The sequence below is a fragment of the Bacteroidia bacterium genome (genome assembly GCA_020852255.1).
Taxonomy (GTDB): domain Bacteria; phylum Bacteroidota; class Bacteroidia; order JADZBD01; family JADZBD01; genus JADZBD01.
In genome coordinates this window covers 1-57,671 of record JADZBD010000010.1, presented here as the reverse complement: position 1 = coordinate 57,671, position 57,671 = coordinate 1, and the positions used below count along the sequence as shown (strand labels likewise).

At 48.2% G+C, this 57,671-nt stretch carries 40 protein-coding genes (1 of these 40 running past the window's edge); 19 read left to right on the top strand and 21 right to left on the bottom strand.

The genetic code is table 11. The features are described 5' to 3' along the window. Both IT233_07025 and IT233_07020 read right to left on the bottom strand, forming a co-directional pair. Positions 1–277, bottom strand: partial view of a hypothetical protein gene (locus IT233_07025; GenBank protein MCC7302377.1) — the 5' portion only. The gene continues 146 nt to the left of window position 1, outside the view; the window shows 277 of its 423 coding nt (coding positions 1–277); its start codon is at positions 275–277; the stop codon falls past the left edge of the window. Positions 278–298: 21 nt separating this feature from the next. Next, a complete protein-coding gene (locus tag IT233_07020) occupies positions 299–1,189 on the bottom strand; it encodes a hypothetical protein (GenBank protein ID MCC7302376.1) in 891 nt (296 codons plus the stop codon). 149 nt (positions 1,190–1,338) lie between these two features. Between IT233_07020 and IT233_07015 the strand changes: the two genes are divergently transcribed. Next, positions 1,339–2,535: a class I SAM-dependent RNA methyltransferase gene (locus tag IT233_07015; protein ID MCC7302375.1), complete on the top strand. Its 1,197-nt coding sequence runs from the start codon at positions 1,339–1,341 to the stop codon at positions 2,533–2,535. A 30-nt stretch (positions 2,536–2,565) separates the two neighbouring features. Continuing rightward, entirely contained in the window at positions 2,566–5,046 is a 2,481-nt protein-coding gene (gene priA, locus IT233_07010) for a primosomal protein N' (protein MCC7302374.1), read from the top strand. Positions 5,047–5,201: 155 nt separating this feature from the next. Here priA and IT233_07005 read toward each other — a convergent pair whose 3' ends face one another. The 5 genes from IT233_07005 to IT233_06985 form a co-directional block, all read right to left on the bottom strand. Beyond that, a complete protein-coding gene (locus IT233_07005) occupies positions 5,202–6,260 on the bottom strand; it encodes a hypothetical protein (GenBank protein MCC7302373.1) in 1,059 nt (352 codons plus the stop codon). A 154-nt stretch (positions 6,261–6,414) separates the two neighbouring features. Then, positions 6,415–6,795, bottom strand: coding sequence for a DUF1987 domain-containing protein (locus IT233_07000; GenBank protein ID MCC7302372.1), 381 nt, complete (start codon positions 6,793–6,795; stop codon positions 6,415–6,417). Positions 6,796–6,805: 10 nt separating this feature from the next. Further along, positions 6,806–7,354 (bottom strand): hypothetical protein, encoded by a 549-nt coding sequence (locus IT233_06995; GenBank protein MCC7302371.1) that lies wholly within the window; start codon positions 7,352–7,354, stop codon positions 6,806–6,808. Between the two features lie 162 nt (positions 7,355–7,516). Then, on the bottom strand, positions 7,517–8,332 hold the full coding sequence (locus tag IT233_06990) for a hypothetical protein (GenBank protein MCC7302370.1): 816 nt from the start codon (positions 8,330–8,332) through the stop codon (positions 7,517–7,519). A gap of 81 nt (positions 8,333–8,413) precedes the next feature. After that, positions 8,414–11,716 carry a SpoIIE family protein phosphatase gene (locus IT233_06985; protein ID MCC7302369.1) on the bottom strand — a complete coding sequence of 1,101 codons (3,303 nt, stop codon included), beginning with the start codon at positions 11,714–11,716 and terminating at the stop codon, positions 8,414–8,416. Between the two features lie 66 nt (positions 11,717–11,782). Here IT233_06985 and IT233_06980 point away from each other — a divergent pair, with 66 nt between their 5' ends. Then, positions 11,783–12,511 (top strand): class I SAM-dependent methyltransferase, encoded by a 729-nt coding sequence (locus IT233_06980; GenBank protein MCC7302368.1) that lies wholly within the window; start codon positions 11,783–11,785, stop codon positions 12,509–12,511. Then, entirely contained in the window at positions 12,511–13,224 is a 714-nt protein-coding gene (locus IT233_06975; GenBank protein MCC7302367.1) for a ZIP family metal transporter, read from the top strand. Before IT233_06980 ends, IT233_06975 begins: the two co-directional genes overlap by 1 nt. A 49-nt stretch (positions 13,225–13,273) precedes the next feature. On the opposite strand, the gene IT233_06970 is transcribed toward IT233_06975, so the two are convergent. The 3 genes from IT233_06970 to IT233_06960 are packed head-to-tail and all read right to left on the bottom strand — an operon-like array spanning position 13,274 to position 15,587. Further along, positions 13,274–13,465 (bottom strand): 30S ribosomal protein S21, encoded by a 192-nt coding sequence (locus tag IT233_06970; protein MCC7302366.1) that lies wholly within the window; start codon positions 13,463–13,465, stop codon positions 13,274–13,276. A gap of 54 nt (positions 13,466–13,519) precedes the next feature. Further along, positions 13,520–13,903, bottom strand: coding sequence for a hypothetical protein (locus tag IT233_06965; protein ID MCC7302365.1), 384 nt, complete (start codon positions 13,901–13,903; stop codon positions 13,520–13,522). 4 nt (positions 13,904–13,907) lie between these two features. Next, positions 13,908–15,587, bottom strand: coding sequence for a gliding motility-associated C-terminal domain-containing protein (locus IT233_06960; protein MCC7302364.1), 1,680 nt, complete (start codon positions 15,585–15,587; stop codon positions 13,908–13,910). Positions 15,588–15,741: 154 nt separating this feature from the next. On the opposite strand from IT233_06960, the gene mdh reads away from it, so the two are divergent. Beyond that, positions 15,742–16,680: a malate dehydrogenase gene (gene mdh / locus IT233_06955; GenBank protein MCC7302363.1), complete on the top strand. Its 939-nt coding sequence runs from the start codon at positions 15,742–15,744 to the stop codon at positions 16,678–16,680. Position 16,681: 1 nt separating this feature from the next. Then, positions 16,682–17,107 carry a clan AA aspartic protease gene (locus IT233_06950; GenBank protein MCC7302362.1) on the top strand — a complete coding sequence of 142 codons (426 nt, stop codon included), beginning with the start codon at positions 16,682–16,684 and terminating at the stop codon, positions 17,105–17,107. Here IT233_06950 and IT233_06945 read toward each other — a convergent pair whose 3' ends face one another. From IT233_06945 to IT233_06935, 3 genes are read right to left on the bottom strand one after another with little or no spacing between them, the layout of a single operon-like run. Continuing rightward, positions 17,108–18,571, bottom strand: a complete 1,464-nt coding sequence (locus IT233_06945; GenBank protein ID MCC7302361.1) for a hypothetical protein — start codon at positions 18,569–18,571, stop codon at positions 17,108–17,110. It abuts the gene before it with no gap. Beyond that, a complete protein-coding gene (locus IT233_06940) occupies positions 18,568–18,951 on the bottom strand; it encodes a hypothetical protein (GenBank protein ID MCC7302360.1) in 384 nt (127 codons plus the stop codon). Before IT233_06940 ends, IT233_06945 begins: the two co-directional genes overlap by 4 nt. Continuing rightward, positions 18,948–21,137 carry a T9SS type A sorting domain-containing protein gene (locus IT233_06935; GenBank protein ID MCC7302359.1) on the bottom strand — a complete coding sequence of 730 codons (2,190 nt, stop codon included), beginning with the start codon at positions 21,135–21,137 and terminating at the stop codon, positions 18,948–18,950. Before IT233_06935 ends, IT233_06940 begins: the two co-directional genes overlap by 4 nt. Before the next feature lie 193 nt (positions 21,138–21,330). On the opposite strand from IT233_06935, the gene secDF reads away from it, so the two are divergent. The 3 genes from secDF (at position 21,331) to IT233_06920 (ending at position 26,437) form a co-directional block, all read left to right on the top strand. Next, positions 21,331–24,462: a protein translocase subunit SecDF gene (gene secDF, locus IT233_06930; GenBank protein ID MCC7302358.1), complete on the top strand. Its 3,132-nt coding sequence runs from the start codon at positions 21,331–21,333 to the stop codon at positions 24,460–24,462. A 61-nt stretch (positions 24,463–24,523) separates the two neighbouring features. Beyond that, positions 24,524–24,757, top strand: coding sequence for a twin-arginine translocase TatA/TatE family subunit (locus IT233_06925; protein ID MCC7302357.1), 234 nt, complete (start codon positions 24,524–24,526; stop codon positions 24,755–24,757). A 3-nt stretch (positions 24,758–24,760) separates the two neighbouring features. After that, entirely contained in the window at positions 24,761–26,437 is a 1,677-nt protein-coding gene (locus tag IT233_06920) for a hypothetical protein (protein MCC7302356.1), read from the top strand. Positions 26,438–26,702: 265 nt separating this feature from the next. Here the strand turns inward: IT233_06920 and IT233_06915 are convergent, their stop codons facing one another. Next, positions 26,703–26,927: a hypothetical protein gene (locus IT233_06915; GenBank protein MCC7302355.1), complete on the bottom strand. Its 225-nt coding sequence runs from the start codon at positions 26,925–26,927 to the stop codon at positions 26,703–26,705. Beyond that, positions 26,927–28,216, bottom strand: a complete 1,290-nt coding sequence (locus IT233_06910; protein ID MCC7302354.1) for a DUF2851 family protein — start codon at positions 28,214–28,216, stop codon at positions 26,927–26,929. Before IT233_06910 ends, IT233_06915 begins: the two co-directional genes overlap by 1 nt. 192 nt (positions 28,217–28,408) lie before the next feature. Here IT233_06910 and ssb point away from each other — a divergent pair, with 192 nt between their 5' ends. Genes ssb through gldD form a run of 3 tightly spaced genes read left to right on the top strand, consistent with a single transcriptional unit; the run spans position 28,409 to position 30,659 of the window. Beyond that, a complete protein-coding gene (ssb, locus tag IT233_06905) occupies positions 28,409–28,828 on the top strand; it encodes a single-stranded DNA-binding protein (GenBank protein ID MCC7302353.1) in 420 nt (139 codons plus the stop codon). A 26-nt stretch (positions 28,829–28,854) separates the two neighbouring features. After that, positions 28,855–30,078: a gliding motility-associated protein GldE gene (gldE, locus tag IT233_06900; GenBank protein ID MCC7302352.1), complete on the top strand. Its 1,224-nt coding sequence runs from the start codon at positions 28,855–28,857 to the stop codon at positions 30,076–30,078. Continuing rightward, a complete protein-coding gene (gldD, locus tag IT233_06895; protein ID MCC7302351.1) occupies positions 30,075–30,659 on the top strand; it encodes a gliding motility lipoprotein GldD in 585 nt (194 codons plus the stop codon). The genes gldE and gldD overlap by 4 nt, the downstream gene beginning before the upstream one ends. Positions 30,660–30,707: 48 nt before the next feature. Here gldD and IT233_06890 read toward each other — a convergent pair whose 3' ends face one another. Beyond that, entirely contained in the window at positions 30,708–32,771 is a 2,064-nt protein-coding gene (locus IT233_06890) for a T9SS type A sorting domain-containing protein (GenBank protein ID MCC7302350.1), read from the bottom strand. A gap of 242 nt (positions 32,772–33,013) precedes the next feature. On the opposite strand from IT233_06890, the gene recG reads away from it, so the two are divergent. From recG to hrpB, 6 genes are all read left to right on the top strand, one after another. Beyond that, on the top strand, positions 33,014–35,119 hold the full coding sequence (gene recG / locus IT233_06885; GenBank protein MCC7302349.1) for an ATP-dependent DNA helicase RecG: 2,106 nt from the start codon (positions 33,014–33,016) through the stop codon (positions 35,117–35,119). A gap of 72 nt (positions 35,120–35,191) precedes the next feature. Further along, positions 35,192–37,819 (top strand): T9SS type A sorting domain-containing protein, encoded by a 2,628-nt coding sequence (locus tag IT233_06880; protein ID MCC7302348.1) that lies wholly within the window; start codon positions 35,192–35,194, stop codon positions 37,817–37,819. A 43-nt stretch (positions 37,820–37,862) separates the two neighbouring features. Then, on the top strand, positions 37,863–41,105 hold the full coding sequence (locus IT233_06875) for a PD40 domain-containing protein (GenBank protein MCC7302347.1): 3,243 nt from the start codon (positions 37,863–37,865) through the stop codon (positions 41,103–41,105). Positions 41,106–41,206: 101 nt separating this feature from the next. Then, a complete protein-coding gene (locus IT233_06870) occupies positions 41,207–41,932 on the top strand; it encodes a methyltransferase domain-containing protein (protein ID MCC7302346.1) in 726 nt (241 codons plus the stop codon). A 269-nt stretch (positions 41,933–42,201) separates the two neighbouring features. Continuing rightward, entirely contained in the window at positions 42,202–44,631 is a 2,430-nt protein-coding gene (locus IT233_06865; GenBank protein MCC7302345.1) for a phenylalanine--tRNA ligase subunit beta, read from the top strand. Between the two features lie 3 nt (positions 44,632–44,634). Beyond that, positions 44,635–47,088 carry an ATP-dependent helicase HrpB gene (gene hrpB, locus IT233_06860; GenBank protein ID MCC7302344.1) on the top strand — a complete coding sequence of 818 codons (2,454 nt, stop codon included), beginning with the start codon at positions 44,635–44,637 and terminating at the stop codon, positions 47,086–47,088. Here hrpB and IT233_06855 read toward each other — a convergent pair. Next, positions 47,085–48,914 carry a T9SS type A sorting domain-containing protein gene (locus IT233_06855; GenBank protein MCC7302343.1) on the bottom strand — a complete coding sequence of 610 codons (1,830 nt, stop codon included), beginning with the start codon at positions 48,912–48,914 and terminating at the stop codon, positions 47,085–47,087. The two genes, hrpB and IT233_06855, sit on opposite strands and share 4 nt — an antisense overlap. Positions 48,915–48,984: 70 nt before the next feature. On the opposite strand from IT233_06855, the gene IT233_06850 reads away from it, so the two are divergent. Continuing rightward, positions 48,985–49,752 carry a M15 family metallopeptidase gene (locus IT233_06850; protein ID MCC7302342.1) on the top strand — a complete coding sequence of 256 codons (768 nt, stop codon included), beginning with the start codon at positions 48,985–48,987 and terminating at the stop codon, positions 49,750–49,752. Here the strand turns inward: IT233_06850 and IT233_06845 are convergent, their stop codons facing one another. The 4 genes from IT233_06845 to IT233_06830 all read right to left on the bottom strand — a co-directional run. Continuing rightward, positions 49,753–50,697: a hypothetical protein gene (locus tag IT233_06845; protein MCC7302341.1), complete on the bottom strand. Its 945-nt coding sequence runs from the start codon at positions 50,695–50,697 to the stop codon at positions 49,753–49,755. A gap of 14 nt (positions 50,698–50,711) precedes the next feature. After that, complete coding sequence (locus IT233_06840; protein ID MCC7302340.1) at positions 50,712–53,207, bottom strand: OmpA family protein; 2,496 nt, start codon at positions 53,205–53,207, stop codon at positions 50,712–50,714. 40 nt (positions 53,208–53,247) lie between these two features. Continuing rightward, positions 53,248–54,114, bottom strand: coding sequence for a PorP/SprF family type IX secretion system membrane protein (locus tag IT233_06835; protein MCC7302339.1), 867 nt, complete (start codon positions 54,112–54,114; stop codon positions 53,248–53,250). Positions 54,115–54,134: 20 nt separating this feature from the next. Next, on the bottom strand, positions 54,135–57,671 hold a 3,537-nt coding region (locus tag IT233_06830), incomplete at its 5' end, for a gliding motility-associated C-terminal domain-containing protein (GenBank protein MCC7302338.1).

Here is a 57,671-nt window from a genome sequence, read left to right as displayed (position 1 = left end):
CCGTCCCGTCCTGATCCTTGATGGTGAAGATCAGGTTGCCGTCTGTCATACCGCTGCAGGCACAGATCCGGTAGGTAGTTCCTCCGTAGAAGGTGGTATGAAACTCCGCATACTGATCGTTCAGGAGCAGCGCGCGGTACGTTTGTCCGTCCGAAATGAATTGTCCGGTCATGTGCTTGGAACAGATGGTCGCAATGGTATCACAGAACTGGGCTTCCGCACGGTGATACACACCGGTTGCGGTCAGAAAGAGGGCAATGATAAAAAACTTACGCATAGTATTTCCTTTTTAGATCGTTTATTCAACAATAAGAGCTCTCAGGCTTTCCACTTTTGCAGTGATCGAAGCAAGTTGTTCCGGTGTAATGTTCACTGTAGTCTTACTGTTGAAAGTGGTCAGCTTATTTCCTTCGTCGGTGACGGGCTTTTCATAAACATATTTGTACTCTACCTTGTCGAAATCGCTTTTAAGTTCACGCAATCCGTTGAGAATCTCGCTGTATTCCTCCTGTCCGGCGTAGGTTTCAAGCAGACCGATCAGGTTTCCAATGGATATTTTCTGCTCAGCGATTCGCTGCTTTACTTCTTCATTGGTTTTATCCTTATTAACATTCACGGCAAAATGGAGTGACTCAATCCATCCTCCGGTAATAATGAGTGCGCCGATAGCATTCTTGTCATTATTCTTCAGAAAATTATCTGCAGACCGGTAGGCTGTGGACACAAGCACCAGCATGGAATCCTGTTTCCCGATATTGGTTTTGAATCGCTCGATCAGCGCTTTGTCAAATGCGCCGCTTACTCCCAGATCGTCTGCCAGTTTCTGGGCAGCCTGGAAATAGGCGATTGCATCCTGATTCTGATCATACATCGTTACATATCCGAGATCAGCACCGAACACCCCCAGATTAAGGGCCTTCTGCATTTGCATGGAATACCCATTCACTTTATCCGCCGGATTCAGAAATCCTTTATTGTAGCCGGCTCCTGAACGCTTGATGAGCATAGCTGTCTGAATAGGAGATGGAATGGAAAATATCTTGCCATCCACCGATACCGTTATCACGGATGTACTGTCTTTCGGACCATCGTCTGTGCCGTTGCCTTCCTCGCCCGGTCCGCATCCGGTGAAAGAAAACGCGAAAAGTGCCAGGAAGGTGGCCGAGATCTTCAGGGGTTTTAAATTCATAATGAGAGTGTTAAGATTAAAATCTAAGCCCGTAAAAATAACATTTTCTGCAATAAAAAAAACAGAAAAAGCCTAAAAAATGGCCCATTAATCCCTCATTTTCAAAATCTTCCGGAGCCACCTCAATCCTATCCGTACCTTTGTCCAAAATGGTACAACTTGAGTCAGATAACCTTCCCTTTTTAGCCACTACCCTGGCCGGATTGGAGGAAGTACTTGGCAATGAACTGCTTGGGCTGGGAGCAAGAGATATTAAAATTGCCACTAGGGCGGTTTCTTTTGCAGGAGATAAGGGCTTTCTGTACAAGGCGAACCTCAATCTGCACACTGCCATCCGCATCCTTGTTCCTTTTCAGCAGTTCAAGGCCCGGAATTCCGACCAGCTGTACGAACAGGTCCTGAAACTCCCCTGGGAAGATCTCATTGATGTACGGAAGACCCTGGCTGTGAATGCAGCCATTCACTCTCCGTTTTTCAATCACACACTTTTTGTTTCCCAAAAAGTGAAAGATGGCATCATTGACCGCATCCGGGAAAAAAAAGGGGCACGACCCAGCGTGGATCTGGAAGCACCCGATTTTCCCATCCACATTCATATACGTGAAGACCAGTGCACCCTTTCCCTTGACAGCAGCGGTGAATCATTGCATAAACGCGGGTACCGGAGTGCCACCAATATTGCTCCCATGAACGAAGTGCTGGCGGCCGGACTTGTAGCCCTTAGCGGATGGGATCAGCGCAGCGCTTTCATTGATCCAATGTGCGGTTCCGGAACCATCGCCATTGAAGCCGCGCTCTTCGCCGCCCGCATCCCCCCCGGATATTTCAGAATGTCCGGCATCTCCAAACAAATTCAGCCCTTTGCCTTCATGGGGTGGGATAACTTTGATGCTGAGCTGTGGGAAAAAATTTACCAGTCGTCGGTGAACAAAATCCGGGAATCTGACATTGATATATTTGCCTCTGACGTTTCTCCCAATGTGTTGAAGAAAGCCAAGGAAAACATCCGGAATTCCCGAACCGGGGATATGATCCATGTAAGCGGGAGTGACTTCCGTGATCTTCGCCCTCCGGAAGGGGCTCGTCCCGGCGTTATCGTCATTAACCCACCCTACGGAGAACGGATGGATAAAGATGATCTGAACCTGCTCTACAAGGAAATGGGAGACGCGTTGAAAAAGAACTGGACCGGTTACACCTGCTGGATCATTTCTCCGGATAAGGAAGCGGTACAACACCTGGGATTGCACGCGTCGCGGAAAATCACCCTTTTCAACGGGTCGCTGGAATGCAAGTACATGAAATTTGAAATGTATACGGGAAGCAAGAAGCAGGGAGCTTCCTGAAACGGATTTGAATTCTTAGGTTTGCCGGAGATGGAGCGCAAGACTTTTTTCGCGGATGTGATCGTTCCGGTTTCTGTTCCCAACCTGTACACCTACCGTATTCCCCATGAACTTTCAGGATCAGTAACCGAGGGTCAGCGTGTTATTATTCCGTTCGGCAAATCAAAGCTTTACACCGGCATCATCCGGCGTATACACGAAACACCCCCCTCCCATTATACCGCCAAATACATTGAAACCATACTGGACGATCACCCTGTTGTTCATCCCGTTCAGCTGCTTTTCTGGGAGTGGGTGGCAAACTATTATATCGCTCATCCGGGCGATGTGCTGAACGCAGCTCTGCCTTCCGGGCTCAAACTCTCCAGTGAAACAAAAGTGGTTTTGTTTCCTGAGCCGGCCACAGAAACTTTGCTCACGGATTCTGAATTTCTGGTAGCGGAAGCACTTCGTTCGAAGGGAGAGCTCAGCATGCAGGAGATCGCCGCAGTAACCGGATCAAAAAGCAACTATGCCCTTATCCGTTCGATGCGTGAAAAAAAAGTTATCTGCCTGGTAGAAGAGATCAAGGATCGTTTCAAAGCAAAAACGGAAAGCAGGGTTCGCTTCAGGGATGAATTCCGGAACGAAAACCGATTGGGTGAACTATTGAACAACCTGGAAAAAAAGGCACCCAAACAGGTAGACCTTCTGCTCGACATGATCCGGAGAAGCGGAATCAGCAGCGCGCAGGAACGTGAAGTAACACGCAGCGAACTCAACGACATATCCGCCCTTCCGGCTCTGGTAAAAAAAGGGGTACTGGAAGTATATGAAGTGGAGGTGGGAAGATTCAGGCCAACGCGCGCGAGCGATAAGGAAAAGACCCTCTCAGATAAACAGTGCGCTGCATTCGAAGAACTCAGCCAATCCCTGTTGCGGCAACGCGTAAGTTTGCTGCACGGCGTAACCTCCAGCGGAAAAACGGAGATTTATACCCGTTTTATACGCGAAACCCTGGATGCGGGAAAGCAGGTGCTCTATCTTATTCCTGAAATCGCCATCACTACTCAGCTGCTGGAACGACTCCTGAAGTATTTCGGGGAAGCGGTAGGAGTTTACCACAGCCGGTTCAATGAGAATGAAAGAGTAGAGATATGGAATACGGTTTTACATTTCACCGGAAAGTGCGCTCCGGGCGGCCCGTACGCTCCCTTCAGCATGATTATCGGTGCACGGTCTTCACTCTTTCTGCCCTGGAAAGATCTTGGCCTGATCATCATTGATGAAGAACATGATGCCTCTTTCAAACAGCAGGATCCTTCACCGCGCTATCATGCAAGGGATGCCGCCATTTTTATGGCCTCGCTCTTCGATGCGAAAGTGATTCTGGGGTCTGCCACACCCTCGATTGAATCGTACCGCAACGCCTCGGAAGGGAAGTACGGTTTAGTTTCGCTGGAGGAGAGACACGGAGGTACTGCGCTTCCTCACATTCATGTGGTGGACCTGAAAAAAGAGTGGAAGGAAAAGACCATGAAGGGGCATTTTTCCCCTCAGTTGCTGGAAGGAATCCGACTGGCAGTTTCAAACGGGGAACAGGTAATCCTATTTCAGAATCGCCGCGGCTTCGCACCGGTGCTGGAATGCCAGTGGTGCGGATGGAGGCCCGTTTGTACACAGTGTGATGTAAGTATGGTATATCACAAAACATCTCATCAGCTCCGTTGTCATTACTGCGGTGCTACCTCTGCTATGCCGGCCTCCTGTCATGCCTGCGGCGACACCCATCTTAAACTGAAAGGGTTCGGCACGGAACAAATCGAAGAAGAACTGAATTTATACCTGCCCGGACTTTGTATCAGCAGGATGGATCTGGATACCACCCGCTCCAGACAGGCCCATTTTCAGCTGGTGAAAGATTTCGAGGACGGCAAGATCCAGGTATTGGTGGGAACCCAAATGATTACCAAAGGGCTGGACTTTGAACATGTGTCGCTGGTAGGGATAATGGACGCAGACGGACTGCTGGGTTTCCCGGATTTTCGCGCGCATGAAAGGGCCTTCCAGCTGATGGAACAAGTGGCGGGAAGGGCCGGACGGAGATTACAGAGAGGGAATGTGATCATCCAGAGCCGGAATCCTGACCATCCTGTTATTCGCTGTGTAACAAAACACGACTACCTCTCCATGTTCCGCGAAGAATTATCCCAGCGGATTCAGCTTGGGTTTCCACCGGAAACAAGACTAATAGAAATTCTTCTTTTACACCGCGATTTGGCAACGCTGGAAGGAGCCTCCGCCGCCTTTGCAGAAATGCTGAGAGAGCCGCTGGGCAAGCGCGTGCTGGGGCCCGAATTTCCCATTATCCCGAGAGTGCGGAATTATTACCGTAAAAAAATCCTCATCCGCATAGAAACCGGGGCCTCTGTTTCAGAGATAAAAAACCGAGTCCGAAAAATAATACTCCGGTTCAGGGAGGATCCCGCTTACCGCCCGGTGCAAGTGCAAACCGATGTGGATCCGTACTGATCAGATATTGCTTCCTGCAATATCTCCGTAATTTGAATCAATGATGATCATGTGTGGTTATTTTCCTCAAAAGTGATGCATCCCGCTGATCCGGTAAATCCGTGAAAAAAGGTATTCCTGCCTCCGTGCTGGCACGGAGAGCAGGATGAAACGGACTACAGTGCGCCAAAGCTCAGGCCGATACCAAGCTGTAGATAAATGCGGGACCCCAGTTTGTCTCCGAATTTGGGGTTAGGAACGTTCTGGCTGGCGAGGTGCTTCACTCCGGGCCGGAATCCGAATTCGGTGCGAAAGCCGAAAATGCCGCTGCGTGCTTCCACCTGGAAGCGGAATCCGAAGTGCTTCAGATTGATGTTCTTCAGTTCAAATTGCTGAAGAGAATTCTCCTGGGTGAGGGTATCAACGGCCAATGGGGTTTTTCCCACACTGATTACCGGTGCATACAACATCTCCATAGACAGGTCTATGGCATTATTCTTACGTATGATCCCTGACTTCTTTATGGTTGACGGGAATGTGATCTTATACCTTCCCTTGTAGTGCTGGGAAGAACTGTATGCAAAACCGAAACTGAACTGCATCATTGTAACCTGCGCTCCCACATTCTTGGTGTCTTGCCATATCGAATCGGTGGGCAGGTAATGCAACTCCCAGCTGCGGAAAAGGGTATCCTGAGGATTCGTAAAAGTACGATTGACCATACTCACCGAACCCGTGATACCCGTATAGGTTCCTACGCCCACCGTATAACTTCCTGAGTACTCATACCCTCCCTCACTGCCGAATTTCTTTGTTTCAGTTCTTGGCTCCGTTCCTTTCTTAAAGAAATAGGTTGCACGGCCTTCGAAGACGGAATAGTTCTTTGAGTTATACAGATTGCCCACGCCGAATATTCCCATACCGGAAACCGAAAAACGCTGTCCGATAATATAGCGTGCCCGACCGTAAGCCAGCGAACCGCCCGCCGGCTTTGAAAAGTTCGCCAGATCCGCATCAAACATCAACCCCGCCGAAACGAAGAGATTGAAAGGATACATCTTGTTTTTAAGCGTTTCTACCCTGTAATTCCCCGGCGCCGGCCATTCCTCCTGACCGTTGTTGGAATTCGTGTTGGTATTTCCGGGTTTTCTTTCTTCGTCGCCTTCTCGCTGAGCGAGTATAGGCATGCTAAGTCCTGCGCTGAGTACGAGCAGTAATAATGTCCTGGTTTTCATGATCTTTGTGGTTTTCAGCAAAGATTCGAGTTGTGAGCCAGCAGAAATGTCCGTGCCGGCAGGTAAATTCATCTACGTGCCGGCACGGATAAAAAAATACGCGAACGACTAACCGCCGTTCGCGTTTATTTTGAAAAACAAGACAGGCAGGGGATTATTCCTCTACCTGGATCATCTTGAAAGGCACATTGATAATGGCCTGATAATCTTCTCCCGCTTCGAGCATATCCTCATCGTCCTGCTCATAGTACCAGTTGATGGTAATCTGGCTTCCTCCCTTGTGAATTGCCTCCAGCTTCTTGAACACATCCAGTATACACTTGGATGAGCTGGTATTAAAATATTCCAGCTGAATGTTCACGGCCGTAGCCGACTGCGGTTTAGAAGAATACTTCTCCAGTGTTTCAACCAGCGGCTTGTAGAATTCAATAGAGTTCTCGGGAATTGATCTTCCCTTAATCTCCAGTGTTCCTGTTCCAAAGTCGAAGCTGATAGTCGGGGTCTTCGGAGTTCCTTCAATGGTCAACTTTTCCATACGATTGCTTTTATTGTGCTATTTTGATGTTTAAACTAAAAAATGAATACTTCTGATCTACATTCAGGAAATTGTACGCCAGCTTCTCCCCTGATTTCCGGGCAATATCAATAAAGCCAAGTCCCCCTCCTCCCTTCTGCGACATCTCCCCGTTGTTCAGGACTTCCTTGTAATATTCTTTTAATTCATCCTTACTCAGGGAATTGATTTTATCAATTCTTCCCCTCAGTAACTCTACATTATCCACCTTGATATAATTTCCGGTAATGATATTATACTGGTTGTCTACCCGGCCAATCATAAAGATCGCGGAGCGCCCGCTGTCGGAAGTCACATCCGAATTGTCTACTTCATCCATGTGGTGATACAGATTCTGCAGGCACTCTACTAAAACGTTATACACCTTTCTTTTCACCTTAGGTTCTTCCTGCATGTTATCCAGCTTCGACTCCATAATCTGGAGGATGGACGTCAGCAACTCAGAGGTTATGTCACCTTTGAATGAGAGCATAATATTATTACGCTCCATTTTATCATAAAAGTCAAAGATGTCCAACATATCAGATAATTACCTCAGGCCGAAGCAATAAGATGCAGGGCCTTTTCTGAAAAACCTGTCAAACCTACATGAATTTCCGCAGATATACAAAACTTTTTAATGGACTGGCTATCAACAAAAAAGCCCCTAAAAACAGGGGCTTTCAAGGCTTGCTGAAACGATCTATTGAAGATTGAACTGAAACGTGTTCCCGTTAATTGTTAACGTGGCCTTATTATCGCAGGCACCATTGCCAAAATCAACTGTCCGGGTTTTCTTTCCTTCCGGGGTAATATCCAGAGTACCCTTGGTAATGTAGGCGCAATGCTTCCCGCGAACGAGCGGACTGGTAATTGTGACATCGAAGGTTTTTCCTTCGCGGTTGGTACCTGAAGCGTTACCGGTGAACTCGAAAATATCATCATTGGGGTCAGAAGGTGTGTTCTGGCCGCTCACCCAGGTGCAAGTACGCGTGGAGCTCCAAAGGATCTCCCATCCGGATTTGGTGCAACGGCCGTTGCTCACCGTTTGAGTAAAGCTGTTGGTACTGCGTATTACCTGTACAGTTCCTTCGTAATGAATATCGTTCACATAATAATTATCCAGTGAAATATTTACGGTGTCGTCGGCCCCGTCATAGGGATTCATGAAGATGCACCGGATCATTCCCTTCCGGGTTTTTCCATCGTTGCCAACACATCCGGTACCGAAATCCAGAAACAGGGTTACCGGAAATCCGTCAAGTGTATCGGCAGGATTCACACTGTCGTTCGGACAAACGGAAAACACGCTAAAACCGGGAACCACGCGCTGCACGCCTTCCTCACCGATGGCTATGCCATTGGCCTCCGGAAAAATCCGGAGAAATTCTGACTCACAAAGTGCGTTATCTGTTGTAGATACAGTTTCTGTATCCAGCTCCTCCCGCTTACAGGAGCCTAAAAGAAACAGCCCCGCTATCAGGCCAAAAAAGGAAAACTGAACAATGAACTTATTCATAGGTTGGGATTTAATGTATAAGACGAGATATAAAACTGAGGGTTTACCCCCAAAGATAATAAATATATAAATATATGATTATTAGAGCCTTACCCCTATGATGAGGATGTCATCCACCTGTTCATGATGACCTCTCCAGGTTTCGATGGTTTGATCCAGCTCCTCTTTCTGCCTGTTCATTCCCAATTCCTGGATGGCGAGGAACAACTCATTCAGCTTTTTGAGCATAAACTTCTTTCCTCTTTCTCCGCCAAACTGGTCGGCATACCCGTCTGAGAACATATATAGAGTATCACCTTTTTCCATGGTTCGGGCGCTGGTAGTGAACACTCTTTCATTGTCCATTTGGGAACCACCGATCGGGAATTTGGTGCCGTCTACCTTTTCCAGTTTGCCTTCATGCACAATTACCAAAGGCCGGAAAGCACCGGAAAACTGCACTTCGCGTGTTTCCGGGTTTATCACACAAAGAGCCACATCCATCCCGTCTTTTGTATCCACCTCATGAATACCCTGGCGCAAGGCGGCCCTGACACCGGCATTGAGCTCATTAAGGATCAGACCAGGATCGGTAATTCCTTTTTCCATAACGATCTGTGAGAGGAGGTTATTTCCGATCATAGACATGAATGCCCCCGGTACCCCGTGTCCTGTACAGTCCACTGCGGCGATGATCTTTTTTCCGCCCTTAGTTCCGAACCAATAAAAATCCCCGCTGACAATATCCTTGGGTTTGAATAGAACGAACGAATCCGGCAGATGTTTCCGTATCTCTTTCATTTCCGGAAGGATGGCCTCCTGAATCCGCTTGGCATACTGAATGCTGGACATAATATCCAGGTTTTTTTGCGCCAGCTCTGCGGTGCGTTCTGCCACTTTATCTTCCAACAGTTTTTTCTCCTTCTCAATGGCTCTTGTTCGCCACTTGGTGAAGCTCCATATTCCAATCAGCAACAGTATTACGCAAATCGCGTAGAATGTTTTTGTTTTATACACCGGCGGTATTACCCGGATATGAATTACTGCACCAGCTTCATTCCAAACACCATCATTGTTGGAAGCACGCACTCTGAAAACATAGTCGCCCCCCTCCAGGTTGGTATAAGACGCGTAGCGGATGGTGCTTGGAGCGCTCCAGTCCTCATCCACTCCTTCCATTTTGTAGGAATAAAGATTCTTCCCGGGAAGAGTATAGTCGAGTGAAACAAATTCGAAGGAAAAGAAATTATCCCGGTAAGAAAGTTCTATAAACCTTTTGTACAGAATATTTGTATCCAGCTGTACTTCTTTACCGAAACGCTTAAATGATGTAATGAATACTGGGGGTATATGCTCATTCTCCTCTATTTTTTCCGGCAGAAACGTGTTAAACCCATCGTTCCCCCCGAAATACAGCTCATCGGTTACGGCGTCTTTGAAAAAGCTTCCTTGCAAATATTCACCTTCTGCGAGTCCGTCAATTGCTTCATAATTTTTAAAGGCCGAACCATTAATATTCTTCGTGCCCGGATTGAACCGGGTGATTCCCTTATTGGTGCTCAGCCAGAGGTTTCCTTTCTTATCCTCCAGAATACCGTAAATATTATCATTCGCCATCCCGTCTTTCTGGTAAAACTTTTGAATTTTCCCGTCTCCCGCGGAAATGCGGTTAAGCCCGATACCCGTAGCTACCCAGATATTTCCCTGGCGATCCTGATAGAATGAGTAGACCGTATTGGAAGTGATGGAGCTGTCGCTGTTTCCGGCCTTGTAGTTTCGGATCACTTTAAACGTGAGGGGATCCACAACGGAAATGCCTCCTTGTGTGGCAACCCAGATGAGTCCGTCCGATGCCTGGTAGGAATAATGTACGCGGTTATGCGCCAGTCCTTTGGAAACATTGAGCACCTCCAGTCCGTAATTCACCGGATCGAACCGGAATAAGCCGCCGCCGAAGGTAGAAATCCAGAGGTGTCCAAGTTTATCTGCCCGGATATTAAGAATGGTTTTATTTGTAAGCTTCTCCCCCTTGAATTCATCGTCTCTGATCGGTACTGCCCTGCCCTGCCCTGGATCGAAAATAGAAATTCCGCCGCCATAGGAACCCAGGTAGAAAAGCCCATTGGGAGATTCGTAAATTGTAAGAATCGTTTTGTTCTGTGCCTCGCAAACGTCCTTGTAGTGCGTGAACTTTCCCGTTTGAAGATCCAGCTTACTCAACTCGGCTCCCTTGGCACAAAACCAAACCTGATTGCTTTTGTCCTTGTAAACACAGTATATGATTTTGTCCGGCAAAGTATTTTCTGAACCCACTCTTCTTCGGACATGGCTGAACTTAAGAGTGTTCCTGAAAAACACATTGACCCCATTCGTTGAAGTGCCCACCCACATGTTTCCGGTTTCGTCGCACAATAAGCTTGAAAGGGAATTACTGGACAACCCCAGTGGGTCGAATTCATCCGAGTACTGCCGTGTGAATTTGCCGGTGCTCTTATTATAAAAACACAAACCACTGTCGTTGGTTGCCACCCAGATCATTCCCCTCTTATCTTCCGCAAAGGATAGCACCCAGTTATGGGTTATCCCTTCCGGCCCGCTGTCTGCAAGAAAACATTTCAGGTATTTCTCCTTCAGCGGATCAAAGAGAAAGGTTCCGCCGTTATAGGTTCCGATCCAGAATAAGCCATCCTTGTCACAGTAAATCGTCCGGATTTTCTCACTCTTGTCAACAGCTCCGGGAATTTGCTGTTCCACCGGACTGAAATAATCAAATACCCCTTCCTGCGCCCGGAAGCGATGCAACCCTCCCCTGAATGTACCAACCCAGATGTTATCTTTTTCGTCGGTGGCCAGACAACGGATACTGGCATCAATCAGCGCCTTTGGCGTGTCCTCCGCCAGGTAACGTCTGAAACGATTGCTCTCGCCGTCAAAAAAATTAAGGCCATTATCCGTACCCACCACAAATCCGCCGCCGGGAGCGGCCATAATGCAAAAGACTTTATTGTCGCTGAGCGACTGGTCGTTATTCTCCTCGTGCCGGTAACGGACAAACCTGTTCAGAACGGGATCATACACATTCAAGCCTCCCACATTGGTACCGATCCATATTCTGCCTTCTTGATCCTCCAGCAGGCAATTGATATAGTTGTCGGAAATGGAGTTGGTATCCTCAGGGTCGTTCCGGAACACCGTAAAGGTGTATCCGTCATACCGGTTCAGACCATCCTGGGTTCCAAACCACATGAACCCTCTGGAATCCTTGATCATGCAATTGATGACGGTTTGGGATAATCCCTGCTTGGTTGTAAGATGATAAAATTTCAGATCCTGCGCCTGCACACACCCTGCACAGATGAGAAGAAAAAATAAGCGGAACGCGAAGGGAAGACGAGTCGTCCTCATTGGGGTAAAGATAATAAAAGAAATCGCTCTTCATTGTTACCGCTCCGGTTCTTACCTTTGATCCGGATGGAACATGAATGGTATAAGAGCTGGTTTAACAGTGAATTCTATCCCATCCTGTACCGTCACCGAAACGATGAAGAAGCAGCCAGGTTCATCACCGCGCTCCTTCATGCTCATCCGGTCAGTCCGGGATCGCGCATCCTGGACGCTCCCTGCGGAAACGGGCGCCACGGGAGAATGCTGGCCGGACTTGGCTTCAGTGTTACCGGCATTGACCTTTCCGAAGAAGCCATACTTTCTGCGCGGGAACGCTCGTCGGGCGCAGAGGAATACCTTGTTCAGGATATGCGGTGTATTTTCCGCACGAACTATTACGATATGGTGCTAAATATCTTCTCGAGCTTCGGATATGGTACCGTGCGTGACGACCGGAAGATTCTGCAGAATTTTTATCATTCCCTGAAGCCGAAAGGACTTCTGGTACTGGACTTTCTGAATACTGCTGTTACGCTTCATCATCTTGTACCGGAGGAAACAACAGAGCGCGAGGGGATCCGTTTCACGATCCGCCGCCGGCACGAGCACGGGAAGATCATAAAACAGATTCAGGTTGCGCATGGCACTCACATTTTCCATTTCTGCGAATCTATAACCGATCATAGTCCGGTGGCGCTGGAACAACTCCTGAAGGAGGCCGGATTTATAATTCATGCCAGATACGGTGATTATTCGCTTGAAGAATTCAGTCAGGAATCTTCTCCAAGAATTATATTTGTAACCGAAAAATCCTGATGGGACTTTGGGAATATATCATCCTTGTTGCAGGGGTCCTGTTATCAGGCGCCTTTGTTCTGTTTGTGAAGGTTCAGCCCCGCATTCTGAAATTGCTGCTGGCGTTCAGCGGGGCGTTTCTGTTTTCTGTTAGTATTATGCACCTGTTGCCGGAAGTGTATTCCGAGGGGGAACACCAGGTGGGAATATTTATTCTGGCAGGATTTATTCTTCAGATCATCATTGAGTTTTTCTCTGAAGGAATTGAACATGGTCACATCCATGTTCACAGCAAACAGGAACAGCGCTTCCCATTCACGATGATGATTGCCCTCTCCGTCCACTCATTTCTTGAAGGACTTCCGCTCGCGGAAACCTTTGGGGGGGATGATCACACGCATCATTCTCTTTTTACGGGTATTATTCTTCATAATATTCCCATCTCCATTGCGCTCTGCACACTACTTCTGCAAAGTGGCACCCGGCGAACTACGGCCATCCTGTGGCTGCTGATGTTTGCTCTCATGACTCCGGCCGGTGCACTGGCAGGTGAATGGCTTAGTGCCTGTGTACAGGATATGCATTCGGCCGTCCGGTATCCCATGGCCCTTGTGGTAGGAATCTTTCTGCATATAAGCACCACCATTTTGTTCGAATCCAGCGAGAACCACCGGTTCAATATCATCAAACTGCTCATTATTCTTGCCGGCGCAGGAATCGGGATACTCTTATAAAAAAAAAGGGACCAAAAGGTCCCTTTAAAAAAAATCGTCCGGATACGGCCTAAGCCTCTTCCAGCTGAAGTTTCTGACGATGTACAGCTGCTTTCCAGGTATCGCGCTTGCGCACGGATGGTTTGGTAAAGGACTGACGGCGACGGAGTTCGCGAACAGCACCAGTTTTCTCGAATTTCTTCTTGAATTTCTTTAATGCCTTTTCCAGCGTTTCTCCTTCTTTCACTTGCACAATAATCATAAAAAAATACCTCCTTTTATTTACGGGGGACAAATATACTACTTTCCATGGAACCTACATCCAGGGCTTAAAGAACTCCTGGGTGCTTACAGATTTGCCGTTAAAATTCACCGTTGTAATTCCGGCATTCAGGAAGTACCTGAACAGCCATTTCATGTCCTTCGCCCCGTCGTTCAGGGTCGCCACGGCCCTGGCACCTTTGGAATCCGACAGGGTAACTACCATGCCAATTTCCTTGGTATAGGGCACCGCCTTGTTATTTAAAAAGTCTACCTGGCCTGCGTCCGTTACGGTGAGAATTTCGAATACAAGATTTCCTTTTTCGATCATCGCTTTGAGCTCGGTTTCAGAACCCGGAAGAGTGGCTGTGAAGCTATTCTGGGAATACCCTGCACAGAAGAAAAGAAGGAAGAGAAAAGAAAGAAGTGCTTTTTTCATGGGATTACTTTATTACTGTTACATGCCCACGGATTTCGTGGCCATAGGATTTAAAATCACGAAACTTAAATAAATAAACGTAGACACCTTCCTGAACCATTGGTCCTGAATTATTGTAGGAACCGTACCATCCCTGATTCGGGTCGGTAGTATGGAAAACCACATCGCCCCAGCGCGAGAATATAAACATTTCATATCCCTGCTCTTCGATTCCGGTAAATTCTGCGGCGAAAATCTCGTTAGAACCGGAGTTGTTCGGAGTAAAAGCATTGGGAATATAGAAGGTAAAATAACCTTCCACCAGTAACGTCTGCGTTACGGTATCGGTGCAGCCGAACTGGTTCTCCACTATCAGTGTAACCAGATAGGTACCATCCAGGAGGTATGTGTGCAGGGGGTGCTGAGTTGTGGAAGTATTTCCGTCTCCGAAATCCCAATACCATAAGGTAGCTCCTGCGGACAGATCCGTGAACTGAGCCTCGGGGTCAATCAGCGTGATCACGGAAGGAGAGTAAGAAAAATTTGCCACAGGAGGCATTAGGGAATTTACAGTTGCCGTTGTGCTGGCTGTGCATCCGTTCACATCCGTAATGACAACGGTATATGTTCCTCCTGAGAGACTGTCGGCCATAACTTGTGTATCCCCGTTGCTCCATGCATATGCATAAGGGCCAACTCCTCCGGAAACATTCACGGTGGCTGTTCCGCTGCTGATATTACAGGTGTCGTCGGAAAAAACCGTACTCGCATTGATCGCAGTGGATATATTAACATCTACCGTATCTGCATCGGTTCCGTTTGAACAGAGATAGGTTACTACCGCATAATACTGTGTATTGGTAACTGGGTTAACCGTAATGGTAGAACCGGAGCCAAGCAGATTATTCCCGGGCAGGTCATACCAGTCGATCTGAAACGGCGTGAAGGCACCATTCGGGGTGTACCGGACGGCATCGTTCACTGCGGTCCATTGCGTGCTGTTTCTGCCCGTGACCGGAAATGCAAGTGTTCCGGAAAAATCATGCAATCCCTGTACGGCGGTTCCCCCTCCCCAGGTAAGGCAGTTGGGTTTGTTCTGAATATGATTTTCGATAATGTTCGACGTCTCGTAAAGAATGATCTGGAAACGGCCGGTCAGGTTAGTGCAGGAGAACATGGCGGAATTATCCCAGGATACCACCAGCCGGCGGTACGGAGCAACCCCGTAAACCGCATAATTCACACTTGCGTTGTTGAAACCGGGATACCAATCCTGCCAGGGTCCCATGATGCACTCTTTCGGCACGTTTGCATTCGTGCTGGGAATAGCGAGGGAAGTGTAAGTGGTAGGTCCGTTGGCGAAACCAACCCATCCGTTTATACCAATATAAAATTGCGTCCTGGGAGAACCCATGAAGCAAAAAGTGAAACCAATATTGAATGGCCCGTGTACCTCATCGTCGCCGTTGGTTTGCCACACCAATGGTGTACCACCGTTATAAGGATCCGGCGTGTACGGAATGCTTCCCACAGAATAGGATGTGGTTGCGTAATTTGCACCGGGAATGTTTACATTCGCCGTAAGCGTTACCGGCTGCGGAGAACAAAGCGTAGTGTCTTTGTCCACCCAGAAAGGAGGCTGCACCTGACCGGACAAAAGCAACGAAGTGATTGCCAGAGATATATGTAAAATCCAATACTTCATGAGTACGACCCGTAAAGTTAGACATTTTTAACTGGGATTCGTTGCATGATAAGGTATTCGACTGATTATCAATAATTTGCTAAAATATGGAGAAATCTCAGGGTTCAGGTGAAATACACTTTATATTTTTAGCATTCTTAAAAAAATAAAACACATGAAAGTAACCGTAGTAGGAGCAGGCAACGTTGGAGCAACCTGCGCTGATGTGATCGCTCATCGTGAATTGTGCAACGAGGTTGTGCTTCTTGACATCAAAGAAAATTTTGCTGAAGGAAAGGCCCTGGATATCTGGCAGACCGCCCCGGTGAATATGTATGACACCCGCATTAAAGGCTCCACCAATGATTATTCCAAAACGGCCAACTCTGATGTAGTGGTAATCACTTCCGGCCTGCCGCGCAAGCCGGGTATGAGCCGCGACGATCTTATTTCCACGAATGCCATGATCGTTAAAACCGTTACTGAAAATGTGATCAAACATTCTCCGAACGCTATTATTATTATTGTTTCGAATCCGCTGGATGTGATGACCTATTGTGCCTATCTCACCGCAAAGATTGATTCCTCGCGCGTGTTCGGCATGGCCGGCATTCTTGATACGGCGCGCTACCGTGCATTTCTTGCCGAAGCCCTGAACTGTTCACCCAAAGATATTCAGGCCGTACTCATGGGTGGGCACGGCGATACTATGGTGCCGCTGCCCCGCTACACTACTGTTTCCGGCATTCCGGTTACTGAACTTATCGCGAAAGACAAACTGGATGCGATCATCGAGCGTACGAAGAAAGGAGGAGGCGAGATCGTTAATCTTCTTGGAACATCTGCATGGTACGCCCCGGGAGCTTCCGCAGCACAGATGGTAGAAGCCATCGTTCGCGACCAAAAAAGGATTTTCCCCTGTTGCGCTCTGCTGAACGGCCAGTACGGACTGAAAGACATCTATCTGGGTGTTCCTGTAAAACTCGGAAAGAAAGGAATTGAGGAGATCCTTGAACTCAAACTCAACGCAGAGGAAACCAAGTTACTTCAATCATCTGCAAAATCTGTGAAGGAAGTGATGGATGTTCTTGACAACATGAAAGTAGTGGCCTGAAGTGACCACTACCCTTCCGCTCCAGGTAAAAAATATCGGCGGTGACGGCTATCACCTCCTGACCCGCATTTCCGTGAATGGGATGCCTGCCCTCGTGGTAGTGGATACCGGTGCTTCACGTACCGTATTTGATGCGGAACGAATCAGGGAACTGGAGAAAAAACAGAGAGCGCGCAAACACCCGATGCTCTCCTCAGGCCTTGGTACCAGCACCATGGAAAGTCAGGTGCTGGTGATCAGCCGTCTTCAGATCGGATCATTCATTCTGAAAAATTACAAAAGCATACTCCTGGATCTTTCACACGTGAATCAGAGTTACGAACAGCTGGGACTTTCACCCGTGTGCGGAGTGCTGGGCTCAGATCTGCTGAAAAAATTCAGAGCGAGGATCTCTTTCCCTCAAAAATCACTCCGGCTGGAGAAATAATCATTCCCGTACCCCAACTGAATACGGATCGCTTGAAAGTTCTGTGCGTATACCCGGTACCAGTTGCATCGTATTCATATCAATAATGGTCAGGTAACCGTTTCTACCTCCGCAAAGCGACGAATGATGCGGGGCGGGACCTGAAGGTTCCAGATTTCTGTTGGCTACATACACTCTTTTTCTGCTGTTACTCACGCCAATTCCGTGTGGTTGATGACCGGTATAAACGGATGTTATCAATTGGTGTGTCTGATAATTGATAACCGCCACACTTCCCCGCTTACCAGGAAAGGTGCTTACATCCTCCATCACTGTAACAAAAACGTAAGGAAGGGGATCTGCCACCGCCATTTCGGACGGATAGGCTCCCAGCGGAATCACTGCAAGCAGGGAATCGTTACTTGTCTGAAAAATTCTCATCTGAGACAAGGAAGGTCCCTGGCAGGTTACGAAGTATTTACTTCCGTCAGGGGAAAAAGCGAGTTCATGAATCCTCAGACTGTTACTTCCCGGGTCGGGTGCATTGGGCGGATCCAGTGACACCATGGTATAATTTGCAATATCGGAGGTATCCATTTTATATAGACCGTTCCCGGCCTGCATGGTAATGTATAACGTGGATCCGTTCAGGGTCGAGCCGTGAGGATCGATAAGCATACCCTGATAATTCGCCACCACCGACATTGTTTCCAGGTTCACATCCATCGGCCCCCCGTTAGCGCTCCAGTCCACCACATATGCTCTTCTCCCGTCGGCACTGATTGTTAATGTATTCCATGAGCCCTGACCGAGATTTACCTCAGCAATCAGCAGTTGTGATTCTGCAGAAAATTTCTGCAGGTAATTCTGGCTCCCGTTTCCCACACTGAAAATCACGTAGAAATACACTCCGTCCGGAGAAAGCCTGAGCATATGCGGCGTTTCGATGTTCGGGTACTTTCCCACGCTGATATAACGCATGCACAGATCGGTTGCTTTGTCGAACACCGCCACTGCATCGCACCCCTGATTGGAGATAAAATATTTTCCTGCTGAAATATTATCCGAAAAGCAGATAAACCCATTGCGGTCCGGCGCGCCTTCGGCGATCCATCTCTTCAGGAGTTCAACGTCTCCTCTGGAAAGGGGGGCATTATTGAGCGGCATGGTGGGATTCAGTGAGGGCCCCAGATCATCGTAGGTATTTACATAATACATCAACGTGGAAAAATCAGGGCTGAAAGGGATCACCGTTGCTCCGCCCGACCCTCCCCGGAACATACTTTCCCAGGATTCAAGATCAAGTCCGCCCGCAGCCGCTTTGCTTTCGGCATTATGACAGCCTGTAACAGCGCAATGCGTCAGAATGATCTTTCCGATTTCATTCGGGTAACCGCTCTCCTCCAGCCCGGATGGCAGATCCCTCCGGCATGCGTAAACTAAAACAACTGTACAGATGATAAAAAAAGCAGGTAAAAATCTCATTCACTCACCGGAATAATAAGGTTGACCTCCTTCTGCTCGCCGGGATCCAGGCTGGAACTAATTACCATGTATCCGGAAACGCTGTCTGCTACGGCTGCATCATATCCTACCGCCCAAAAAACATACTTCCCTCCACTCAGCCCGGCAAATGTAACACGGCCGCCGGCATCGGTGATCAAAGATGTTTCGTAAAAAGATGGACTGTTTCCCGGCCAGACCGTGGTGCCCGATTTGAGGTAGACCCTGCTGTAAGGGATCGCATATGTATGATGGATCACTTCTGCATGCACCCTCAGTTCTGACACAATAAGTTCGGGGGTCTTTTCCTTCCGGCAGGAGAGGAACGGCAACAGGAGTATGACCACCAAAAGCTGCCTCATCGGATAAGAAGTTTGAAATTCAGTATTGCGGAAGCGGTACGAACACGCACGAGATAGATTCCGGTGGAAATATCCCCAACTGAAACTACGCTTTCTCCTTTTGTGATCCGCGCTGATCCGCATAACTTCCCATCCAGCGAGAACCATTCGGCCACTCCCTCTTCATACGAGGAAACCATGAAAATTCCGCTGGCCGGATTGGGATAGATCTGAATATATCCGGATACCTCGTTCTCTGCCGTGCCGGTGGTGGCATCACCAATATAGAAACCGGCTCCGCCGCGGTAATTTCCTATCACCAGGTCTGGCACCGCATCATTGGTAACATCCGCCACCACAGGCGCAGTACGAATTCCTTCAAATACCTCGTAATAACGCCCCCCTATCGAATCGGTCAGAACCCATGTACCCGCAATATTTCCGGTAATGTTCTGATAGTGGTAAACAACCCCCCTCTCCGACCCGATCAATAACTCGAATTGCCCGCTGTCGAGGTAAATATAGGGAGCACTGTAACCCTGAAAATTGTTTGCCGGTGTTACGTCCACGTCTCCCAGCGTGTCTGTAACAAACTGAAATGAAGGCGCGCTGGTTGTTCCGACATTCTGATAATAATTCAGATTTCCTCCTTTTTCCCCGATCACCAGATCCAGTTTGCTGTCAAGATCGAGATCAATCAGCTGGGGTGTAGCATTATTTCCCACATCGATCATTGTAAAACTGTTATCAAGATAACTCATGACCGGAGTTCCGAACGTAATGGGATTACCTGCCCCGGCATTATTCGGAAAATAATTAATTCTTCCGTTGTCGTCACCTGCCATCATATCCAGATCCCCGTCATTATCCAGGTCTCCGAACGTGATCGCCGCTGCAATCACTCCGGTAAACTCGGTGGATAATCCGTTCCAGTCGTCAGTGACATGTGTATAAACGGGCGCATTGGCTGTTCCGGTGTTAACATAAGCGGCAATACGGGTGGAGATTGTAGTGCTGCACATTCCAGCCAGCGAACGCATAAACGTATTGGCCAGAAGAAGATCCGTTAAACCGTCGGCGTTAAAATCCACCAGCGCCGGAAAAGCCCCCTCCCCTACATCCATCATGTCGCACTGCAGAAGATCCTTTTTTACCCAGGTGAACACCGGAAAAACATCGGTACCTGTATTCTCGTAAAACCATATGCTGCGGTTATTCTCTGATACATTCTGTGCGTTAGCTGCAACCACCAGATCGCGGTCTCCGTCGTTGTTCACATCCAGATGATAGGCGCATGGAAAAATACTGAGATCAACTGACATAGAGCTGGACGGAAATAAAGCATCTACCGTTACCATATCGGCATTGGCTGAATCACCACCGTTGGTTAGCATCGTCATGTTACAGCAGGAAATATCGCCTAAAATCAGCTCCTGGTCATTGTCGTTATCAAAATCAAGACAAAGCAGACATGAACCGGCATGCTGCGGTGTTGGAAGATGAGGATTCTGACGCTGGAGATTGATTCCGCAATTGCTCGGATTCTCAGTGAAATCACCCCAATTGCCGGTGATGTACTGAAACTTCAGACTGTCCGGACTCATAGATAGTTCAACGGCGCGATTCTTATGATATTCTACCGATATACCGTTAATTGAAAAAGTAAGAACATCGGTATCGCCGTCGTTATCCACATCCACCAGCGCAGGAATGTCCACAGGAGAAACATATAAATTCACCCAGTTATTCGGACTGTACTCTGACATGGCCAGCCAGGTGATGTTCTGGAACTGCAGCCCCGACACAGTGGACGTATTTTTCCAAACCGCGAAACCGGCGCCGTTAAAATGAAAAATGTCCTCCTTGCCGTCTCCGTTGTAATCATGCAGTAAAACCCAGTTTGTCATGATCGGAAACTGCTTCTCATATTCCGGCTTGTGAACATATGAAACGGCGTTGGGTGTACCCGTGTTCAGATAAGTGGTGATTTTATTTCCGGTACGGTCGAACACAAAAAGATCCTTGATGCCGTCCATGTTCAAGTCAATGTCTGAAAACTGAACGAAATTGTGCCCCCCAACCCAGGGATTGGAAAGTTGGGCGCTGTTGCGAAACACTTTCACCGAGTCAGCCCGACGAAATGGTAATTGTGAAAACAATTCTAAAGTTGTGAGAATCAGACAAATACCGATAAACAGTGTCTTCATAACGAGGAAACTTAAAAAGTGTAATGCGCGGGGATCAACAAAGATAGCAGGAATACGGGGCATTCGCAACGATTTTAGCCTGAGGATTAGGACATTCCGAAAGCGGTGAACGGAAGAAAGTACTATATTTGCAGTCCTTTTTTGGGAGACTAATTTAACTCTCTGATTAATAACTATCTAAGTAAGAATTAATATGCAAAACAAGGGTTTGATCAGACTTTTTACAGCACTGTTGTTTCTTGTCTGCTTGTTCTATTTATCGTTCACCTGGATTGTGGTGGGAATTGAAGATGACGCTAAAACCGCCGGGGTGAGCTATTCCAACCGCTCTGACATTAAAACTGCCGCAGGTACATACGCCGGCGGAGATCAGAAAAAAGCCGATCGTTATCTCGACTCGGTACAAAAAGCACGAACCGGCCGTTACCTCGATTCGCTGAAGAACCAGGAGGTATACCTGGGTTTCACGTATCTCGACTGCAAGGAGAAGGAGATCAATTTTGGTCTTGACCTCAAGGGCGGAATGAACGTAACACTCGAGATCTCTGTTCCCGATCTGATCAAAGGAATGAGTTCACGGCAGGATGATCCTGTGCTTCTGAAAGCCCTGGAAAACGCCCGGAAGGCAGAAAAAACGGACGCCCGCGATTTTGCCACCTTATTCGGGGAAGAGCTTAAAAAACTGGACACCAAGAACAACATTTCATTTTACTTCCGTACCATCGAACTCAAGGGAAAAGTAGATGCAAATACAAAGGATGAAGACGTACTGGCACTTATCCGGGAAACCGTTACCAATTCCATTAAAACAGCCGAGACCACGCTGCGTGCAAGGATTGACCGCTTTGGTGTAACGCAGCCGAATATCCAGAAGCTGGAAGCCTCGGGACGAATCCTGATTGAGTTGCCCGGTGTTACGGAGAAGGAACGCGTCAGAAAACTCCTGCAGGGAAGCGCAAATCTCGAATTCTGGGAAACATTCAGCAATCGCGGAGACATCAATAAAAAAGATGGTATTTTCTTCAAGCTGGTGGACGCCAACGTTGAGCTGAAGAACATTCTGCATCCGGAACTGAGTACAAAGGACAGTACCGCTGCGGACACCGGCAAGGTAACTGCGCCGGACACAACCAAATCGGTAACTGCAAAAAAAGAAGATTCTAAAAATCCAGACAGCCTGAAGCAACCGGACACGAACGCACTGGCCTCTCTTCTTTCTACAGACACCACAAACAAAGACTCCGGCACAATGAGTCGTGCCGATTCACTGGAATTGATGCGCAAGGAGAATCCGCTCTTCTCCATTATGCTGTACAGTCTGGATGATAAGAACGAACCGGCAGAAGGTCCGATCATCGGGTATGCCAGTCCGAACGACACCTCAAAGATCATGTCCTATTTCCGCATGGAGAGGGTGTCGCGTCTTTTTCCTTCTAATATCAAATTCCTCTGGGGAAAAGAGAATAAAAAAGGAACCGGTATCCTGCCGCTGTATGCAATAAAAATTACCGACCGCAACGGAAATGCCGCGCTCTCCGGCGATATTATCACAAAAGCCAAGGTTGATTTTGACCAGGGCGGCGGCGGATATGCCAGCGTAACAATGAATATGACTACCGAGGCCGCAAGCCAGTGGTCTGTGATTACAAAGAGCAACATTGGATCTGAGATTGCTATTGTTCTTGACAATATTGTGTATTCGGCCCCTACGGTACAGAATCAGATCAGCGGGGGAAGCTCCTCCATTACCGGAAACTTCACGATCCGTGAGGCGGAAGATCTTGCAAACATTTTGTCTGCAGGTAAACTTCCTGCCGCAGCCAATATCGTTGAAGAAAGTATTGTTGGACCCACCCTGGGTGCCGAAGCCATGCGAAAAGGTTTTCTTTCGTTCGTGATCGCGCTTCTTCTCATCCTGTTCTTCATGGTGATCTACTATAACAAAGCCGGAATGGTAGCCGACATTGCTCTGTTTGCCAACATGTTCTTCATCGTGGGTGTACTTGCCTCCTATGGTGCCGTGCTCACCCTGCCCGGTATTGCGGGTATCGTGCTGGTAATTGGTCTTTCCGTAGATGCGAATGTGCTCATCTTTGAGAGAATCAGGGAAGAATTAAGTCAGGGCAAAGGTCAGAGCCTCGCCATCAAAGATGGTTTCAAAGGTGCACTCAGTTCCATTCTGGACTCAAACATCACCACCATCATTCTCGGAATAATTCTGGCGGCCTACGGAACAGGACCCGTTCAGGGATTTGCCATTACGCTCATCATTGGTATTCTCTCTTCTCTTTTCTGTGCACTGTTTATTACGCGGCTTATTTTCGAAGCCATGGATCGCCGGAAAATGGATATCACATTCTGGAACAACCTTTCGAAAGGCGTTCTGAAGGGTGTCAATATCAACTTTGTAGGAAACAGAAAGTACTTTTACATCCTCAGTGCCCTGATTATTGCCACCGGAGTATTCATGTATGCGAAGAAAGGCGGATTCAATCTGGGTGTTGATTTCGAAGGAGGCCGCTCCTATGTGATCCGCTTTGAACAGCCGGTTCCAACAGAAAACCTGATCAGCCCCCTCACTGCGTCCTTCGATGGAGAGAAGCCGGAAATCAAAACGTACGGCGAAGACAATCAGCTGCGCATCACCACGTCCTACCTCATCAGTGACCCGTCCAAGGAAGCATCTGTGAACGTAGAGAAAAAACTGGAAGAGGGTATTGGCAAAGTAGTGCCCGGCTTTATCCTGGAAGACCATCTTGAATCCCAGACAAAAGTCGGAGAAACCATTTCGCGCGATATCCGAAATGCATCTGTACTCACCATCATTTTCTCCTGCGCGGTCATGTTCCTGTATATCTTGCTTCGGTTCAAAAAATGGCAGTACGGACTCGGTGCAACGGTCGCGCTTTTCCACGACGTTGCAGTGGTACTTGCCTGTTACCTCATCTTCGACGGCCTGCTTCCGTTTGCACTTGAAATCGACCAGCACTTTGTTGCGGCCATTCTTACTGTAATGGGTTACTCGATGACCGATACGGTAGTGGTTTTTGACCGTATCCGGGAATTCCTGTCCGGAGGCAAAAAAGACGAAGCCGGTGAGGAAAGAAAGAAACTCATCAATTACGCACTCAATGCCACACTCAGCCGTACACTCATTACCTCATTAACCACATTCATTGTTCTTGTAGCCATATTCGTCTTCGGGGGCGAAGTTATCCGCGGATTCTCCTTCGCTCTTCTGATCGGAATTGTGATCGGAACCTACTCCTCCCTCTGCATTGCCACCCCCGTGGTGATTGACTTTGACCGCAAGAAAAAAGAATAAAGGAGCTCTGCCACTTTACACCCCGCTCCCGAAAGGTGCGGGTTTTTTTTATCTTTGCCCTATGCAGTTCGCTCACACGTTTCTTATACTGGAAGGAATCGGAACCGGCGAATTGCTACTCATTGCATTTGTCTTTCTTATTTTCTTCGGATCGAAAAAGATTCCTGACCTCGCCCGCGGACTCGGAAAAGGGATGCGGGAATTCAAAGATGCCGCCAACGGAATCAAACGGGAAATTGAACAGGAAGCCAATAAAATGAAAGAAGAGTCAGATATAACTAAACCTAATCCCTGAACCATGAAGCTCATTACACGCTCTTTATTCTTTCTCTTTCTTTTTTCTCAAAGCACTCTCTTCTCACAGACAATACCTGTTGACTGGGTTGTAACCTACAACGGGCAGGCCGACAATACAGACCAGGTTGCCGATATGACCATTGATGCGGCAGGCAACGCGTATGTTACCGGCACCAGCCTGGGAAGCCAGGGCAATCTGGATATTGTTACCGTGAAATACGATATCAACGGCACCCAGGTATGGGCACGCACATTCAATGGCAGCGGTAACGATAACGACGGAGCTGCTGATCTTTGGCTGGATGCCTCAGGAAATCTGTACGTTACAGGAAAAGAAAAAGGATCCTCCAACTTTGAAAACCTGGTGGTCATAAAATATGACAACGCCGGAAACCAGCTTTGGGCTCAAACCTACAATGGTTCTTCCAACCTTCAGGATGAAGGAAAAAATGTTGAAACCGATGCATCGGGAAATGTTTATGTCTGTGGCTATACTACTGTTGCCGGACCTTACATGGACTGGCTCGTTATTAAATATAATAGTTCCGGTACTCAGCAATGGGTGATTACCTATAACGGAAGCAATAACGGAAACGATGATGCAACGGATCTTGTAGTGGATGCGGCCGGAAATCCTGTTGTTACCGGTTCCGCCAATGATATCAATGGAACGCTGTCGGATATCGTCACCAAGAAACTCAGCTCCTCTAATGGAAGCACCCTCTGGACAAACACGTATAACGGCACCGCCAACGATAACGACTTCGGCAAGCTTATAACACAGGATAAAAACGGAAATATATTTGTAGCAGGACGCTCCTTTGTTTCCGGTTACTGGTTCGACTATATCACCTTGCGTCTCAACGCCTCAACCGGTGTGCAAATGTGGGCTACCGGATACGGATACACCGACGTGAATACAAATGTCAAATACGAGGAAGTGAACGGACTCATCGCTGACTCTCTCGGTAACGTCTATATCACAGGTCAAAGTCAGGGTAACGGAAATCAAACCGCGCTCAACGACATTGCCACCATTAAGTACAACTCCGCAGGTGTTCAGCAATGGGTTATGCGGTATGCGGGAAGCGGTAATGTAGACGACAGGGGGGCGGATATTGCGCTCGATGATACACTCAACGTATATATTACAGGGTACAAGTCTATTAACAGCACCAACCGCGATATGATCACGATCAAATACAACTCCGCAGGTACTCAGATGTGGCTGGTTACTCATGATGCATTAGGGAACGGAATGGACGAATCAAAAGCGGTGGAGGTGCTGGACGATGGCAGTGTATATATCGCAGGATCCGGAGATGTGGATCCTTCCACTTCGGTAGTAAACGAAGATTATCATGTGATCAAATACAGCCCGCAGAATACTTCGGTTTGGGAATCGGATGGCATTGTTTTCAGCACCATTGTTTATCCGAATCCTGCGGCAGATCATTTCAATGTTACTCTCTCCTTTCATCACTCACTACATACCGCGTGCACACTGAAGCTGTACGACCTCAGCGGCCGGCTGGCTTTTTCAGCACCAATGGAAAACAGAAACGGGGAGGTAACCCTTAGGGTAAGAAGCAGTGTATTATCTCCCGGCCTTTATCATGGCCTGATCTTTTCTGCCACCAGCGAAAAGCTGGGTAGTTTCAAGGTTGCTGTTCACTGAGCTGACGGGCTTGAAAATCTTTTGATCTGATCTTACCTCCTTACCTGGGGTTTCAGGAGAACTGTACCAGGGCAACAACAGACCAAAACTGAACATAAATCCGGTACGGAAGTGGAAATGGCGCATTTTAGGCGCCGGATCATTTGCAGGTCTCCTTGTTTTGCAATATTCTTGTATAAGCAATTCTTTCTCATTGTGTATCGTGCTGGCAGGTCTGACGCAATTAAATACCAGCAATGGAGGTTAAACCTGGACCTTAAGCTATTCAAGTTCCTCCACTTTTAATTCCCTTGGTTTTCCAAGTCTCACCATCGAGTATGCTGTAGGTACAGGTGGAACCATATACAAATACGATCCGTCCAGCGGTATAACTGAACCGGAGCGTCCCATTGGTCAGCAACTTCCCGAAACCGGTAAACAAACCGGAAAGCTGCTGAAGGAGTAAAGATACTCCACTGCCCCCGATATTTCCCTGCCCCCGGAAAGACATTATGCAGAAAGCGGCTTACGGGAGGACAACAGTCCTATTCCCACCGAACAGCTAAGGCATCGCGCCTCTGAGCAGTATCTTCCCTTCAGATGCAATAAAGCCTGCGACTGCAGTGCATTATGCGGTTTAACTCCATGCTCCTTCCATGCACGCATTGCGGAATTGTTCTCTGCCCCGGTGTGTTCCAGGAACCGCATGGCCCGTTCCGTGAACCGCTGATCTCCCTTTTCTTTCCCGTACAAAAATAAAAAAGGAACTACCGCATTGATCAGCAGCAAACTGGCCGACTCCCATCCCATGGCCGGTGAAATCCTTCCCGCCACGCGATCGAACAAATAATGTTCTTTCCAGTAATCCGATGCGGCTTCCGTAAAAATACCGGTTACGCACTCCGGGTCGTCCAGGGTTTGTATTTCCTCCAGCAGATGGGGATGCGAAGACAACATGCGTGCGAATTGGGAAATGCGAATAGTGGGAAAATTTCTCGGGCGAAGTCGCATCAACTTCCAGGTTGCTTCCGGAAGAATATTCAATTCATGCTTCATGCGAAAAAAAATAAACTCGTTTTGAAGCTTTCGGGGATATTCATCCGCAAAGAAACCATTCAGCATTCCGGCCGCACCATATAATATGCTTTCGTAAACCAGCGAGTTTCCTGCATACCGCCGAAGTATTTTCCAGGGAATTGCGCCGGCCAGCATCTCCATGGGAGGAGAATTTACCCTGAAACCATATGCCGAAGCCAGCGTTCGGTATAAGGTTTCTTCCCAGTCGTTGTTTGTTTGCTGCAACCGCTGCCGGATGACTTCTACCTTTTCCTCCAGCCGCAGCACGGCCAACCGTTCCAGCCAAAGCGTCCATTTTACAGGACTTACCTCCTTAAGTCTGCCACTGCACTGCAGCCATCCGGATCGGTGCGTAAACTCCAGGCATTCCCGAAGCAAGTCCGGATCCAGCATCTCCTTCAGTTCCAGCGCGGGGATCTTAGTTCCTGCTTTTGTGAAAATATCCTTGTCATGTTCAAATACCACATGCAGCACCACGTTGTTATAGGACGCATCCGTCCGGTGACCATGTTGCTCCCAGTCTGAAGACTTCACATGCATTTCTACATTTCCTGCCCACAAGGTGTTCCCGATGCGGATCCGGGCATCGGAAAAATCAGGACCGGAATGCTCGTTCCGGACACCGGCCCGCAGAATTTCCAATGATTCGCCGCAGGTGGTACGAAGAGGCCCAGCCTTGTACCAGCGATGCTCCCAGGCCGCGTAAAGTATCTGCTCGTTCATAAGGCAAAGTTGGGAATTCAGGTCCTTGTTACGCCAACTGGTTCTAAACTGAATTTACTCCTCTCCTCCCTCCTCCTGAATCGCCTGAGAATGAAGCGTCTCCAACAGGAAATAGTTTAAAAAGGTTCTAAAATCAGGTTGTACGATCTCTGATCTTTCAGTAGGTTTGTTAAACCAAATTCAAGACACGCTATGGCAGGAGTTAACAAAGTGATTTTACTGGGAAACCTTGGAAAAGATCCGGAGGTAAGAACCCTGAGCGAAGGGGTTAAAGTGGCGAACTTCCCCATGGCCACTTCCGAAACCTATAAGGATAAAACCGGGCAACGGGTTGAACAAACCGAATGGCATAATATTGTTTTATGGAGAAGTCTGGCCGAAGTAGCCGAAAAATATCTCCGGAAAGGAACTCAGATCTATTTAGAGGGACGACTTCGTACCCGTTCCTGGGGTGAGGAGGGAAACAAAAAATACATTACGGAAATTGTGGGAGAAAATTTCACAATTCTCAGCCGTAAACGCGACGAGGACCCAACGTCAAAATCAGAGCCGAATCCGAACCAGTCGAGTCCGAATACCACCGGAAACAACGCTGAAGATCTGCCCTTTTGATCCTCCTCGCCGTTTTTATTTGCGTAATGATCTTTTTCTCGGCATGCCTTTCGGCCGCGGAGGTAGCGCTGTTTTCACTTGGCCCAAAGGAAACAGAAGAGCTGAACGAAAAACACCCGGTTAGTGCTGAAAAAGTGAGAGAACTGCTGGGGCGGCCGAAAATGCTCCTGGCCACAATGCTCATAGGCATCAATCTGGTAAACATTTCAACGATCCTTGCCAGCACCTACTTATTTAACTCCCTCTTCGATTTCTCCGATCGTCCCTTGCTTGGATTTTTGATCCAGGTAGTAGGTGTAACCTTTATCCTCCTTCTTCTCAGTGAAGTAATACCTAAAGTCTACTCCAATTTTAAGTCTGTACAGGTCGCACACCGGCTCGTGCATGTTGTTGGGATTATGGAAAAAATCTTTTATCCATTATCCCGTATACTCCTTTATTCGTCCTGGATCACTGAACGCTTGGTCAAGGCCAAACCCCGGACATTGTCCGTTGAAGAGTTATCGGAGGCGCTGGAACTTACCACAAACAAGGAGACACCCGAAACAGAAAAAAAATTACTTCGTGGGATCGTACGCTTCGGTAAAATGGACGTGAAGCAGATTATGAAACCACGTCCGGACATGGTTTGTGCAGATCAGAACATGGACTTTCAGAAGTTAATGCAATTCATATTGTCTTCAGGATTTTCACGTATGCCGGTCTATAAAGATTCGGTGGATAAAATTGTAGGTATTCTTTATATCAAAGATCTGCTGGCGTACCTGGACCGGGAACCGGAATTCAACTGGCAAACGCTTGTCAGGGAACCCTTTTTCATTCCCGAATCGAAAATGATCGACGATCTCCTGCGTGAATTTCAGGGGAAAAAGATCCACATGGCAATCATTGTGGATGAATACGGCGGTACCACCGGACTGGTAACACTGGAAGATATCATCGAGGAGATTGTGGGAGAGATCAATGATGAATTTGATGTTGAAGACGTGATCTACTCGAAGCTGGACGACTTCAGTTATGTTTTTGAAGGAAGGGTTCAGCTCAACGACCTTTGCCGGATTCTGAACCTTGAATCTGATCTTTTTGAGAACGTAAAAGGAGATTCCGACACCCTCGCCGGATTTTTATTGGAATACACCGGAAGGATTCCAAAAAAGGGTGATGTATTGACTTACAAAACGCTGCAATTCACTATCGAATCGGCCGATAACAGGAAAATTAAACGTATCAAAATCACGCTGTCTTCATGAAAAGGCTCCTGCTCCCGCTTACGTGCATACTTGCACTGACTTTGGCCGGCTGCTTCGAAGAAGAGCTTTCGCCCCGCCCAAAAGGATATTTCCGGATCGAATTTCCGGAAAAAAGTTACCGCACATGGGATTCTGCCGCGCCGTTTACATTTGATGTGCCCGGCTATTGCCGGGTGTTGCCCGACACCGGAGAAAACGTAGAAGCCTACTGGTATAACCTGGATTACACCCCTTTCAAAGCCATGCTTCACCTCAGCTATAAAAAGGTGGACAACAACATCAACGAATACCTTGCGCAAAGCAGGCAGCTGGCTATACAACACCAGGTGAAAGCCAGCGGCATGAAGGAGAGTCCTATCATTAACGACAGCTCAAAGGTGTATGGCTTATTATATGAATTTGGCGGCAATACGGCCTCCTCGGTACAGTTCTATCTTACGGACAGCACCCGTCACTTTGTGCGCGGTGCACTGTATTTCTGGGCCCGCCCCAACGCCGATTCAATAGGCCCTTCGCTGAATTTTCTTACTGAGGACATTTACCGGATGGTAGAGACCTTCCGCTGGAATGAAATCAAATAAAAAGCCCCGCGGCATGGCCGCAGGGCTTTTCTCCAAATGTTTAACTCTTTAGTGTACCACGTTCATCGGCTTGCTGGCAATAATCTTACCATCGGCCACGAGGCGGTAAATGTATGTTCCGCTCTCCAACTTCTCCACGTTAAGATTAACGTAGGTAGCATTGGCGGAAACTGACTGGCTGTAAACGACGCGTCCGGCAAGGTCAAGCACCTCAAGTGTTCCGTTCCTGTCGAGATTTTCGAATGGAATCACGGTGGTAGTGTTCGCCGGGTTCGGGTAGTTCTGTCCAAGAGAGATCGCGATCATCGCATTGTCGAACTCCTCGGTGGTGGTGAGACCCCAGAACCAGTCGTGCGAAAGCTTCAGGATGGTATTCTTGGAGTTGGTTGTACCGAATTGCTCGATACCCACGCCAAGGTAAACCACCTTGTAAGTTCCATTTGTTGCACGAACGCCGGACTTCTTGGCGGTGTTTCCGTTGTAGTAGGAAATAACGAGACCGTTACCGACAGCGTTGATTTCATCCGGAAAATAATTGGTAGAAGTGTAAGTCGCTGTGGTCAGCGCATGATTACCCATCCCGCCGAAAATGGCATCGCCTGTATTGGCAGTCAGCTGCGTGTTGGCAGTGCTTCCGTCAGCTACATAGGATGCATTCATGTAGTTGGTAAAGAAAGACTGTGTGGTTGGTGTGTCATAAGTGGATGCGGCATCCATGGTCTCCCATGCAATGTCCTGACCGCAGATGAACATACACTTTCCGCTTGTGCTGAGGAAAGTAGTCATTGCATTACAGAAGGCATCTGTCAGCGAAGGGAAAGACCATGCCATGTTCATATACACGTTCTTTACTCCTCCCATAGCTCCGTCCTGAATTGCACGAACGAGCACATTGATGTCTGTGATCGCGTAAGCAGTATTTCCTGCATAAACGAGACCTGCAGTGTACTGTCCTTCAAACTGTGAAGGCGTGCCTGATCCGGTTCCAAGTCCGCTGGTATTGTTCACTACCAGGTCGGTTACCCCGGAAATCACGTAAACGGTCATCGTCATTGCCGGTGCCTGTGGATTGGCCACGGAAGTCATGCTCAGTGTATACTTACCAACACCCGGTGTGGCATTCGGTGTTACATTGATTGAGGTAGCATAATTGGTATTGGCAGGAATGTTAACTGTGGCAGTGGTGGTATAATTCGTGCTGTTCACAGTGAATCCTGAAGTCCATCCGCCGGGTGCAGTAGAAGTCAGCGTGTAGTTGAACTGACCGGAAGCATTTCCGCTGTTACCCGTTTGGAAACTGAAGGTAGAAAGGCTGGAACTCATGCCCTGCTGAACCAACTGCGAGGGAGAAAACATCACTGCGTCGATCACCTGGTCAAAAGTGGCTCCGCTCTGGATCACTTCTTTAGTGGAGTTATTTTGAATAAAAACTACCACGCCGAGTTCAGAGGCGTTCTGCGCCAGGGACTCATTATAGGTGAAGGGTCCCCAGGTAGTAGAATTACCCTGTGTGGGAATAGTGAAAGCCTGTCCGTTTGTAGTGGGCTGAAGCATATCGAGGAACACATTCGGGAAGTACGTCTCTCCGTTAGATCCCGGAGGAGTTCCGTAAGTGCGGTTACGCTCGATAATAGCGCCAAGGATATTATAGGAACCAGCGGGTTGTGTACCAATGGTTTTGATGGTGGCAGTAACGGTACGGGTTGAGCCGTTGTCTACTTCCGATACCGTGATCTTCAGCGGACTTCCCTCACTCCAGAAATAATCTACATCCGACTGGGTAAATCCGGAAGGTGCACCCGCCTTTTTGCTGCCCAACAATTTAATGTGCGGAACTCCTGTTACACTATAATAGGTAGTTCTTCCTCCATTATCTGTAGTATTGGCATTGTACATTGGATCTACTCCCGGCCAACTGGTATGGTACGCAATGTGACGAACCTTTTGAGGATTTGGGTCAAGAACCGTGGTCTTGAATCCCGGATTCTGGCTGGCACAGGGGCCGCAGGATGCCTGCGTGAACTGCTCCATGAGTACATACTTTGCACACTGGGCAGAAGCAGACATTCCCACCAACACAGCCGCAGCAAGTGTGATAGTGATCTTCTTCATGAGTGATTTGGTTTGGTTAAACACGTTGGAATCGCTTAGTGCGATAGTGACAAATATAATCTAATCGTTCTGAAATCAAAATTCGTCGAAACGGTAAAAAACCAAAGAATCGTACAAATCCGAGGAAAAAAACAGAACTCCAAATGGTGTTAACTATCTGATATTTTGGCCATTATATTAGTATATCCGAACAAGTCAGAACAAGAAAGCTCCCCCGCCACCCATTATTTTAACTTCGCAGGGTGTCTGAAAGTCTTTTAGACCGGCCAATTGAGTACCTGAAAGGAGTGGGTCCGCAGCGCGGTGAAGTACTTCGCAAAGAAGCGAACGTGCATACAATCGGCGACCTGCTCCACTATTATCCCTTCCGCTATATTGATAAAACCCGATTTCATACCATCCGTGAAATTCATCCGGAGATCGGCTATGTACAGCTGAAAGGAACTTTCCTGCGTTATGAGATCGTGGGAGAAAAAAGGAAAAAGCGGCTTGTCGCCTATTTTACCGATGGTACGGGAACAATGGAATTAGTGTGGTTTCAGGGTATCCGGTGGATATCAGAACTTCTCCGTCCTGCTACTGAATTCATTGTGTTCGGCAAACCGAATATTTTCGGACATAAGTACAGTATCGCTCATCCGGAACTGCAGGAAGCAGATGATCGTTCAGCAGGTGACGCCCGGTTTCAACCGGTGTATAACAGCGGAGAAAAGCTTTCCGCCAAAGGACTCGACAGCAGGGGTATCCTGCGGCTGATCCGAACAGCTTTATCGGAAATAATGGGAAAAATTCCTGAAACACTTTCCGCCGAAATTGTTCGTAATTATTCTCTCCTGCCGAGGGAAAGTGCCCTTCAGCTTATTCATTTTCCAGCAAGCGAAGACGATATGAAGAAGGCCTCCTTCCGTATCAAATTCGAGGAGTTCTTCTTTATTCAACTTCGGTTGGCCCGTCTCAAGGTAATCCGTGAACGAACAGCCAGGGGAGCGGTGTTTGAAAAGGTCGGTGACCACTTTAATACCTTCTTCTCTTCCCGTTTGCCCTTCCCGCTTACAGGCGCCCAAAAACGGGTAATGAAAGAAATCCGGAAAGATCTGGCCTCGGGAAAGCAGATGAACCGGCTCTTACAGGGTGATGTGGGCAGCGGAAAAACGGTTGTGGCGCTCATGACCATGCTGCTGGCCATTGATAACGGTTACCAGTGTGCCTTTATGGCACCCACAGAAATTCTGGCATCTCAGCATATGGATACCCTTGCCGGTCTTCTCGGAGATCTCCCTGTCCGACTCGCCCTCCTCACCGGCTCCACGAAAGCAGCGCAACGAAAGCATATTTTAAAAGACCTGTCGGAAGGAACACTTCATTTGCTGCTGGGAACACATGCCGTACTTGAAGATAAAGTCTCCTTCCGTTCGCTGGGTCTGGTAGTGATAGATGAGCAGCATAAATTCGGGGTGGCCCAACGCGCAAAACTCTGGCAAAAAAACCCCGAAACCGTTCCACATGTGCTTGTCATGACAGCCACTCCTATTCCACGTACACTGGCCATGACACTTTACGGTGACCTGGATGTTAGCATCATTGATGAACTTCCTCCCGGTCGCAAACCTGTAACCACCGTGCATCGTTTTGAATCGCAGCGTTTACGCGTACAGGGATTTCTGAAAGAACAGATCCGGTCGGGCAGACAGGTGTATGTGGTTTACCCGCTCATTGAGGAATCTGCCAAAGTAGACCTGGCAAATCTATATGAAGGGTACGAAGCGATCTGCCGTGATTTTCCTGCTCCTGAATTCCGCGTGAGTGTAGTTCACGGAAGAATGACTCCGGCCGACAAAGAAATGGAAATGCGGCGCTTTGTCAAAAGAGAAACACAGATCATGGTAGCCACCACAGTCATTGAGGTAGGAGTAAATGTCCCTAACGCATCGGTGATGGTGATTGAAAATGCCGAGCGGTTCGGGCTTTCCCAACTGCATCAGCTGAGAGGGCGGGTAGGAAGAGGTGCGGATCAGAGTTACTGCATTCTGATCAGCGGACCGAAACTTTCGGAAGATGCCAAAGTGAGGATACAAACCATGTGCAGAACGAGCGATGGTTTCGAGATCGCCGAAACAGATCTTCGCCTGCGCGGCCCAGGTGAAATTTTGGGAACCCGGCAGAGCGGAGAGGCGGAACTCCGGTTGGGCGACCTGGCACGTGACGGAAAAATTCTAAGAGTGGCGCAAGAAGCTGCGCTCAAAGTGGCAGCGGATGATCCTGCATTAAACGGAGCCGCCCATGCATCCATCAGGGAACAGTACGCCCGCATTTTCAAAGGGCAACCCGACTGGGGGCGGGTTTCCTGAGATAAAAAAACCGTTTAGGGCCATGAATCCTGAAATTTGTGAATACGCGGTGAATAGATTAGTTTTGGTTCCATGAAGCAGTTCCTCGTTCTTGCCAGCTTCCTCTTCTGCGGAATTCTTCTCTTCGCGCAGCAGGATGGTCTCCCCTCCCTTCAGTCTAACTCAAAATTCAACCCTCTCCTTCCTGCAGACGGCACCGGTACGCTGGGATGGATCTATAACAACACCGTCTGCGGCCTGGATTATGTGTCCGGTTCGGTAAAAACCGGACAAAGAAATCCGGTGAACGGTACCGTGCAGCCTGCAGCCATTGCCATTTCCGGAATCCCTTCTACCGCGGTAATACTCAAAGCATACTTATGGACGGGAGGACCATCCAGCGGCATGAATGTGACGGCCACACTAACGAATCCGCTTTCACAAAGCGGAAATTTCAATATGACCATGATCGGTCAGGGCCCCGACATTTGCTGGGGATACCCCGGCACTTATCATTACCGTGCCGATGTAACCTCTCTCATTAACGGCAACGGAACCTACTACGTGAGCGGACTTCCCACCAATCCGCCTTCGGCAGGCAATGACATGAACGGAGCCACTTTGCTGATCATCTACAACGACCCGGGTCAAACCTGGCAGGGCACACTGATCATAAAGGACGGATGCATTACGTCCATAGGAGTTCCTGTGAGTGATACCATTTCCAATTATTCTCTTTGCATGAATTCTCTGGGAGGAAAGGCCTTTACCATTTTGTCGGATCTTCAGATGACCGGTACCAATGTCATGATGAATAATTCCGCGGCAACCTATACATGGAATTGGTGGAACTTTATTGAAGTGAGTACGAATTATATCCAGAATCAAACCACAACAAATTTTAATATACTGGCAGCCAGCGATTGCTTTTCCACTGTTGCCATGGGTACGTATTTCCGCCACACCTGTATTAATTGCTGTCTTCCCACTTTTACTGCAACGGCAACCAGTGTACATACTACTTGTAACAATAACGGCACCTCTACGGCGAATATAACCGGAGGAACGCCCCCTTATACTTACCTGTGGAACACCGTTCCCGCGCAAACCACTCAAACGGCGACCGGGCTTTCCGCAGGAATATGGAGTTGCTATATAACGGATGCCAACGGATGTATCACGCTCTCCGATACTATACTTAACAATGGAGTCAGCACTTCCATTTCCGGAGTGAACCCTTCGTGTACCGGAACGGGTTCCGCAACGGTTAGCGCAACCGGAGGCAGTGCGCCTTATACCTATGCATGGAGCACAATTCCGGTGCAGACCGGGCAAACCGCTACGAATCTCTCAATGGGAACCTATACTGTAACCGTAACAGACGCGGGTGGATGTACTTCCACCGCCTCGGTAACCCTGAATGCTCCCACGCCCTCCGCTTCTGTAACCGGAACATCCTCCAATTGCGGACCCAATGGTGTAGCCACTGCAAATGTCACAGGGGGAAATCCTCCCTATTCGTATTCATGGAATACCGTACCTGTGCAAACCAATGCAGCGGCGACAGGACTTAACCCGGGAAATTATACTGTAACAGTCACCGACGCGATGGGCTGTACCACCACGGGATCTGTGCAGATTATTGCCAGCACTCTAACAGCTACCGCTACCGCCTCACCCACTTCCATTTCCTGCGGAGGAAACACCCAGCTGAATGTTACTTCGAATCATCCCAACTGCACCTACAGCTGGACCCCCGCTCTTTCCGTTTCTTGTAACACGTGTCAGAATCCCGTGGCCACTCCTACTTCAAGCACCTTTTATATGGTAACCGTTACCTCGGCCTGCGGCTCCGCAACAGCCTCGGTTTATGTAACGGTAGGATTAAACAATCCGGTCACCGAAAACACCTGTGAAGTTACTGTTGATACCTCGCTGAACAAAAATGTAGTGGTCTGGGAAAGAAACGTACCGTCCAATTTCTCCCAGTACCGTATTTACAAAGAAACATCCCCCAATAATTACACGGTAATCGGTTCCCAGCCGGTAAGCATCTTTACCTCCTTCGTTGATCTGAATTCCAATCCATTCATTCAGGCAGAACGTTACAGGATCGCAACCGTTGATTCCTGCGGCGCAATTTCTGCCCTGTCCGTTGCTCATCGCACCATTCACCTGACGGTGACCAATGGTCCTAATAACAGCTGGGATCTGAACTGGAATGCTTACAGCGGCTTTGTCGTCAGCAATTATGAGATTTACCGTGGAACCAACAACAGCAATATGTCCTTGCTGGCAACTGTTCCGGGAAATACACTGAATTATTCTGACCTCACTCCGCCAACGGGCACCATTCAGTACCTTATTACGGCACAAAATCCTGCGCCATGCAATCCTTCGTTGAAAATATCGTCCGGTCCGTGGATGGCTGTAACCAATACCCTTTCCAATGTGGTAGCCGTTGTAACTGCCGGCATAGGAGAATGGAACCCCAACGCTGTTCATCTGTGGATAGACGAAGAAGGTATACTTCATTATTCTTCCGACTCCCCCCTGCACAATGCAAACCTGGCGATTTATGATCTTACCGGAAAAAAGATGGTGGACTTTATGCCCGGTGCCGTACCGTTCATCTGGAAGGTATCCGGTATTTCCGCGGGCATCTACTTTATACGGTTGCAGAGCAGTGAAGGAACATTAACCCGTAAGATCCGCTTCTGATCCCTCGCTCCGAATTATTACCTTTGGCCTTCAAAATCTGATTATGAAGAAGGTCCTGATTCTTATTCTTTCCGCCGCACTTTGTGCATTCATCTTTCCGGGCAACGAAAAAGAGAAAAAAAAGTGGGATGTCTCTAATCCGCCCGGCACTTACACTACGGCTGAATTTACTACAGAAGAAGGCACGTTCATGAGTGTAGATGTGAGTCCGGATGGAAATGATCTGGTATTTGACCTGCTGGGAGATATATACACAATGCCTGCAGGGGGCGGCGAAGCCAAACTGCTCCGGGGAGGGCATGCATTTGAGCTGCAACCGGTTTTTTCACCGGACGGGCAGTGGATCTGTTTCACCAGTGATGCGGGCGGTGGCGATAATATCTGGGTCATGAAGAAAGACGGCAGCGGAGCAAGACAAGTCACTAAAGAAAATTTCCGCCTGCTGAACAGCCCGGTTTTCAGCGCCGACGGGCAATACATCATCGCCAGAAAACATTTTACTTCCCGCCGTTCCCTCGGTGCGGGAGAGTTATGGATGTACCACCTCTCCGGAGGAGAAGGGGTGCAGCTAACCAAAAGAAAAAACGATCAGCAGGATGTGGGAGAACCCTGCGTGAGCAGCGACGGGCAATACGTATATTTCAGTGAAGATATGTATCCGGGAGGTTACTTCCAGTACAACAAAGATCCCAACCACCAGATCTATGTAGTCAAACGCTATAACCTGAAGAACGGAGAAACAGAAACCGTGACCGGTGGTGCCGGAAGCGCCTTCCGCCCTCAGATTTCCAAAGACGGTAAAACACTTGCATTCCTGAAAAGGGTGCGAACAAAAACGGTGCTTTTCCTCCGCAATCTTGAAACCGGCGAAGAGTGGCCTGTTTATGACGATCTCACGAAAGATCAGATAGAAGCCTGGGCCATCTTTGGTACCTATCCCCGTTTTAGCTGGCTGAGCGGCAAAGAAGTGATCATCTGGTCAGGAGGAAAGTTCAACCGCCTGGATGTGACAAACGGGAAATCAGTGAATATCCCGTTCAAAGCCAAATGCAGTCACCGCGTATACGACGCATTAAGATTTAAACAGGATCCGGCACCGGATCAGTTTACGGTGAAAGCCATCCGCCATGCAGTGACTTCTCCCGACGGAAAAACGCTGGTTTTCTCGGCAGCGGGATATCTGTACAAGAAAGAACTTCCTAACGGAAAACCGGAGCGGCTCACGGCAGGAACAGACTTTGAATTTGAACCGGCCTTCTCACCTGGCGGCGGAGAAATCATTTTTGTTACATGGAATGATGAGGAAACCGGCGCGATCTGTAAGCTATCTTTAAAGGAAAAAAAGGTTACAAAGCTCAGCAAAGACAAGGGAATATTCAGAACACCTTCCTTCTCACCAGATGGCAGGAGCATTGTTTACTGGAAAGAAGACGGAAATGACCATCAGGGTACCGCTTATAGCCTGAACCCGGGCATTTATACAATGTCATCCGGCGGGGGAACAGGAATACGGATATCCAAGGAGGGACACACTCCTTCTTTCACTGCCGACGGCAAAAGAATCTACTTTCATACGGAAGAAGGGGGAGGATATGCTTTCAGCAGCAGTGATCTGTCGGGCAATGAGAAACGAACCCACTTCACTTCTGCGTACTCCGGTATTTATTCACCAAGTCCCGACGGAAAATGGGTAGCATTTGTGGAATTGTATAAAGTGTACATCGCCGCCATTCCCCCTTCCGGAAAAACACTACCTCTCTCCGGCGGAATGCACGCTGCGCCCGTCCGGCAGGTGGCACGAGACGCAGGTATCAACCTGCACTGGAGTTCAGATTCAAAAAAGCTGTACTGGACCCTTGGAGAGGAGTATTTTACGGCACCACTCGATAAAAATTTTTCTTTCCTTCCCGGAGCCCCGGACTCGCTGCCACCCATGGACACGAGCGGAATAAAAGTGGGGCTTCAGCTTAAATCAGATAAACCTTCGGGAGTGATCGCCCTGAAGGGCGCCCGGATCATCACGATGAAAGGAGATGAGGTGATCGAGAACGGGACGGTGGTAATCACCGACAACAAGATCACCGCCGTGGGTACCTCCGGCACCGTGCAGATTCCTGCCGGCGCAAAGGTGATCGATGTTACAGGAAAGACCATCATGCCCGGTTTTGTAGATGTACACGCACATATCGGCAACTTCCGGCACGGATTAAGCCCGCAGAAACAGTGGAGCTATTTTGCCAATCTCGCTTACGGCGTAACTACCGTCCACGATCCCTCCTCCAACACCGAAATGATTTTTTCGCAATCCGAAATGGTCAGAGCAGGAAATATGACCGGGCCCAGGATCTTCTCCACCGGATGGATCCTTTACGGAGCAGAAGGAGATTACAAGGCGGTAATCAATTCCCTGGACGACGCCAGATCTCATCTGCGGCGGACGGCCGCTTTCGGTGCTTTTTCAGTAAAGAGCTATAACCAGCCCCGCCGGGAACAGCGTCAGCAAGTAATCACCGGCGCGCGTGAACTGGGGATCATGGTAGTGCCGGAAGGAGGATCAACCTCATGGTATAACATTACGCAGGTGATGGACGGACATACCGGCGTGGAACACAATCTCCCCTTCGCGCCGCTTTATAACGATGTAGTAAAGTTGTGGGCTGCATCCAAAACCCATTACACTCCCACGCTCATTGTATCCTACGGTGCGATCAATGGGGAGAACTATTGGTACCAGCATACAAATGTGTGGGAAAAAGAGCGGCTGCTGAAATTTACTCCCCGTGCCATTATTGATTCCCGGTCCAGACACCGCACCATGATCCCGGAGGAAGAATATGAAAACGGCTATTTTCTCATTTCCAGATCGTGTAAAAAACTAGCGGATGCCGGTGTAAAAGTAAATCTCGGCGCTCACGGTCAGCTGCAGGGATTAGGCGTGCACTGGGAACTATGGATGCTGCAGCAGGGTGGAATGTCGAATATGCAGGCGCTCCGCTGCGCCACCCTGAACGGGGCTGAGTATATCGGGATGGATCAATATATCGGAACTATTGAAACCGGTAAACTGGCTGATCTGATTATTCTTGAAAAAAACCCACTGGATAACATCCGGAATTCTGAAAGTGTGAAATATACGATGGTGAACGGACGGCTTTTTGATTGCGACACCATGGATGAACTGGGCTTGCGCGAGCGCACACGGGGAAAATTTTACTGGGAGAACCCGAAATGGATCAATGGCTTCCCATGGCATGAAAACGGACATGGGCACGGGGATGACGATTAGGACGTAAGCATCTGATCGTCAACCTAATTAACATCCCTGCGTGGATAATTAATAAAAGCCTTCCCACAGAAGGCTTTTATCGTATGGAACTTTACTCCAGCATGTATATAAGCCGCAGTTTAGTGTTACTGACGGTACTGTTCTTTTCTGGAGCAGGCTGCACAAAGTATGTTATTCCTCCCAGTCAGGAAGAATGCACCCGGATCGCACAGAACAACGGATTTGTACCGGATGCAACGCTCATGATCCGCGCCATGGAACAGGAATTCAGCATCTATGATTTCCATCCGGGAGAATGGGTAGCAGACATCGGTGCGGGATCCGGCTGGTTTGAAGGCGTGTGCGCGCTTGAATTCGACAGCCTCCGGATCGATGCGGTGGATGTATACGCATCCCATGTAAAAGAATCAAAACCGACCATCGAAGAATTTGTGAAGCTGAGAAAATCGCCGAATACGAATAACATCCAGTTTGTGAAAGGGAAGAAAAAGGGAACCGGGTTACCGCTGGCGGCTTACGACAAGGTGATCCTGCGCCAGACCTTTCATCATTTCGAGAAAAAAGATGCGATGCTGAAAGACATCCGCCGCATCATGGAAGCCGATGGCAAGTTGTACGTTTATGAGCCGGTATCCGAACGAAGTGAATATTTCCGCGGCGGAAAATGCTTCCACTACACACGGGAGGATTTGCTCAGGATCTTCGAACGAAACGGCTTTAAGCTGGTCGCTGAACATAAACTGCTGGGAAACCCCGGCAACGTACCGCCCTGGATTGATGTAAGAACGGAAGATATTATTCCCATGTGCATCTACGTATTCCGCTGATCACTCCCCGCGAAAAACATATACATTTCCAGCTTCATTTTTCTACTTCTCCTCAACAATTCGTTTCGTGAGAAACCTTTGGAAGTAAAGTAATTGATTAAAAATATCGTTCCTCCCCCGAAACATAAAGCACAGGGCAGAAGCCAGTTTCTTTCCCCGGGCAATGCTCCATTCTCTCAAAACCCGGATCCGGAATCAGGTTCTGTCCTTGGAAAACAAGGCACAAATACCCATCAGCCCAAGGGCATAAAATCGTATTTTTAAGGCCGATGAGGATTTCATATCAGTGGCTCAAAACGTTACTTTCAGAAGTACCTTCCCCGGAAAAGACGGCTGAATGGCTTACCGGCTGCGGACTGGAAGTTGAAAGTATGGACACGTACGAGACGGTTAAAGGTGGCCTGGCCGGTTGTGTGGTGGGAGAAGTGATGACCAAAGAAAAGCACCCGGACGCCGATAAACTTAGCCTGACCACTGTTAATGTAGGATCGGACACCCTCCTGAACATTGTTTGTGGGGCGCCGAACGTAGCCGCTGGGCAAAAAGTTATTGTAGCCCTGGTGGGAACCACTATTTATCCCGGTAACGGCGAGCCCCTCACGCTTAAAAAAGCCAAGATCCGTGGAGCAGTTTCCGAAGGTATGATCTGTGCCGAAGATGAATTAGGTTTGGGTAAATCTCATGCGGGAATCATGATCCTCGATCCTTCCGCGAAGCCGGGAACACCGGCCGCTGAATATTTCAAACTGGAATCTGACATTGTTTTTGAGATCGGACTTACCCCCAACAGGGCCGATGCGGCCTCCCATTGGGGTGTGGCCAGGGACCTGGCGGCATTAACAGGCTCACCACTCAAATTTCCCGATACTCAAACCCCGGCCCCGGATAAAAGCCTGCACATTTCGGTACGCGTGGAAGACCCTAAAGCCTGCCCCAGGTATTCCGGCATTACGATTTCCAACGTGAAGGTAGGCCCCTCGCCCGACTGGTTGCGCCACCAATTAGAAACCATCGGAGTCCGCAGCATCAATAATGTGGTTGATGCCACCAATTACGTATTGCATGAACTGGGGCAACCGCTGCATGCTTTCGATGCAGATAAAATCGTCGGGAAAGAAGTGATAGTAAAAAAACTACCCAAAGGTACACCCTTCACTACCCTGGATGGAGTTCAACGAAAGCTGGATGCTGAAGATCTCATGATCTGCGATGCGGAGAAAGGTATGTGTATCGCGGGCGTATTCGGTGGACAACATTCCGGAGTAACGGAGCAAACAAAGAATATTTTCCTGGAGAGCGCATGGTTCGATGCGGTACATATCCGCCGTTCTTCAAAGCGCCATGGTTTAAAAACGGATGCTTCATTCCGGTTTGAAAGAGGAACAGATCCCGATATCACCGTGAACGCTCTGCTTCGTGCAGCCAGGCTCATCCTGGAAACCGGTGGAGGAAAATTGAGTTCCGGCATTGTGGATGTTTATCCGGAACCGGCCAAACCATTCAGCGTTCATTTCTCTTATGCGAGGTGTGCCCGGCTTATAGGAAAAGACATTGGGAAGGAGAAGATCAAATCTATCCTGAAGTTGTTGAACATCACCATTGCTGCTGAAGCAGGTGACGTTTTACAATTAGAGGTGCCTCCTTATAAGGTCGACGTGCGTCGTGAATGCGACGTAGTTGAAGAGGTGCTCCGGATCTATGGCTACAATAATGTGGAAGATCCGCAAACACTTCGGACTTCCGTAAACCCCGGCGACCGTCCGGACAAGGAATCCCTGCAAGTGAAGATCGCCGAACACCTCTCCTCCTGCGGATTCATGGAGATCTTTTGCAACTCCTTGAGCCGAAATGAATACCTGGAAGGATTGACTTCTATAAAGCCTGAATACAATGTAAACATATTGAACCCGCTCAGCTCAGAGTTGAACGTGTTGCGCCAAAATCTATTATTCACAGGTCTCGAAGCGATTTCCTATAACAGAAACCGCAAGAATGCGGACCTGCGGTTTTTTGAATTGGGTAAGGTATATGCCCGGTATAAACCGGAAGTTGCGTTGTCCTCCTTTCACGAGGAGGAGCATCTGGCGGTGTTTCTCACCGGGAATAACCATGCAGCCTCGTGGCACTCCCCTCAACGAAAGTCGGATCTCTACATTCTCAAAAATGAGATATTGCAGCTTTTAAAACGGCTGCGCATAACGACAAGCCTTAAGGAGATGGAAGGTTCAGACCTTTATGCCTACGGTCTTGAACTTCGGAGCGGGAAACAACCGATCGGACATTTAGGTTCTGTAGCGTCAAAACATCTTAAGAAATTCGATATTTCAGAGCCCGTATTTTCGGCCGAATTAAATTGGACCCTGATCTTCCAATTGCTCAGAGGAAATTCAGAAGTGGTATTCCATGAGGTGCCTGTGTATCCGGAAGTACAACGCGATCTGGCCTTGCTGCTCGATCGAAAAGTAAAATACGCAGAACTCGAGAAACTTGCTTTCGATACGGAAAAGATTCTCCTTAAGGAAGTACACCTTTTCGATGTCTTTGAAGGAGAAAAGATCGGAAAGGATAAGAAATCCTATGCTTTGCGATTTGTATTGCAGGATGAAAAAGCGACGCTCACCGACAAACAGGTCGAAAAAACCATGGAGCGCTTAGTGAACGCCTATAAAGAAAAGCTGGGCGCAGATATTCGATCCTGAGCCTTGAACAGCCATCTTCCCATACAGGAAGTGATCCCTGACGTCCGAAAGTCCCTTTCAGAACACAATCTTGTAATCCTTCAGGCTCCGCCCGGTGCCGGAAAGAGTACTTTGCTTCCCATCCATCTGCTGAAGGAACCATGGCTGGAAGGCAGGAAGATCTTAATGCTGGAACCCCGGCGTTTGGCGGCGAAAGCGGTAGCCTCACGACTGGCACAGAATCTTAACGAGGATACAGGGGAGACGATCGGCTTCAGGATCCGCTTTGAAAATCGCATCAGCCAGCAAACACAACTGGAAGTACTTACCGAAGGAATATTAACACGCATTGTAACCGAAGATCAAACACTCGACGGCATCGGTTTGGTCATCTTTGATGAATTCCATGAACGAAGCATTCACGCTGATGTGGCGTTGGCACTGTGCGCAGAGGTGCAGAGTGTACTCCGTCCTGATCTGCGCATCCTCATTATGTCCGCTACGCTGGATACCGGATACCTGCATCATCGCTTTCCGGATGCGCCAATCATTCGCTCGGAAGGGAGAATGTTCCCGGTGACCATGAACTACTTTAAAGAGGAGGAAAGAACCCCTATTACCAGCCAGGTTACCCGGCTCGTTCGCCTTGCTTTGGATAAAGAAGAGGGCGACATTCTTTGTTTTCTTCCCGGAGCGGGTGAGATCAGAAAGGCAGCAGAACTATTGGAGTCTGAGACCGCCGGAGTAAGCATAGTTCCACTGTATGGCGACCTGGGATGGAGGGAACAACAAGAAGCTATACTTCCCGATCCGGCGGGATTAAGAAAAGTAGTGCTGGCTACTTCCATTGCGGAGACCAGTTTAACCATTGAAGGTATTAAAGTGGTGGTGGACTCCGGTTACAGCCGCGTGCCCCGTTTCAATCCGAATTCGGGGTTAACTCGATTAGAGACCATCAAGGTTTCGAAAGACACAGCCGACCAGCGCGCGGGACGTGCCGGCAGACTTGGTCCGGGCGCAGCGTACCGGCTGTGGGAAGAAGGTAAGACCCAATACCTTCTTCCTCATCGCAAGCCCGAGATCCTGGAAGCCGATCTTGCTCCTCTTGCACTCGATCTTCTGCGCTGGGGGAAGAATAACCTCCAGGATTTTAAATGGGTAACTCCACCACCTGAAGCGCATCTGCAACAGGCGCTAAGTCTGCTCCATGACCTGGGCGCCTATAAAGACGGAAAACTTACTTCAGAAGGTGTTGAAATGTCGGGGTACCCCACCCATCCCCGCCTGGCCAGGATGTTCCTCGAATCAAAGCGAACGGGGCATGCCGCGCTGGCAGGAGAGATTGCCGCCTTGCTGGAAGAACGCAATCCCATCCCAAAAGAAAAAGGAGTGAACCTCGCGCTGAGTATTGAATGGTTACGAAACCGGATGGAGAAATATTCCGGTGAACGTGTGGTAAAAGCGGCGCTGGAATGGAAAAAGCGATTGGGAGTTAAAGAACAGAGCGAAACCATCTCCGATTCCGAGATTGGTTACCTTCTGGCCTTTGCCTTTCCGGACCGGATTGCCCGAAAAATCTCCGGCTCAAAATACCGGCTGGCCAACGGAAAAACGGCATCGCTGGAAGATTATGACCCCCTGACCCATGAAGAATGGATTGTGGCCGCACACCTTGACGCAGGTAGAACAGATGGTAAGATCTTTCTTGCGGCTCCTTTAGATCCCACAGATATCGTTCACCTTGCATCCGAGCGTGAGATCATCGACTATGATGAACGAAAAGATGAGATCATTTGCAGCAAGGAGATTCACCTTGGCGCTATTGTGCTGGAAAGCAAGCCCATTAAAAATCCTCCACCCGACCAGCTTCGCCGGGTACTTCACGGGCTGATAAAAAAGAAGGGAAGCGCGCTTTTCGGATCCGACGAGCGAACGCAGCAATTACGCGCACGCCTTTCCATCCTTCATCACCTGGAAGCTCAGCAATGGCCTGATCTTTCCGACGCTTCACTGCTTCTGGATATACCGAAATATATTGATCCTTTTCTGGAGCAGGTGCACAGGGTGAGTGACCTCAAGAAGATCCCGCTCAGTGATATACTCCTGAATGCTTTGCCCTGGGACTTACAGCAAAAACTCCCCGTTCTACTGCCGGAATTCGTTGAAGTGCCCAGCGGATCACAGATCCGCCTGGAATATCACGACGACGGACGCTCGCCCGTGCTCGCGGTTCGGTTGCAAGAATTATTCGGGATGCTGGAAACTCCTGCGATCCTGAATGGAAAGCTGAAGATCATGGTACATCTTCTTTCTCCCGGTTACAAACCTGTTCAGGTTACCCAGGATCTGAAAAGTTTCTGGAGCAATACTTACCACGAGGTCAGAAAGGAATTAAGGATCCGTTATCCCAGGCATTCCTGGCCGGATGATCCTTTCACGGCCAAAGCCATAAGGGGCGTTGTAAAAAAGAAACGTTAAGACTTTATCACCTTTTTGGAAAATAAAACTACGGCTCCTTCCCTTACCACCAGGGAATAAACGCCCGGTGAAAGATTAGCCATGGAGAACTGAAAGCGGTTATCGCCTCCCTTCGCTTTTTCCCTCAGTAAAAGTTTCACAGTTCTTCCGGAGATATCTACTAATTCGAAAGTCAGGCATTTAGAATACTCCAGATTGAATTCCAACTGAACGAACTCAGGGGCCGGATTGGGGAATACTTTTACATCGGAAATGAAGAACTCTTCTTCTGCTCCGGCCATCACCTGGTCCTTGTATATCTGTGCGATCCATGCGCCATGCTTTCGCTGGAAATTAGCATAGTAGCCATAATAACCGCTCATCCACACCTCCCCTGGATTATTATACCTCCGTTGCGAACCGGAATAGTCGCCCCAACGCTCCAGCGAACCGGTCAGCAGGTTCACATACGAAGTTCCGTTTTTGATGGTCATAATGTTCGAGTAATTCCCGTTGCCATCTGTTTTGATTGCGGAAACACCTGCGTACACCGTAGGAGCACTGTGGTCGAAAGTAATAATGGCCAGGTTATCTGTAGTTGCATTCCCGGTATAGGAAATATTCGGATAACCCAAATCCAGAAGGGTGTCCCCGATCACCTGACCGGTAACAACCGGGTTTACCGCATTGGGCGAATCAATAATCCCATGGTAAAGTCCGGTGAATCCCGTGGAGGTATCTTTACAATTCTGCACAAACTGGATCTTGTTGTTCTCATAGAACGAGCCTAATATCCTGGAATCGTTGGTTGCGAAGGTATGAGGGTTCAACTGCCGTGCGTTCCCGGCCAGAAAATAGTCTGCATTGCTGTTTAACTGCTTCACGGTAACCGCATAACCTGGTGCCCCGATTGTATCGTTTATCTTTACAAGGAAAAAGGTATCCGCCTGGGTTTCAAAATTCCGGTTGGAGACAAAAAACATTTCAGGGCCATACAAAGTACTGCCGCCTTTCACGGGGCAAAGATTCCGCACAGACCTGTTCCCCCAATTAATGCCGTTCACCAGGTTGGTACTAAGGGTGCTGCCGGCATATCCGTCAAATTTGTTGATCTGCCACACAATCGTTTCCACAAATCCGGTTTGCCATGAAGAATCGGGATACAGCAGGTTCGCCGTGATAAACAACTCTTGCTGACTCAGCGAAACCATAGGATAGTCGGTCCATAGTCCATTGTTGAATGGATTCCCGGGCAGCGCGTAGAGATTCCACCCCTGGGTAGGGTCATTGGTCTGGGAAAAGCCAACGAAAATATAACTCGTGGAATCGTAAAATCCGTTCAGGCAAACGAGTACGAAGCGGTCTTCTACCGGGTCATAGATCACCTTGGGATCAAATTCCTGATTCGGGAATCCCAGCGCATTGAAAAAGGTAGAAAGGGATACAAATCCAACGGTGGTATCAGAAGGGATGTCGTAGAATAACACATTCACATTAATCACGGAAATGATCTTTCCTCCATTGGAAATAGCCATATCGTTATCGTTAGGCGTGGAGTTACCGAAGGTATTTCCGAAGAAATTGATGCCCAGCGCCGTGCTGCTCAGGTTTTCAAACTGTGGCGTAGAATCGCCCGGTTGCGGCACGATGAGATGCGGATTCTCCCGCGCATCATTGCTTTTCATTCCGCCCGGATAAGGCATTTCAAGACTCATCAGGCGGGGATGGAAATCGGTAGTGACCCTGGAAGGATCAACCGTTCCGCCGAGGGGAATCTCCATACGGGTCTGTGCGACAAGGGATCCGGCCAGCAGAATAAAAGACAGGGGAAGGAACAGGGCTTTCATGAGACAGGTTAATGATATATAAAGATACGAAATCACTGAAATTTTTATCTTGCCGGAAAATTTAAAGGTTATGAACGCAATACGGAAAGGGGACAAAGGTCCGCTCATTAAAAAATGGCAGTACTTCCTGATCGGTCAGGGCTATCATACGATTGTTGCCGATGGAGAATTTGGGATAAAAACAGATACCGCCAGCCGGAATTTTCAAAAGCTGCATGGCTTGTTCGCAGATGGCGTTGTAGGCAACGAAACGTTTCAGAAAGCCATGTCGCTGGGCTTTCAGCTGGTAGCGGATCCGGAGGATGAAACACGAAACGGGCCAAACTGGCCTCCTCCACCCGACTTTCGGCCGTTAACGCAGTCTCAGATCCAGGGAAAATTCGGGAAGTTCGACTTCCGGATCCTTCCGGATAAAAGCAGCATTCAAATCCTTGGGAATTGGGAAGCTGAAAATATGGTGAGTGTTCAAATTCCTCAACTTACGGGCTTACCGCCCTACAAACCAACGCGGATCCGGCTGCACCGATTAGCGGCGCCTAAATTTCAGCGATTATTCAGCGAATGGGAAAAAGCGGGACTGCGCGACAAAATCCAAACCTTTGACGGGGCATTCAATCCCCGCCTGATCCGGGGTAGTAATACCCAGTTAAGCTGCCATGCCTGGGGTATCGCCATAGATATCAATGTTCCATGGAACGGACTCGGGGTTGTTCCGGCTTTAAAAGGTCAAAAGGGATCCGTCCGGGAACTGGTGAGCCTTGCCAACAAGCTTGGATTTTACTGGGGAGGGCATTTTCAACGGAAGGACGGAATGCATTTTGAACTCACGCAACTATAATCACTTTTTTTTCACCGTTATCTTGCCCTTGTATTTTGGAACTCCGCCGATAGGGGTTGCGAAAAACGGCAACAATTTCCCATACTGATTTGTGATATACAACACCATATTATTATTTTTAACCGGTGTCTTCTTGATCATCTGAATATCCAGACTGGTGTTGTGCTCCTCTGTTACTACTTTGTGCTCAGAATTCACCCAGTTGCCGTCCTGTGATACCTTCAGTACATCATTCTTCTTGGATACAGATACAATCCTGACAATTCCCTCGGAATCGTAATCAAAAGAAGATACGTTTACGGAGATCACCTCCGGTGTTACAAAAGGATACACATGCGAAACCGTTCCCGGCACATCCGATGTGCGGAAACAATACTCGTACGTGAATCCGTTACTTCCTTCCACCGGTTTGTTGGCTTTCTCGCTCTCGGAAATGGATATTTTATATAAATTACCGTCATCTCCTTCCTGTCCTTCGACTATCACTTTAAATATATAACCACCAAAATTCGGCTGTAACTCCCCTTCCGATGGATTAAACGGCCCGAAGGAATACCACTTGTTGTCGGCCGCCGTATCCACTGAAAATGTTTTACCTGCGAGTAGGATACCACTCTTGAAATTACCGGAAGGATCCTGCTTTTTAGCATCGTCGTTTGAATGAGCCCCCGCCCCGCCGTATACTGAGTACTTTGTTTTGGAATTAAATCCGTTCCTGTTCTCATCGTGCTTTCCGCCGTTATCCGCATCAAAAATCCGAATATAAAAAGGAGCCACGCGCGACTGTGGTACGGCTATAAAATAAATCTGGATAAAATCATCATCTCCCCACTTTTTATCGGCCTGCTTCGAAAACGTAACCAGGAATGGTATGTTCTCCTCAACTGACGGCATGTTCTGCGCCTGTACCTGCATACCGCAACACACCAGGAAACAAACAATCATGCGCCGGAGAAATTTCACTGAACTTTTGGTTTTATTATTCGTGGGATAACTATTACACATCGCTGAAGATATAACTTTCTGATGAATGTCTGATAGATTGCCGGTATTGTTTCACCATACCAGAAGGATTTGAGCCGGATCGCCGGTACACCGTTCCGGACAAGATAATCTTCAACGGAGGAACATCTCTTCCCTGAAAGTGCCAGATTATACGACAATGTGCCTGTACTGTCAGCAAACCCGATCAGTATGAAATCAGATATTGTGCCAGCTTTATAAAGCTCCAGCACCTTTTTCAATGGTTCTGCACTTCCGCTGCTTACAACGTATTCATTGAAATCGAAATACACAACCGCTGTGTCCGGCCACTGGGGAAATGCCACGAGCCCCGAGTTCTTCAGTTCCACTAACTTATAAAGATGCCCTATTTCGAATTTAGTTTCGCCGTCGAAATAGGCGTCAATTACCGCTGTCACCTCCTGCTGGGAGATCTTTCCATCCTTGTTTTTATCGGCATTAACCAGGTTGGGAGTAGTAGTAGTGGGAGTAGTAGTAGTGGGAGTAGTAGTAGTGGGAGTAGTAGTAGTGGGAGTAGTAGTAGTGGGAGTAGTAGTAGTAGTGGGAGTGGTAGGGTTGGGATTGGTCTCATTGTTTACAACGATGAGGTAAGTATCCCCTGCTGAATTCACATTAGCAGTATCGCTTGTATTGGTGGTGAGTGAAGATATCATTGTCGGGTCCTTATACTTAATAGAAAAATCATTCTTTTTCTTCAGCTGGCCGGGAACCAGTGAATCGCCGGAAAGGATCACCACAAAGGCATCGGTGTTGCCCCATTTCTTTACTTTGATATACTCCTGAATAATCTCTCTGGTGGTTTTGGAAGAGCTGTACAGGTAGCGATAAAGAGAGTCCTCATAAATAATTCTGATATTGCCGGGATTGTCCACCAAAAGCGCGTTTACATCTACTTTTTTTTCTGATGATCCTAAGTAGACTGAATATTCCGGATATTTAACCTTCGAGAGATCGAACACGGTGGAACCATATTCCTTTAGTTTGCCAATCAGCGTTCCCACGTCCTTGTTACTGACGATAAGGTGCTTCTCACCGGCCGGCCTGATCACAATGCTTCTGCTTATACAAAATACCTCTGTGGTGCCTTTGCCACTGTCGGCAATAGCCGTTACGCCCAGTTTAACTTCAAAAATACCCACATTGATAAAAACATGTTCTGCCACGGGATCTCTTGTCATATACCCTGTCGGAAAATTCCAGAAGAAGTTCGTGATTTTGTAACCCTTCAGCACAGATCCCTTGCTGTCAAATCTGACAAGATCACCCACAAAAACCGTATCGGGACTTTTAATGTGTAATCCCGACAATTCGTCTACTTCCAGCTTATAGCTGATCTGATTCATAAATAGCTGTCCTGTACTTTTGTCAACGATATTTAACTCCACATCATAGGATCCCGGTTGCACGTAACAATGCTCCACGTGGATACCTCTCATTTTTGTGCCGTCGCCCAGCAGCCATTCAAATTCAAAGCCCTTGTTTTCTTCTTCCGTCAGCGAATTCTCTTCAGTAAATTCATAACAATAGGATGGATCCCCGTATGCAGTACAATTATTGAATAGTGGAAGCACTATTCGAAAACTAAAGATGTCATCGTTCTTACCATCGCTTCTGTTAGAGGTCAGGAACCCGATTCTTCGCACGTGGTCTATAATAAAGGCGAAATCATCGTATCCGGAATTAACCGGTACTCCCAGATTGACCGGCTGCCCCCACGCCGCTCCTATCCGTTCACAGAAGAAGACATCATATCCGCCGAATCCGCCGTGTCCCTTCGAGGCAAAAAACAGATTTCCCGAATTATCTGTGAAGGGATAACCATCATTTTGCGGTGTATTGATCCCATCCTGAATTTTTTTCGGCTCGCTCCATTCCCCGTTAACATTATGGGAAATGAACAGGTCGGTTCCTGAGCTTTTCTCTAAAATATCAGATGAAAAAATAAGGGTATTCCCATCGTCCGTAATGCAGGGATGAAAATAAGAGAAGACTTTGGCCGGCTTAAATACGGGCCGGGGTTCTGTCCACTCACCCAGCGGGTCTAACTTGCTTTCATAGATCGTAAGCACATATTTTCCCTTTACCTTAATGGTTGAGGTAAAATAAAGTACTTTCCCAATGGTATCGAAACAGGATGTGCCTTCCTGCATCCGGGAGTTGATGGCTTTAATAAATGCAGGATCTCCGAGGCTGCTGTCCGGTAAAAAAGGTGAGAAGTACAGATCATCCAGCCGGGTTCCGTCACCGGCATTGAAGGTTTCCACTCCAAAAGAATAATCCCGGTTGGAAGAAAATATAATCCCTTTGGGAAAGAAAGAGGGGGCATACTCAGCAGCCGATGTATTGACTTTTGGCTCCTGCTTCAGCTTGACCACTGAGGTATCGAACAGGTATTGCGTTTTCTCCTGGGCACGGACTACACACTGTAACATCAGAAAAAAAAGTAGCAATCGCCCGGTCCTTGACATAAAATCAGCTTCGGGGTCGCGTGGATACTACCGGATAGGCGAACACGTATCTCAGGAGTATTTCGTGTGTGTTACTGGAATATGTCTTAAGGGGGCTTAGGGTGATATCGTAAGCATAACCAATTTCGAGCTGGTAGTTTAATTTCGCTCTGAAAAGAAGCAGGAAGGCATCTTTTGCACGGTATCCTGCTCCCAGTGTGTATTTTTCAAGGTAAGTGCCCGTCAGGTTCAGGTCATATGATAGCGGGGAGTTCTTTGCATGGCGCAACAAGAAAGAGGGGGTGATCTGAACGAGTCCGGTATGAAACCGGTATTCACCGTATATTAAAAACTGCCGGTCAGAAAGAATATTCTTTCTGTCACTCTTGAAAATATCCGGTATGCTTATACCTGCAGAATAATTGGAGTCTCTGAACATAATACCCGAGGCTAATTTGCCGTAAATATATCGTTCTGTTCCGGCCGCATACACAGGATCACTTCCTGTGTAAGTATGGATTTTAGTCCAGTCGTTTTTTGACTGGCCAATTCCGACATCCGCACCAAAGGACAGATGTCGGGTTTTACTGAAAAACACCCGGTACGAATAAATAAGAGACACCATCGAATTGTTAGTTACACCGTACAGGTCATTCTGAACCCTGCCGCCCACGTTCATCTTTTTATTCTTCAGCGCCGTATGAATATTGAACTCGGTTGAGATCGGCGCTCCTTCAAGTTTCAGCCATTGCCGCCTATGGGTAAGAGAAACATCGAGCACTTCGTTGTATCCCGCATTCGCCGCGTTTACCGATTGAGGATTAAAAAGGTATTGCGAAAAATATGGCGTATGTTGTCCGGATACGCTAAAGGACGTAATCAGCAGAGCCATTATCGTTATTAAACCGCTCCTCATTGGGTTCTCTTTATTACAACATAACCCTGAAAATTCTCGTAACCGCTGATTTCAATCAGGTAATAATAGGTGTCATCAATCAGTAATTCTCCTTCCATGTTCTCTCCCTTCCACGTATTCTTGTAATCATCTGACCAGTATACCAGTCCCCCCCAGCGGTTAAAGACCTTAAGTTTCACATTGTCAAATATTTCGGCGCCGGGCACTGTAAACTCATCATTTAGACCGTCATTATTCGGCGAGAAACCGTTCGGGATCTGATATTCCTTTACCTCAAGGATAACATAGTCGTAACTGTCAGCACAGGGACTGTTGGAGACCGACCATTGCAAAACATGCGTTCCTGTTGGAAGATCTGTAACCATAGTATTCGGATCCAAAGGATTGGTTATAGTCGCTGTACCGGAAACTACTGACCATGATCCGGTGCCGATAATGGGAACATTCCCGTTCATAATGGCGATTGGTACATATAATACCTGATCCGGTCCTGCATCTGCAAGCGTCGGTGTCTGCATTACGGTAATTGTAACCTGATCCGTGGAAACCGGACAAGTTCCGTTGGTGGTTGTCCATTCAAACACATTCATGCCAACAGAAATTCCTGACACCAGGGTGTTCTCCGCTGCGGTGTCCGCAAAAATTCCCGTTCCGCTTACCAGTGTCCAGCTGCCCGTTCCAACTAATACCGGATTGGCATTGAGGAATGCGGTATCTGAGCAAATCACCTGGTCGGCGCCTGCAAATGCAGGGGTGGGTAGTGCACTTACAACAATAATTACCGTATCCGTATTGGCCGGACATACGCCATTTGAGATTGTCCACACGCAGGCATTCGCTCCTAATCCTATATTGACAAAATCAGTAAATGCCTGCGCCGGAGATTGGATTGTTCCTGTTCCCATAACAACAGACCACATCCCGATACCTATCGCCGGAGTATTGCCGGTAAGTCCGGATGAATCTGTACAAATACTTTGATCGGGACCGGCATTGGATGGTGACGGCAGGGCATACACCACTATATGCATTGTGTCAGTTGTTGGCGGGCAGGTTCCGTTAACGATTGTCCAAACAAATGTATTCGTGCCTATGCTCAAACCGGAAACTGCTGATGTTTCAGATGAAGGACTGGCAATCACTCCGGATCCATTAACTAAACTCCAGGTTCCGGCTCCCACTATCGGTGTGTTGCCTGTGAATACGCTGCTGAAGGTATTACACAACGACTGATCCGGTCCGGCATCGGCAAGCGTGGTGGGCGGGAGTCCTGTCAAAATAATAGTATCGGTTGAAGATGGGCAATTTCCATTGGAAATTGTCCAGGTAAATACGTTTGGCCCGATACTTAAACCTGAAACAGCAGATGAAGGAGATGTGGGGTTAGCAACCACCCCGGTTCCACTCACCAGTGTCCATAATCCTGTACCCACCAACGGTGTGTTCCCTGAAAATACCGCTGAATCAAAACACACATTTTGGTCCGGGCCTGCATTTGACACCGTGGGCAGATCATAAACGATAATATTCATCGTGTCCGTCAGGGAACAATTCCCGATCGTAATCGTCCATGTGAATTGGTTCACACCGATACCAAGACCGGAGACAGGGGATGTTTCACTTCCCGGTGATGCTGGTGTACCTGATCCTGATACCAGGGCCCAAAGACCCGTACCTACCAGTGGTGTATTGCCGGCAAAGGAGGTGGAAAAAATATTGCAGAGCCCCTGATCTGCACCGGCATTAGGCGCCGTCGGGGCAGGATTCACGGTAATCTGAACCGTATCCTTTGAAGGGGGACAGGTTCCGTTGCTGATCATCCACTCAAATATGTTCGTTCCAAGTCCCATTCCGGTAACCCACGTGGTCGAAGAATTAGGATTGATAATTGTTCCGCTGCCCGCAATCAGTGTCCAGGTTCCTGTTCCCACCTGAACAACGCTGCCACTGAGCAAGACGGAATCTATACAGATTGACTGATCGGGGCCTGCAAGGGCATTTGAGGGAAGATCATAGACTTCTACTGTTACTGAATCTATGGAAGGTGGACAGGATCCGTTACTAATTGTCCACTGAAAAGTATTTGTTCCCACACTCAGACCTGTTACAGTACTCGCCGGCGACGAAGGAGTGGTGATGGTGCCTGTACCCGCGATCAGTGTCCACACGCCTGTACCCGTCAGCGGTGAATTTCCGGAGAATGAAGAGCTCGTTACATTACACAAAAACTGATCCGGTCCGGCTGCTGCAATGGTAGGCAGTGCACTCACCACAAGTTGAACTGTATCAGAACTTGCGGGGCAGGAACCACTCTGGATCGTCCAGGCAAAAATATTCACGCCCACACTTAAACCAGTAACAGATGAGGTTGATGAATTCGGCAAAGTGATTGTGCCTGTACCTGAAACCAATGTCCACGTGCCCATGCCTGTAACAGGTGTATTACCCGCCAGGGCCGAATTCATCACATTACATAAAGCCTGATCCGGCCCTGCATCTGCAACTGTTGGAAGCTGACTCACTACAATATGTACTGTATCGGTAGAAGCCGGGCAGATTCCACTGGATATTGTCCAAACGAAAGTGTTTGTTCCAAATCCAAGTCCCGTAATACCTGTAGTTGGCCAAGTTGCATTGGTGATCAAACCAGATCCGGCAATGAGTGTCCATATTCCTGTGCCGGTAACCGGTGTATTTCCTGTCAGGTTAGTTGATGTAATGTTACATAAAGCCTGATCTGAGCCGGCAAATGCCGGAGTGGGCTGCGGGTCAACAAAAATATTGACAACATCAGAAGTTGCGGGACAAGATCCGTTGCTAATGGTCCATTGAAAGGTGTTGATACCAAAAGTTAGTCCTGTTACCGCTGATGTAGGTGAGGATGCAGTAGTTAATGTTGCACCTCCTGCCAAAACAGTCCACAGGCCTGTTCCTGTGGTTGGCGCATTGCCAGCCAGCACGGAGGCAAACTGGTTACAAAGATTTTGATCCGGTCCCGCCGAGGCAAGTGTTGGTAATGCATACACCGAAATTCTTACCGTATCTGTTGAATTAGGGCAACTTCCGTTGCTGATTGTCCATACGAATGTATTAGTGCCAAATCCGAGCCCTGTAACGTTGCTGGTTGCCGAGGATGGCGTGGTAATAAACCCGCTTCCGGCAACAAGTGTCCAAACTCCCGTGCCGGTGCTGGGAGTGTTTCCTGAAAATGCCGAGCTGCTTACATTACACAGGTTCTGGTCGGGGCCCGCACTGGCTACTGTCGGAGGTGCACTGATGATGATGCTCACCTGATCTGTACTTGGCGGACAGGAGCCATTGCTGATCGTCCATTGAAATGTATTTGTTCCCACACTCAAACCCGATACGGCACTTGTTGGTGAGTTGGGAGAAGCAATCGTGCCTGTACCTGCAATCAGTGTCCAAACTCCCGTGCCGGTGCTGGGAGTGTTTCCTGAAAATGACGAGCTGCTTACATTACACAGGTTCTGGTCGGGGCCCGCGCTGGCTACTGTCGGAGGTGCACTGATGAT

What these genes read in the sequence shown, in the direction of transcription:
- IT233_07020 (MCC7302376.1), bottom strand. Translation starts at nt 1,189, where the DNA reads ATGAATTTAAAACCCCTGAAGATCTCGGCCACCTTCCTGGCACTTTTC.
- IT233_07015 (MCC7302375.1), top strand. Translation starts at nt 1,339, where the DNA reads ATGGTACAACTTGAGTCAGATAACCTTCCCTTTTTAGCCACTACCCTG.
- priA (MCC7302374.1), top strand. Translation starts at nt 2,566, where the DNA reads ATGGAGCGCAAGACTTTTTTCGCGGATGTGATCGTTCCGGTTTCTGTT.
- IT233_07005 (MCC7302373.1), bottom strand. Translation starts at nt 6,260, where the DNA reads ATGAAAACCAGGACATTATTACTGCTCGTACTCAGCGCAGGACTTAGC.
- IT233_07000 (MCC7302372.1), bottom strand. Translation starts at nt 6,795, where the DNA reads ATGGAAAAGTTGACCATTGAAGGAACTCCGAAGACCCCGACTATCAGC.
- IT233_06995 (MCC7302371.1), bottom strand. Translation starts at nt 7,354, where the DNA reads ATGTTGGACATCTTTGACTTTTATGATAAAATGGAGCGTAATAATATT.
- IT233_06990 (MCC7302370.1), bottom strand. Translation starts at nt 8,332, where the DNA reads ATGAATAAGTTCATTGTTCAGTTTTCCTTTTTTGGCCTGATAGCGGGG.
- IT233_06985 (MCC7302369.1), bottom strand. Translation starts at nt 11,716, where the DNA reads ATGAGGACGACTCGTCTTCCCTTCGCGTTCCGCTTATTTTTTCTTCTC.
- IT233_06980 (MCC7302368.1), top strand. Translation starts at nt 11,783, where the DNA reads ATGGAACATGAATGGTATAAGAGCTGGTTTAACAGTGAATTCTATCCC.
- IT233_06975 (MCC7302367.1), top strand. Translation starts at nt 12,511, where the DNA reads ATGGGACTTTGGGAATATATCATCCTTGTTGCAGGGGTCCTGTTATCA.
- IT233_06970 (MCC7302366.1), bottom strand. Translation starts at nt 13,465, where the DNA reads ATGATTATTGTGCAAGTGAAAGAAGGAGAAACGCTGGAAAAGGCATTA.
- IT233_06965 (MCC7302365.1), bottom strand. Translation starts at nt 13,903, where the DNA reads ATGAAAAAAGCACTTCTTTCTTTTCTCTTCCTTCTTTTCTTCTGTGCA.
- IT233_06960 (MCC7302364.1), bottom strand. Translation starts at nt 15,587, where the DNA reads ATGAAGTATTGGATTTTACATATATCTCTGGCAATCACTTCGTTGCTT.
- mdh (MCC7302363.1), top strand. Translation starts at nt 15,742, where the DNA reads ATGAAAGTAACCGTAGTAGGAGCAGGCAACGTTGGAGCAACCTGCGCT.
- IT233_06945 (MCC7302361.1), bottom strand. Translation starts at nt 18,571, where the DNA reads ATGAGATTTTTACCTGCTTTTTTTATCATCTGTACAGTTGTTTTAGTT.
- IT233_06940 (MCC7302360.1), bottom strand. Translation starts at nt 18,951, where the DNA reads ATGAGGCAGCTTTTGGTGGTCATACTCCTGTTGCCGTTCCTCTCCTGC.
- IT233_06935 (MCC7302359.1), bottom strand. Translation starts at nt 21,137, where the DNA reads ATGAAGACACTGTTTATCGGTATTTGTCTGATTCTCACAACTTTAGAA.
- secDF (MCC7302358.1), top strand. Translation starts at nt 21,331, where the DNA reads ATGCAAAACAAGGGTTTGATCAGACTTTTTACAGCACTGTTGTTTCTT.
- IT233_06925 (MCC7302357.1), top strand. Translation starts at nt 24,524, where the DNA reads ATGCAGTTCGCTCACACGTTTCTTATACTGGAAGGAATCGGAACCGGC.
- IT233_06920 (MCC7302356.1), top strand. Translation starts at nt 24,761, where the DNA reads ATGAAGCTCATTACACGCTCTTTATTCTTTCTCTTTCTTTTTTCTCAA.
- IT233_06915 (MCC7302355.1), bottom strand. Translation starts at nt 26,927, where the DNA reads ATGTCTTTCCGGGGGCAGGGAAATATCGGGGGCAGTGGAGTATCTTTA.
- IT233_06910 (MCC7302354.1), bottom strand. Translation starts at nt 28,216, where the DNA reads ATGAACGAGCAGATACTTTACGCGGCCTGGGAGCATCGCTGGTACAAG.
- ssb (MCC7302353.1), top strand. Translation starts at nt 28,409, where the DNA reads ATGGCAGGAGTTAACAAAGTGATTTTACTGGGAAACCTTGGAAAAGAT.
- gldE (MCC7302352.1), top strand. Translation starts at nt 28,855, where the DNA reads ATGATCTTTTTCTCGGCATGCCTTTCGGCCGCGGAGGTAGCGCTGTTT.
- gldD (MCC7302351.1), top strand. Translation starts at nt 30,075, where the DNA reads ATGAAAAGGCTCCTGCTCCCGCTTACGTGCATACTTGCACTGACTTTG.
- IT233_06890 (MCC7302350.1), bottom strand. Translation starts at nt 32,771, where the DNA reads ATGAAGAAGATCACTATCACACTTGCTGCGGCTGTGTTGGTGGGAATG.
- IT233_06880 (MCC7302348.1), top strand. Translation starts at nt 35,192, where the DNA reads ATGAAGCAGTTCCTCGTTCTTGCCAGCTTCCTCTTCTGCGGAATTCTT.
- IT233_06875 (MCC7302347.1), top strand. Translation starts at nt 37,863, where the DNA reads ATGAAGAAGGTCCTGATTCTTATTCTTTCCGCCGCACTTTGTGCATTC.
- IT233_06870 (MCC7302346.1), top strand. Translation starts at nt 41,207, where the DNA reads ATGTATATAAGCCGCAGTTTAGTGTTACTGACGGTACTGTTCTTTTCT.
- IT233_06865 (MCC7302345.1), top strand. Translation starts at nt 42,202, where the DNA reads ATGAGGATTTCATATCAGTGGCTCAAAACGTTACTTTCAGAAGTACCT.
- IT233_06855 (MCC7302343.1), bottom strand. Translation starts at nt 48,914, where the DNA reads ATGAAAGCCCTGTTCCTTCCCCTGTCTTTTATTCTGCTGGCCGGATCC.
- IT233_06850 (MCC7302342.1), top strand. Translation starts at nt 48,985, where the DNA reads ATGAACGCAATACGGAAAGGGGACAAAGGTCCGCTCATTAAAAAATGG.
- IT233_06845 (MCC7302341.1), bottom strand. Translation starts at nt 50,697, where the DNA reads ATGATTGTTTGTTTCCTGGTGTGTTGCGGTATGCAGGTACAGGCGCAG.
- IT233_06840 (MCC7302340.1), bottom strand. Translation starts at nt 53,207, where the DNA reads ATGTTACAGTGTGTAGTCCGTGCCCAGGAGAAAACGCAATACCTGTTC.
- IT233_06835 (MCC7302339.1), bottom strand. Translation starts at nt 54,114, where the DNA reads ATGGCTCTGCTGATTACGTCCTTTAGCGTATCCGGACAACATACGCCA.